The sequence below is a fragment of the Thermohalobaculum sediminis genome (genome assembly GCF_023487995.1).
In the GTDB taxonomy this organism is placed as follows: Bacteria; Pseudomonadota; Alphaproteobacteria; order Rhodobacterales; family Rhodobacteraceae; genus Thermohalobaculum; species Thermohalobaculum sediminis.
In genome coordinates this window covers 1-50,672 of the sequence record NZ_JAMFKN010000014.1, presented here as the reverse complement: position 1 = coordinate 50,672, position 50,672 = coordinate 1, and the positions used below count along the sequence as shown (strand labels likewise).

Below are 50,672 nucleotides of genomic sequence, written 5' to 3'. Positions count from 1 at the left end.
TCGACCCGCCCGTCACTGACCGACCACCCCGCCTCTCGCAGCAAGGCGGCGATCCGTCGGTAGCCGTAACGCCCGTACTGTCTCGCCAGCGCGATCATGTCGGCGACCAGACGTTCTTCGTCTTCCCGGCCCCGCGGAACATGCCTCTGGGTTGACCGGTGCTGGCCGAGGACGCGGCAAGCCCGGCGCTCTGAGATGCTCAGGGTCTGTCGCACACGGTCGATGCATCTGCGGCGACGCGAGGGGCTCAGAAGTTTCCCCTTGCCGCCTCCGTCAGGATCAGCTTGTCGAGCGTCAGATCCGAGACAGCGCGACGCAGACGTTCGTTCTCCTTCTGCAGTCGCTTCAGTTCCCGGAGCTGTTCCGTTCCCATGCCGCCGTACTTCCGACGCCAACGATAGTACGTCTGCTCCGTGATGCTCACTTCCCGGATCGCATCGACCCGCGCCAGTCCCTGGCCAACCAGGACTTCAACCTGCCGAAGCTTCGAAACGATCTCCTCCGGCTTGTGGTGCTTGTTCCCCATCTTCGGTCCTCCTTCTCCTCACTCTAGTGGTGGACCGAAATTTCTGGGGTGGCTCAGGGTCAGGAAATAATCATAGTCGCTGAATGGATGTAGCGGCGGAGAGCCCGGCGGGGACTGGATCGAGCGCCAAACCTCCCCGGCGTCCTCGACCTCCTCGATCGACCTGAGAACCCGAACCTCGACTTCCTTCGTCAGCAACTCGCTCATTCAAAACACCGCAACGCTACGGATCGAGACGATCGCGGCCCCGTGAAGCACGAAGCGCAGTCTACATCGACTCGCCCGATGGCTGAACGGCGAGATTGGCAGACTCTCTCTGGTCCGGCGGACGGCGCTCCGACCCGGTCCCGCGACCTCTGAGTACCCGGATTAACGGGGAATTCAGCTCCACCATGTCTTCTGCATGCGTACTCGCCGGGCGTCGTGACGTGTTGCGCGGGTGCCTGAACGATGTGTGGCGCTTGTCATGGGGTTTCACCAGACTGTCCGGACCGCCGGATGGAAGTCATTCCTTGCCGACGAGGGTGGCGGGGCGACCATCGAGCTGGTCGTCTGGACGCCGTTCATCTTCGCGATCCTGTTCCTCGTCGTGGACGTCTCGGTCGCGCTCTGGCGCTATGGCGAGATGTGGAGCGCGACGCGCCGGGCCGCGCGCGCCTATGCGATCGGGGCGCTGAGTTCGGAGGCCGAGGTCGGGCGGTTCGTCGCCGGTGCCCTGGTGTCGGTGGGGGGCACGTCGACGACGGTCGATGAGGATGTCGCCGGGATCACCGAGCTGATCGAGAACTCGACGGTGGATGCCTTCTCGGTCACCACGACCCTGCCTGCCCGCCGCCTGACTGTGGTGGGCGTGCTGGAGTTCATTGTCCCCAGCCTCAGCGTCACCGTGGTGATGACCAGGGAGCCGGGGGTAACCTGATGCCGCGCAGTGCCGCGACGCTCAACGCTGCGGGGTCGGCCGGGCTCGCCGCTTTCCAACGCGACGAGGCCGGCTCGGCGACGATCGAGATGCTGCTGTGGACGCCGTTCCTGCTGTTCTTCCTGATTGGCGTCGTCGACATCGCTCGGGCCTATCACGTCCAGGGAAGCATGTGGGACGTCGCCCGCGACACGGCGCGCCAGTATGCGACCGGCTTCCTGACGACCGAGGACGGGGTCAGGCAATACGCCCGGAACAACCTGCCGCTGCTGAACGGCGCCGCGGCCGATGCCGGAGTCGGCACGACACGGAACGGCGCCTACACGGTCACCCTGGTCGACGACGACGGCGACACGACCGACCTCTTCGCGGTCGGCATCGCCGTACCGGTCGAGCGGGTGTCGATCTTCGGCAGGCTTCCGGCCGCGATCCTGCCGAACCTTTCCGCCCGGGTGGTCATGAAGCTCGAGCCGGGGCGGAACGACCTGACGGCCAGGTCGGCCGACGCCGGCAGCTGAGGCCGGTTGCACGCGCGGGAGCCCGCCGAGGCTTCGCGGCAAGGAGACGAGCGATGCAGACGAGCGTTCCCATGGGCAGGATTGCCGTTTTCCTCGGGGACCACGGCGGGTCGGTCACGGCTTGGATGCTGCTGTGGTCCGCGCTGTTCCTCGCCCTCGGCGGGCTGGCGGTCGACGCGGTGAACGCCTACCGGACGCAAGCGATTCTGCAGTCGACCGCCGACATGGCCGCCCATGCCGCGCTGGTCGAGATCGTGAAGGCGAACGAGCTCGCAAGCGGATCGGACGTGGCCGACATCCGGGCCGAGGCGGTCCTCGTCGCCCGCGCGAACATGCAGCCCGGCGCTTACGGCGAGGTCGCCATGGCCTCGGATATCGAGATCGGCACCTGGGACGGATCGGCCTTCACGAATACCGGCGAGCTAGCCGGCGCGAACGCCGCGCGGGTGGTGGTGCGCAGGACGGCGGCCCGCGGCAACCCCCTGCCACTGAGCTTCCTGCGAATCCTTGGCCGGGGTAGCTGGGACATCGCGGCGCAGGCGATCGCCGCACATTCGGCGGGCGCGTGCCAGGGCAGCCGCGGCCAGCGGATCGGGATCTTTTCCGCCGGCCACCTGCGCATCGATTCGCGCAACAGGGCGGGCGAGGGCTTCTGCCTCTACGGCTTTGACGGCGTAGGCTACGGGCAGAACAATGTCGGCGGGCTCGCGTCGCCCGATGCGACGGTGCCCGGCGGCAGCACGATCCTCGCCTCGCCCGACCGCGGCAACATCGAGGCCGACGATGGCAGGCCCGAGCCGGGCTTTGCGCAGGCGGCCGACACGATCGGCATCGAGCGCCCCGATCCCTACATCGACGCCATCGGCATCGCCGGCGCGAACCCGCTGCCGCGGACGCGGCAGGCGCTGGTGGCGCTGGCGGACCCGGCCATGATCGACACCGCCAACCCCGTCTACAAGGTCACCTGCGCCGGCGGCTCGCTGAGCTATGACCAGATCGACGAGGTAATCCGCGACATCACGCTGGTCTATGATTGTCCGCGGGTCTCGTTCGCGAGCGGAATGAAGTTCACCAATGTCACGCTGGTCAACATCCACGACCCGGCGGGAGGCAGCTCGAACATCACCTTCAGCGCGAATGCCGAGCTGCGGTCGAACCGCTGCACGGGCGGGAGCGAGCGGATGGACCTCTACACCCATGGCTCGGTGACGCTGAACGGCAAGGCGAAGGTCGAGGGGCTGTTCGCCGTGATCGGCGGCGACCTTGGCGATGCCAACGCGCAGCTCGAGGCGCGCGACCTGATCGCGATCTACACGGGCGGGAATGCGACCTTCACGTCGCGGTCCGAGTTCTTCGGCTGCAGCACCGGCGCTGGGGCGCCACTGGCCTCGGGCGCCCGGCGCTTCCGGATCGTGCGCTGAAGGGCGCGCCCAGCCACCCCGCCGGGCGATCAGTAGAGCAACGCCTGGAGCCAGAGGGCGATACCGGGGAAGGCCCAGATGATCGCGACGCCAAGGATCTGCAACCCGATGAATGGCACCACGCCGGCATAGATCTGGCCCGTGGTGATCTCCTTCGGCGCCGCGCCCCGCAGGTAGAACAGCGAGAAGCCGAAGGGCGGCGTCAGGAACGAGGTTTGCAGGTTGATCGCGAACAGCACCGCGAGCCAGATCGGGTCGTGCCCCATGGTGATCAGCACGGGCGCGATCAGCGGCAGAACGATCACCGAGATCTCGACGAAATCGAGGAAGAAGCCCAGCACGAAGACGATCGCCATGCTGAAGACGAGCGCGCCCATGGGCCCGCCCGGCATGGCGCCGAGGATGTCGGCGATCGTCTCGTCGCCGCCCAGCCCCACGAAGACCAGCGAGAAGACGCTTGCGGTCAGGATGGTCGCGAAGATCATCGCGGTGACGGCCATGGTCGAGGTGAGCGCCGCCGTGAGCACCCCCTGCGCCAGCCCGCGTCGCAGGCTGACGGCGATGGCCCAGAAGCCGGTCAGCGCAAGCGCCGCGTAGACCCCGCCGAGCACCCAGTCCACGGTCCCCGCGTCGAGCCGCTGGAGCCGCACCGGCACCGCTCCCGCCGCGACTGCCAGCACGAACAGCGCGGCCGTCGCCGCCAGGATCGTCCGGCGTGGCACGCCAAGCCTGAGCCCCGCCATCAGGATCGCCCCCACCGCGCCGACCGACGCGGCCTCGGTCGGCGTGGCGATGCCGCCGAGGATCGAGCCCAGAACCGCAACGATCAGCAGGAGCGGCGGCGCGAGGGTGGCGAAGATCGCCGCGCGCGACGGCCGCTCGTCAAGCTGCGCCACCGGTGGCGCATCGGCCGGGAACAGAGCCGCGCGGCCCAGGATGTAGAGAATGTAGAGCCCCACCAGCAGCAAGCCTGGAATGAGCGCCGAGGCGAAGACCTGGCCCACCGAGATCGTCTCGATAGTGAACTTTCCTTGCGCGAACTGCGCCTGCTGATAGGCGTTCGAGATCACGTCCGACAGGATGATCAGCAGCGTCGAGGGCGGGATGATCTGCCCCAGCGTCCCGGCGGTGCAGACCAGCCCCGAGGCGAGCCGCGGGTCATAGCCGCTGCGCAGCATGGTGGGCAGCGCGATCATCCCCATCGCGATCACGGTCGCGCCGACGATCCCGGTCGAGGCCGCGAGCAGCGCCCCCACCAGCACGACCGAGACGCCAAGCCCGCCCCTCAGACCGCCGAACAGGCGGCCCATGGTCTCGAGCAGGTCCTCGGCGATGCGGCTCTTTTCCAGGACGACGCCCATGAACACGAACAGGGGTATCGCGATCAGCACGTCGTTGGTCAGCAGCCCGAACACCCGCTGCCCAAGCGCACCGAGCAGCGAGAGGTCGAAGCTGCCCGCCGTCCATCCGAGGATCGCGAAGGCGGTGGCGACGCCCGCGATGGTGAAGGAAACCGGGTAGCCCAGCAGGATCCCGCCAATGAGGACGGCGATCATCACAAGCTCGAGATGCATCTCAGGCCCCCTTGCCGCGCAACCGCGCGAGGTCGCGGCCAAGGCAGGCGAGCCCCTGCACGATCACCAGCACGCAGAAGGCCGGGATGAGCGATTTCAGCAGGAAGGATGCCGGGATGCCGCCGACCGAGATCGGCCCCTCGAGGATCGACCACGAGCTTCGCACCGAGGGCCACGAGTAATAGAGCAACACCGCCATCGAGGGCAGAAGCAGCATCAGATGCCCGGCCGCGTCGATCAGCGTCCGACCCCGCGGCGCGAGCTTGGCATGGAAGATGTCCACCCGGACATGGCCATCGACCAGCAGCGTATAGCCCGCCCCAAGCATGAACAGCGCGCCATGCAGGTAGAGGACGGATTCGTTCAGCGCGACGAAGCTCACGCCAAAGACATAGCGCAACAGCACGATGCCGAACTGCACCAGCACCATGGCGAGCGCGAACCAGCGCACCACGGCGCCCACGGCGCGGTTGACGGCGTCGAGCCGCTCGGCCAGCCGGATCATGCGTCCCCCCTTGGTGCGCGTGTGCGCCGGCACCCGTCGGGCGCCGGCGGGCCTCGTCAGTACTTGTAGTCGAGCGCGCGGGCGTTCATCTGCCCGTTGTCGGCATAGGTCATGTAGCTGGCGACCGACGCGCGGTAGGCGAGGAAGCTCTCGGTGATCCGGCGCACCAGCTCGTCCTGGTCCTCGCGAAGCTGCGCGATCACCTCGCCGGCGGCGTTGCCGAGCGCGACCATCACGTCGTCGGGCAGCTTCTTCACCTGCACCCCCTCATTGGCGACGAGCTGCGCGAGCGCCTGGGCGTGCCGGGTGGTGTACTCGGTCCAGACCGGGTTGTAGAGGCTCTCGCAGGCGAGCGCCACGGCGGCCTTCAGGTCGTCCGGCAGCTCGGCATAGACCTTGGCGTTGACCGCGCATTCCTCGGCCGACGAGGGCTCGCCCACGCCCGGCCAGTAGTAGTTCTTGACGATCTGGTGATAGCCCAGCGCGCTGTCCGACCACGGCCCGATGAACTCGCCCGCGTCGAGCGCGCCCGACTGCAGCGCCTGGAACATGTCGCGCCCGCCCATCGCCTGCACCGCCATGCCGAGCTTCGAGGCCATCTCCGACGCCAGCCCCGTGGTCCGGTAGCGCAGGCCGCGCAGGTCGTCGGCCGAATTGATCTCGCCCCGGAACCAGCCGAACCACTGCGGGCCCGAGTTGCCGCACAGGAACGGCTTCAGGCCGAAGCGGCCATACATCTCGTCATAGAGCGCCTGGCCGCCGCCATGGGTCAGCCAGCCCACCTGCTCGTCCGCCCGAAGGCCGAAGGGCTGCGAGCCGAACAGCAGGATGCCCTTGGACTTCGAGCCCCAGTAGGCGGGGACGGCGTGGTAAAGCTCGGCCGTGCCCTCGGCCACCGCGTCGAAGACGCCGTTGCCAGGCACGATCTCGCCCGCGGCATAGAGCTTGACCTCGATCCGCCCGCCCGACAACGCCGTGATCCGGTCGGCGAGGCTCTGCGCCGCCACGCCCGGCCCGGGCAAGTTCTTGGGCCAGGCGGTGACCATCTTCCACTGCCGCTTGTCCTGCGCGATCGCAGGTGCCGCCAGCGTCGCCGCCGCCGCACCGCCGGCCGCGGCCGTCCTGAGGAAGTCACGCCGTTTCATGTCAGTCCCTCCATGCCAGGTGTTCCCGACCGCCCCCCGGGCCGGTCGTCAGTTGCCAAGGATTGCAGGCAAGCGCAGCCCATGCTCGCGCGCGCAGTCAAGCGCGATCTCGTAGCCCGCGTCGGCATGACGCCACACGCCGCTTGCGGGATCGTTCCACAGCACGCGCTCGAGCCGCTTCGCTGCCGCCTCGGTGCCGTCGGCCACGATGACCATGCCGGCATGCTGGCTGAAGCCCATCCCCACCCCGCCGCCGTGATGCAGGCTCACCCAGGTCGCGCCCGAGGCGGTGTTGACCAGCGCGTTCAGGAGCGGCCAGTCCGACACGGCGTCCGAGCCGTCCTTCATCGCCTCGGTCTCGCGGTTGGGGCTGGCGACCGAGCCGCTGTCGAGATGGTCGCGCCCGATCACGATGGGGGCCTTCAGCTCGCCCTTGGCTACCATTTCGTTCAACATCAGCCCCGCCCGGTGCCGCTCGCCGAGGCCGATCCAGCAGATCCGCGCGGGCAATCCCTGGAAGGCGATCCGCTCGCGCGCCATGTCGAGCCAGCGGTGCAGGTGCTCGTTCTCCGGGAACAGGCGCTTCATCGCCGCGTCGGTCTTGTAGATGTCCTCCGGGTCGCCCGACAGCGCGCACCAGCGGAACGGCCCCACGCCGCGGCAGAACAGCGGGCGGATATAGGCGGGCACGAAGCCCGGGAAGGCGAAGGCGTTCTCCAATCCCTCCTCCTTCGCCACCTGCCGGATATTGTTGCCGTAGTCGAGCGTGGGCACATCCGCGTTCCAGAAATCAACCATTGCGGCGACATGGGCCTTCATGGACGCCCGCGCCGCGCGCTCGACGCCCTTGGGGTCGCTCTCCTGCCGCTCGCGCCACTCGGCGACGCTCCAGCCCTGCGGCAGGTAGCCATGCACCGGGTCGTGGGCCGATGTCTGGTCGGTGACGATGTCGGGCCTCCCGTTCGGCAGGCCGCCGCCCGCCTTCATGCGGCGCACGATCTCGGGGAAGATGTCGGCGGCGTTGCCGATGAGGGCGACCGACTTCGCCTCGCCCGCCTTGGTCCAGCGGTCGATCATGGCGAGGGCCTCGTCGAGGCTGCGGGTCTTCTCGTCGACATAGCGAGTGCGCATGCGGAAATCGGCGCGGGTCTCGTCGCACTCGACGGCAAGGCAGCAGGCCCCGGCCATCACGGCAGCCAGCGGCTGCGCGCCGCCCATGCCGCCAAGGCCCGCCGTCAGGATCCACTTGCCCTTGAGATTGCCGCCGTAATGCTGGCGACCGGCCTCGGCGAAGGTCTCGTAAGTGCCCTGCACGATGCCCTGCGTGCCGATGTAGATCCACGAGCCCGCGGTCATCTGGCCGTACATCATCAGGCCCTTGCGATCGAGCTCGTTGAAGTGGTCCCAGGTCGCCCAGTGCGGCACGATGTTGGAATTGGCGATCAGCACCCGCGGCGCGTCCGCGTGGGTGCGCACCACCGCGACCGGGCGGCCGGACTGCACCACCAGCGTCTCGTCGGCCTCGAGCGTCCTTAGCGCGGCCACGATGCGGTCGAAGTCGTCCCAGGTGCGCGCGGCGCGGCCGATGCCGCCATAGACCACCAGCTCGTGCGGGTTCTCGGCAACGTCGGGGTGGAGGTTGTTCATCAGCATCCGCAGCGGCGCCTCGGTCAGCCACGACTTGGCGGTGATCTCGGTGCCGGTGGGTGGAAAGACATCGCGCCGGTTGAGGCGGGGATTGGTCATGGCGCTCTCCTGTCCATCGAGCGGATCCGTCCGGGCGCGCGGCCGCGCCCACTGGGGCGCCGGACGGAATCGGGCGATCTCGGCGCGGGGTTTATGTATCGGGATTCGTCTTATTTGTCCATACATAAAAACGCCGATGCAAGCGCCCGAACAGGGGCGCTGCGAGCCTCAGGGCTTCGTGCCCGCGAAAGCCTCGATCTCCATGGCCCGCGCGGCGAGCGCGGCAAGCCGCGGGAAGCCGGGATCGAGCAGCGCGGGGTTCGTCGCCTCGACGAACTGGAGGGCGCAGACGATGGCGATGTCCGACCCGTCGGGCCGCGCGCCGCCATGGAAGCCCGTCGCGGGCGCCCCGGCCTCGAGCGCGGCGAGCGCGCCGCGCACCTGCCCCGCGACGCGGGCCTGCCAGTCGGGCCAGTGCAACGCCTCGGGGCGGCGGTTCCTCTCGTAGACCATCGCGACCGCCTTCTCGGCGGCGGCGGTCGCCATGGCGATGCGCTGCATGCAGTCGCGCCGCGCCCGGCCCGAGGCGGGCACCAGCCGCCGCTCGCCCGCGGTCTCGTCCAGCCAGTCGCAGATCGCCCAGCTCTCGACCAGCACCGCGCCGTCGTCGAGCACCAGCGCGGGTACGCGCGTGCCGGGGTGGACCTTCGTGATCTCCTGCGACTCGACGGGGTCGGTGGCCGCGAGCTTGCGCCGCTCGATGGCGCGGTCCTGCAGCGCGCACCAGATGGCGACGCGGCGCACGAAGGGGGAAAGGTCGCGGCCGTAGAGAATCATAGAACGCTCCTGGAATGGGTGACGGGAGCGCCGAGCTAAGCCGCCCCGGCCCATGCTGTCAAAGCCGCCGCGGCATTTCCGGCAGGCGGAAGGATCGCCCAAGCTGAAAGGGCGAGAACGCTTGTCGGGAATTGCGCCAAGGCCCGCCTCGCCTTAAGTTTCGGCCAGCAGATGCCGGAGGAGACATGGACGCCGTCGCGACACCGCCGCTGATCGACCCCTTCATGCGGGCGATCACCTATCTGCGAGTGTCGGTCACCGACCGCTGCGACTTCCGCTGCGTCTACTGCATGGCCGAGCACATGACCTTCCTGCCCAAGCGCGACCTGCTGACGCTCGAGGAGCTGGACCGGCTGTGCTCTACCTTCGTGCGGCTGGGCGTGCGCAAGCTGCGCATCACCGGGGGCGAACCGCTGGTGCGCAAGAACATCATGTGGTTCTTCGAGCGGATGGGGCGGCATCTGGGCCAGGGGCTCGACGAGCTCACGCTGACCACGAACGGCTCGCAACTCGCGCGCTTCGCCGGTCAGTTGCGCGACTGCGGCGTGCGGCGGGTCAATGTCTCGCTCGACACGCTCGACGAGGACCGCTTCAAGGCGATCACCCGCTGGGGGCGGCTCGCGGACGTGCTGCACGGCATCGACGCGGCGCAGGCCGCGGGGCTCGCGGTCAAGATCAACACCGTGGCGCTCAAGGGCACCAACGACACCGAGGCCCACCGTCTGGTGGAATGGTGCGGCGAGCGCGGCATGGACCTTACCTTCATCGAGGTCATGCCGATGGGCGAACTGGACGGCGAGGACCGGCTCGACCAGTTCTGGTCGCTCGGGGACGTGCGCCGCGAGCTGGAAACCCGCTGGACGCTGACGGACACCGACTACCGCACCGGCGGACCCGCGCGCTATGTGCGGGTGGCCGAGACCGGCCAGCGGATCGGCTTCATCACGCCGCTCACGCACAATTTCTGCGAGTCCTGCAACCGCGTGCGGCTGACCTGCACGGGCCAGCTCTACATGTGCCTCGGCCAGGACGACGATGCCGACCTGCGCGCGGTGCTGCGTGCGTCCGAGGATGACGCGCTGCTCGAGACCGCGATCCGCGAGGCGATCACCCGCAAGCCCAGGGGCCACGACTTCGACTATTCGCGCCAGAAGGTCGAGGGCCAGGTCGCGCGCCACATGAGCGTGACGGGGGGCTGAACCCGGATGGCCCCGGCTTGGCAGCCGGGGCCGCGGGGTCTGCCCCGATGGGTTCAAGTCGATGCAAGCCGGTATCAGGCCGCCCGTTCGAGCGCGGGATAGTCGGTATAGCCCCGCTCGTCCCCGCCGTAGAAGGTCGCCTGGTCCGGCGCATTCAGCGCGGCACCCAGCCGGAAGCGCACGGGCAGGTCGGGACTGGCGATGTAGGGACGGCCGAAGCTGACCGCATCCGACCGGCCGCGTGCGATCCAGTCCGCCGCGCGGTCGGCGTCGAACTCGCCGTTGGCGATGTAGACGCCGGTCCAGAGCGCCCTGAGCCGCGCCAGCGCATCGGTCTCGGCCGCATCGGGCGTCGTGCCCGGGAACTGCTCGACGACATGGAGATAAGCGAGCCCCATCGGCGCCAGCCGGCGGTAGAGCGCGGCGAACGTCTCCTCGGCCCCCTCTGCGGGGATGTCGTTGAACCTGCCGAACGGCGAGACGCGCACCCCCACCCGATCCGCGCCGATGGCGCCGGCGACCGCCTCGGCCACCTCGATGACCAGCCGGATCCGTGCCTCGGCCGAGCCGCCATAGCCGTCGGCCCGCCGGTTCAGCCCCTCGCGCAGGAACTGGTCCAGCAGGTAGCCGTTCGCGGCGTGGATCTCGATCCCGTCGAAGCCCGCTGCCCTGGCGTTCCGGGCGGCTTCAGCGAAATCGGCGATCAGGCCGGGGATCTCGTCGGTCCTGAGCGCCCGGGGCGCCGAGACGTCCTCGAAGCCGTTCGGCGTGAAGGTCTGCGACTTGGCGCGGATGGCCGAGGGCGCCACCGGCGCGGCCCCGTCCGGCTGCAGCGAGACATGGCTGATCCGCCCGACATGCCACAGTTGCAGGACGATCCGCCCGCCGGCCTCGTGGACGGCGTCGGTCACCTTGCGCCAGGCCGCGACATGCTCGGGCGCGTGAATGCCCGGCGTGTCGATATAGCCCTTGCCCTGCGGCGAGATCTGCGCGCCCTCGGTCACGATCAGCCCGGCCGAGGCGCGCTGGCGGTAGTAGTCGACCGCCATGGCCTTCGGCGTGCCGTCGGCTTGGGCGCGGTTGCGGGTGAGCGGCGCCATCAGCACCCGGTTGGGCGCGGCGATGGCGCCGATGGCGATCGGTTGGAACAGGGCGTCAATGCCGGACATTCCGGGATATCCTTCTCTGCCTTGGCCGGCGGACCGCTCCACGGGGGCCGCCGCAGCCGAACCGGAGAGGTATGAGCGGATGCGCCACGCTCAACCGGCGCACTGCAACCCGGATGGAGCAATGACCTTTGCGCCCTGCGCAAGAATCCCGAGCCGCCCGCCCGCTTGATCGCAGGGCCTCGGCGCTCCAGACTGCGGCGGCGCCCGATCCCACGCGGAGACCGCCGATGCCAGCCCGCCCTTGCCCGGACCGCCCGTCACTGACCCGGATCGCGGCCTGCGCGCTCGTCGCGCTGCTTGCGCTGCCCGGAGGGCTTGCCGCCCAGACCCGCGCCGATCCCGAGGCCACGTCGGGCCGGGCAGCTTCGCCGACGGCCCATGCCACGCGCCACATGATCGCCGCGGCCCACCCGCTGGCGGCCGAGGCGGGGCGCGAGATGCTGCGCCGGGGCGGCTCGGCGGCCGATGCCGCCATCGCGGCGCTCCTGGTGCTCAACGTGGTCGAGCCGCAGTCGAGCGGGCTGGGCGGCGGCGCCTTCGCGCTGGTCCACGGCCCCGATGGGCTGACCACGCTCGATGCGCGCGAGACCGCGCCGATGGCGGCGGATGCCGATCTCTTCATCGAGGGGGTGGCGCCCCTCGACTTCTCCGACGCGGTGGCGTCGGGCCGCTCGGTCGGCGTGCCGGGCCTGCCGGCGCTTCTCGAGGCGCTGCACGCCCGGCATGGCCGCCTGCCCTGGGCCGACCTGGTCGCGCCCGCCATCGCGCTCGCCCGCGACGGCTTCGCGGTGAGCCCGCGCCTCGCAGCCTCGGTCGCGGCCTTTGCCGACCGGCTCGAAGGGACCGACGCGGCGGCGGTGTTCCTGCCGGGGGGCGTACCTCTGGCGGAAGGCGCGACGCTGCGCCAGCCGAAGCTCGCCGCCACGCTCGAGCGGATCGCCGCCGAGGGCGCGGACGCTGTCTATCGCTGGCCCATAGCGGCCGGGATCGTCGGCGCGACGCGGCGCGGGGTGCGACCGGGCGCGCTCTCGCTCGACGATCTCGCGGCCTACGAGGTGGTCGAGCGCGCGCCGGTCTGCGTCGACTACCGCGCCGCGTGGCGGGTCTGCGGCATGGGCCCGCCATCGTCGGGGGCGACGACCGTGGGGCAAATCCTCGGCATCATGGACTGGGCGGGAACCGGGGGGCTGGGGCTCGACAGCCCGCGCCTGTGGCACCTCTTCGCCGAGGCATCGCGGCTCGCCTATGCCGACAGGGCGTTGTATCTCGCCGACCCTGACCGGGTGCAGGTGCCCACCCGGGGCCTGATCGACCGCGGCTACCTCCGCGAGCGGGCGCGCCTCGTCCCGCGCTTCCGCGCGAGCGCGGGCCGGGCCGAGGCCGGGACGCCGCCATGGCGCGAGGCGGCGCTGCACGCCCCCGACCTGCAGCCGGGACGGCCTGGCACCACGCATCTGTCGGTGGTGGATGGCGACGGGCTCGCCATCGCGCTCACGGCCTCGATCGAGACGGCCTTCGGGTCGGCCCGCATGGCGGCGGGCTTCCTGCTCAACAACCAGCTCACCGATTTCGCCTTCCGGCCCGTCGCCGAGGACGGCCTGCCGGTCGCGAACGCGCCGGGGCCGGGCAAGCGGCCGCGCTCGTCGATGGCGCCGACCATCGCCTATCGGCTGGCCGAGCCCGACGCGCCCGCCGTGATCGCCGGCTCGCCGGGCGGCTCGCGCATTCCGGAATACGTGGCGGGGGCACTGATCGCGATCATGGATTTCGGCCTCGACCCGGCGGCGGCGGCGGCGCGCGGCCATGTCTCGCAGCGCAATCTCGGCAAGCTGGTGCTCGAGGCCGGGGCGCATTCGCCCGCGCTGGCCGAGGGGCTGGCTGCGATGGGCCACGAGATGGCCGAGGCCGAGATGGCTTCGGGCCTGCACATCCTGATCCGCACGCCCGACGGCTGGGCCGGCGGCGCCGATCCGCGGCGCGAGGGCGTGGCGCTGGGCGACTGAGGCGCGCGCCGCCTCAAAGCCCCGCGGGCTTGCCCACCACGACGATCGAGAGCCCTTGGGGATCGAGCAGCTTCGACACCCGGCGGATGTCCTCGACCGTCACCGCCTCGATCAGGTCGTTGCGAATGTTGATGTAGTCGAGCCCGAGGTTCTCCTCCTGCGCGCCCACCAGGAACCGCGCGATCTTGGCGTTGGAATCGAAGCGCAGGGCGAAGGCGCCGGTGAGATAGCGCTTCGCGCGCTCGAGATCGTCCTCGGGGATGCCCTCCTCGGCCACGCGGCGCCACTCGGTACGGATCACCTCGAGGCTCTCGGCGATACGCTCGTTCGCGGTCTGCACGCTGCCGAGGATCAGGTCCGCGCCATCGTAGTTGGCGAGGTAGGAATAGACGCCATAGGCGAGCCCGCGCTTCTCGCGCACCTCCTCCATCAGCCGCGACGAGAACCCGCCGCCGCCGATCACGTGGTTCATCACATAGGCGGGGATGTAGTCGGGATGGTCGCGCGGCAGGCCCTTCTGGCCGAAGATCGCCACCGACTGGGGCACGTCCAGCTCCTCGATCGCGATGCCCGCGGGCGGCGTCTCGGGCGCCGGGGCGACCTCGGGGCGCGCGCCCTCGGGCAGACCGCCCAGGATCGCGTCGACCAGAGCGCCCGCCCGCGCGGCGTCGACCGCGCCCACCACCGCGACGGTCGCGGCCTTGCGCGACAGGAGCCTTCCATGCGCGGCCACCAGCTCGTCGCGGGTGATCGCGCTCACGCCCTCGATGGTGCCATCGGCGTCGCGGGCGTAAGCGTGCCCCTCGAAGGCTCGGGCGAACCACAGCCTGCTCGCCACCGCGTTCGGGTCGGTCTGGTCCGCAGCAAGGCCCGACAGGATCTGCCCGCGCACCCGCTCGACCGCCTCGGCGTCGAAGCGCGGACTCGCGAGCGCGGTGGCCAGCAGTGCCGCCGAGCGGTCGAGCCCCTCGGTCAGCATCCGCGCGCCAACCGTGACGCTGTCGCGACCTGCCCCGAAGCCGAAGCGGGCGGCCAGCTCGTCACGGGCCTTGGCGAAGGCGGTGGCGTCGAGATCGCCCGCGCCTTCCTCCAGCAAGGCCGCCATCATGTTGGCCAGTCCCGGCCGGTCGGCCGGGTCCAGCCTCGCGCCGCCCGCGAAGCTGATCTCGACCGCGACCAGCGGGATCGCCTGCTCCTCGACCAGCCAGAAGACGGTGCCGCCAGGGCTCGTCACCTCCTCGATCTCGATCGCCGCAGCAGGCATGGCGGCCAGCCAGACCATCGCGGCCAGCGCGCCGCCCGCGCGGACAAGGATACGCATCGCGCCCATCAGCCGGCCTCCCCTTCGGCGCCCATCAGATAGCCCGTGACCGACCGCGCCGGCACGAGCCAGCGCTCGGCCGCCGCGCGCACGTCCTCGGCGGTGACGGCATCGACCACGTCGGGCCAGCGGTCGACATCCTCGGTCGAGAGCCCCACGGCCAGCGCTGCGCCATAGACGCGCGCGAGCCCGCCCACGTCGTCGCGGGCATGGATCAGGTCGGTCCGCGTCTTGCGCCGGATGCGCTCGAGTTCCTCGGCCGTCGGACCCTCGGCGATGATGCGGGCGATCTCGGCGTCGAGCGCTGCTTCGACCTCGGCAAGCGTGCGCCCCGGCGCGGGCACGCCGAACACGGTGAACGGCACCGCATCGCGCGCCGTGTCGCTGTAGAAAGCCCCCGTCGAGACGGCGACGCGGTCGGCGATCTCGATCTGCTGGGCGAAGCGCGAGGTGATCCCCTGGCCCAGCACTTTTGCCAGAACCGTCAGTGCCGCCGCGGTGCCGGGGTCGGCCGGATCATAGGCGGGCGCGAGGTAGTGGCGCATCACATAGGGCTGGCGGACGCGCGCATCGCGCATCTCGATGCGCCGCGCGGCAAGCTGCGGCGGCTCCTGCGGCCGCGCGTCCGCCGGGTTCCCCGAGGGCTCGAGCGGGCCGTAATGGATCTCGGCGAGCCGGCGCACCTCGTCGGGCGCCACGTCGCCCGCAACCACGAGGATCGCGTTGTCGGGCGCGTAGAAGCGGCGGTAGAAGGCCAGCGCCTCGGGCAGGCCCAGCGCCTCGATCTCGTGGCGCCAGCCGATGATCGGCACGCCATAGGGGTGGTTCATGTAGAGCGCCGCGCGCATCTGCTCCTGGAACAGCGCGCCCGGGTCGTTGTCGGTGCGGCTGTTGCGCTCCTCGAGGATCACGTCGCGCTCGGTTGCGACCACGCGCTCGTTGAGCACGAGGTCCCGCATCCGGTCGGCCTCCATCTTCATCACGAGGTCGAGCCGGTCCGCGGCGATGCGCTGGAAATAGCCGGTGTAGTCCCACGAAGTGAAGGCGTTGTCCTGCCCACCATTCTCGGCAACGATCTTCGAGAAGGCGCCCTCGGGGATGTCGTCCGTCCCCTTGAACATCAGGTGCTCGAAGAAATGCGCGATTCCGGAGTGTCCCCATGGCTCGTCGGCGGCTCCGGTGCGGTACCAGACCATGTGGGTGACGACCGGGGCGCGGTGGTCCTCGATGACCACGACCTCCATCCCGTTCCCCAGCCGGAACGTCGTGATCGGCTGCGCCGCCATCGCGATGGCGGGCAGGAGAAAGCCGACGAGCGCGACCAAGCGCACAACCATGCCGGACTGCATGCGCATCCTCCCTGCTGCGGCGCCCGCCGCGCGGGCACGCCGTGAAAGATAGGTGCCGGTTTCGCTCAGTCGAAGGCCGGCTCGGTCCTGCCGGTCAGCGGGCTGGGCGGGCGCCGGCCCAGCGTGTCGGAATAGGTACTCGGGTCCTCGGTCGGGGCGCCGGTCGAGAACAGCTCGCCGCCCTCGCCGTCCGTGGCGGCGGTCGCCCGCGGGTCGCTGGGCGCGGCAATGCCCTCGCGCTGCAGCCGCTGCGACTCGCCGATCGCGTCGAGCGCGACCGCGGGGTCGAGTTCCTCCTCCTCGTTGCCGCCGAGGCCGACGAGTTCCAGCAGCGTCGGCGGCTCGTAGGGCTTGTTCGCGTCGGCCTGCGACGCGGCGCTGCGGTCGCTCTCGAGCTGGCCGCGGATGTCGGGCGAGGCCGCAGCGGCATCGGCGGCGCCGAGAAGCGCCGATTCACCCGCGCTGAGCGAGGCCGTTCCCATCGGGCGGGGCGTCGCCTCGGTGCCCATCAGGGCCGCGACCGCATCCGCCGCGGGATCGGGCTCGAGCGGCGAGGGCTTGCCTGGCTCGGGCGCAGGCAGCGCGCCCGATGCCAGCGCCGGCTCGACCATCAGGGGCTTGCGCGGCAGCACCTTGAACTCGTCCGGCGCCGGGCGGCGCGCGCCGATGGCCTCGATGGGGTCGCCCATCTGGCTGCACCCGGCAAGCGCCAGCACGGCGGCGAGGGCTGCGGTGCCGAGGGGGGGTCTGCGCCTGTTGCTCATTCGTCCATTCCGATCCGTTCCTGCCCGCACTGCCCCCTCCGGGCGGGCGCGGGCGCATATTGCGCGACTGCGTAGGCAACTGCAATGCCCGGGGGGCGCGCGTGTCTGCCCGGCCGCTCAGGCCCGCCAGGCGATCAGCACGGCGCCCGCGAAAATCGCGATGTCGGCCACGTTGAACGCAAACGGGTTCACGATGCCGCAGCAACTCATATTCAGGAAATCGGCCACCGCACCGTATTGCACGCGGTCCCAGGCGTTTCCCAGCGCGCCGCCGATCACAAGCCCCGCGAAGGCCGCGAGTCCCGCCCGCCCCCGGCGCAGCACCCAGACCGCGAGCCCCGCCGAGACCGCGAGCGCGAGCGCCACCAGTGCCCAGCGCATCGCGTCGGACCCGCTGGCCCCCAGACCGAAATTGATGCCCCGGTTCCAGGCCATCACGAAGTTGAGGAAGGGGGACACCACCTCGATGTGCAGCCGGTTCGCCAGGTCCATGACCTCGACCACCAGCCACTTGGTCAACCGGTCGACGACGAAGACGGAAGCGGCCGCCAACGCCAGCGCGCGCAGCGCGGCGCCCCGGTCGGTGGCCGCCTCGTCCCGCGCCTCAGCCACGCAGCACGCTCTCGCAGCGCCCGCAGACGCCGGCATGCGCATGATGCCCGACATCGGGCAGCACCTTCCAGCAGCGGGCGCATTTCTGCCCCTCGGCCCGCTCGAACACCACGCCGATGGCGGGGTCCTCGGCGCGGAACGCCTCGGCCGGGGGCTCGTCGCCGGCGAGTTGCAGATCCGAGGTGATGCAGATCTCGGCCATGTCCACGGATCGCACCGCCGCCAGCGTGTCGGGATCGGCGATGTAGAGCACGGGTGCGGCCTCGAGCGAGGCGCCGATCAGCTTGTCGCGCCGCGCGATCTCGAGCGCGCCGTTCACCACGCGGCGCGCCCCGCGGATGCGCGCCCATTTCGCGGCCAGCGCTTCGTCGCGCCATTCCGCGGGGGTCTCAGGGAAGTCCTGAAGATGGACCGAGCTTTCCGCGCCGGGGAAGCGGGCGAGCCAGACCTCCTCCATCGTGAAGCAAAGGATCGGCGCGAGCCACGTGGTCAGCCGGTGGAACAGGATGTCCATCACCGTGCGCGCGGCCTGCCTTCGCGGGCTGGCTGCGGCATCGCAATAGAGCGCGTCCTTGCGGATATCGAACCAGAACGCGGAAAGATCGCCGGTCGCAAAGGTGAACAGCTTCTGGAACACCCCCTGGTAGTCGAACTCGGCATAGCCCTTGCGGACCTCGCCATCGAGGATGGCGAGGCGGTGCAGGATCAGGCGTTCCAGCTCGGGCATCACCGACGTTTCGACCCGCTCGGCCGCGTCGAAGCCGTCGAGCGCGGCCAGCATGTAGCGCAGCGTGTTCCTGAGCCGCCGATAGCTGTCGGCGGTGCCCTTCAGGATCTCGGGGCCGATGCGCAGGTCGGCCGTGTAGTCCGACTGCGCCACCCACAGCCGCAGGATGTCGGCGCCGTACTGCTTGATGACCTCCTGCGGGGCCACGGTGTTGCCCAGCGACTTCGACATCTTCTGGCCCTTCTCGTCCAGCGTGAAGCCGTGGGTCACCACCGTCTTGTAGGGCGCGCGCCCCATCGTGCCGCAGCCCTGCAGCATCGAGGAATGGAACCAGCCGCGGTGCTGGTCGGTGCCTTCCAGATACACGTCAGCAGGCCACACCCCATCCGCCCGGTCGCGCAGGGCGAATGCGTGCGTCGAGCCGGAATCGAACCACACGTCGAGGATGTCGTCGACCTTGATCCAGTCGGCGGGGTCGTGTTCGGGCCGCAGGAAGCGTTCTGCTGCGCCCTCGGCATACCAGGCATCCGCACCCTCGGCGCGGAAGGCGGCCGAGATGCGGGCGTTCACAGCCGGGTCCCGCAGCAGAAAATCGGCGTCTTCGGGCTTGGCGCCGCGACGCACGAAACAGGTGAGCGGCACGCCCCAGGCGCGCTGGCGGCTCAGCACCCAGTCGGGGCGGTTCTCGATCATCGAGTAGAGCCGGTTGCGCCCGGCGCGCGGAACCCAGGTCACCAGCTTGTCGATCGAGGTCAGCGCGCGCTCGCGGATGGTGCGCCCATGCTCGGACTTTCCGTCGTCGAGCGGCTTGTCGATGGCCACGAACCACTGGGCAGTGTTGCGGAAGATGAGCGGCGCCTTCGAGCGCCAGGAATGCGGGTAGGAATGCTTGATGCGGCCCCGCGCGATCAGGGCACCGATCTCGGCCAGCTTGTCGATGACGCGCTTGTTGGCGTCCTTTTCCTTGCCCTTCTCGTCGAAGATCACCGCGCCGCCGAAGAACGGCAGGTCGGGGCGGAAGCTGCCGTCCTCCAGCACGTTGTGGGTCATCTTCAGCTCCGGGTGCGCGTCCCGGTAGCGCAGGAAAACCTCGTAGTCGTCCGCGCCATGGCTGGGCGCGGTGTGCACGAAGCCGGTGCCCGCGTCGTCGGTGACGTGGTCGCCCGCGAGCATCGGGACGGGGAAGTCCCACTCGCCATTCGCGCCATCGAGGCCGCGGAAGGGGTGGGCGCAGGTGATCGCTTCAAGCTCGTCCGCCGTCACCGCCCGGACCTTCTCGAAGCCCTCGACGCGGGCCTGCCGAAACACCTCCTCGGCCAGCCGGTCGGCCAGAAGATAGGTGTCGCCCGCCTTGGCCCAGTTGTCCGCGGGCGCGGCGGTGACGCGGTAGAGGCCGTAGGCGATCGACGGGTTGAACGAGATCGCGCGGTTCTGCGGGATCGTCCAGGGGGTGGTGGTCCAGATCACGACCGTGGCATCCTTCAGCCGGTCGTTCAGGTCCTTCAGAGTGAGTTCTTGCAGCTCGGTCAGCTCAATTCTTAAGAGACGACCCGCGTAATCTTCGCCGGATTCATCGGGCCGTTGCTTCTTGGATTCGACATATGAATCGTAGGGCCCTGTTACGACAGGAAACTTCACCCAGACCGTATGGCTCTGATGGTCGTGATACTCGACCTCGGCCTCGGCCAGCGCGGTCTTTTCCACCACCGACCACATCACGGGCTTGGAGCCCTGGTAGAGCGCGCCGTTCATGACGAACTTCATGAACTCCTCGGCGATCACCGCCTCGGCGTCGAAACTCATGGTCAGGTAGGGGGCGTCCCAGTTGCCGGTGACGCCCAGGCGCTTGAACTCCTCGCGCTGGATGTCGACCCAGCCCTCGGCGAACTTGCGGCACTCGGCGCGCAGCTCGTTCACCGGCACCTCGTCCTTGTTCTTGCCCTTCGCGCGGTACTGCTCCTCGATCTTCCACTCGATCGGCAGGCCGTGGCAGTCCCAGCCCGGCACATAGCGGCTGTCGAAGCCCAGCATCTGGTGCGAGCGCACGACGAAATCCTTGAGGATCTTGTTGAGCGCGTGCCCGATATGCAGGTGCCCGTTGGCATATGGCGGCCCGTCGTGGAGGACGAAGGGCGGGCGGCCCGAGGCGCTCGCGCGCAGGCGGTGGTAGAGGCCCATCTCCTCCCATCGCGCCAGCCAGTCGGGCTCGCGCGCCGGCAGCCCCGCGCGCATCGGGAAATCGGTCTCGGGCAGGAACAGGGTGTCCTTGTAGTCGGGCAAGGACGTGTCGGTCGTGTCGGCGGTCATCGGACGCCTCGTATGGGCAAGGGTGCTGCACGGATGGATCGGTCGGTGCGCATGGCGCCTGCACCTTGGTCCCGGCGCCGCATCTCAGCGGGCCGGGCGCGTAATTCGCCGTATCCGGGGCGTCCATCGCGTCATGGCGCGGGTTATAGCGGCGGGCCGAACCAGCGTCCAGAGACACGAGGCGGCGCCCGTACGCGGCTATATTATGCTCGCCAAGAGCATTATAAATTCAAAAATCTCCTGATTATTCTCATCGAGATGGCCGCTATCTCTCCCCCAACGCATCCCGCCAACCGCGACAGGAGAGACCACGATGACCACCGCCACCTCCGACCGCCTCGTCGTACCCGCCCTCGCCCCGGTCTATGTCGCCGCCTCCGACCTCGCCGAGACAGGCCTGCGCGTCGTAGCCGGCGCCTTCCTGATCCCGCATGGCGCGCAGAAGCTGTTCGGCTGGTTCGGCGGCCATGGGCTCGAGGCCACCGGCCAGTTCTTCGAGACTCAGCTGGGCTTCGCCAATGGCTTCCTCGCGGCGCTGGGCGCAGGGTCTGTCGAAACCTTCGGCGGGCTCCTGCTCGCGCTGGGCTTGCTGACCCGGCCAGTGGCCGCGGCGATCGCGGTCATGCTGCTGGTGGCTGCCACCGTGCATGTGCCTGCGGGCTTCTTCTGGACCTCGGGCGGCTGGGAGTATCCGGTGCTCTGGGCCGCGGTCGCAGGCTTCTTCGCGATCCGGGGCGGGGGGAGGCTGTCGCTCGACCGCGCCATCGGCCGCGAGATCTGAGCGCGCCGCCCGCAACGACGAAAAGCGCCCCGCCGGAGCGATCCGGCGGGGCGCGTTTTCCTTCTCGATCCGTCAGCGCGGGAGGATCACTCCTCCTCGGCGCTCTCCTCGGCCTCTTCCGACACCAGCGCCGACGGCGCCGAGATGTTCGCGATCACGAAGTCGCGGTCGGTGATGGTGGGCGAGGTGCCCTCGGGCAGCGCCACGTTCGAGATCTTGACCACGTCGCCCACGTTCAGGCCGCTCAGGTCCACCGTCAGGTGGTCGGGAATGTTCGCGGCGCTGACCTTCAGCTCGACCTCGGGGCGCACCACCGTGAGCACGCCGCCGCGGCGGATGCCGGGGGCCTTGTCGTGGTTGATGAACTCGACAGGGATGTAGAGGCTGATGCGCGAGCGCTCGGACAGGCGCAGGAAGTCCACATGGATCGGCAGGTCGCGAACCACGTCGCGCTGCACGGCGCGGCAGATCACGGTGTGCACCTTGCCGTCGACGTCGAGCTTGATCAGCGTCGACAGGAACTTGCCGGCCTTGAGCCGCTTCAGCAGCACGTTGTGCTTGATGTTGATCGTGACGGGGTCTTCGCCGCCGCCATAGATCACGCCCGGAACCATGCCGTCGCGTCGTGCACTCCGGGCAGCCCCTTTGCCCGATCCGGCACGCGCCGTGGCTTCCAGGTCGATCGTCTGGGCCATGGTCGTTTCTCCAGAACTTCGTTTCACAGCTTCCCGAGCCGATCCTCCAGGGGTGTAAGCGGCAGGGAAGGCGCCCTCTTACGCGATTCCGGCGGATTTGCAAGGGGAGGCCAGGATTGGGCCCAGCGAAAACCGAATGTCCATGCCGCCGTGTGCAATCAAAAATTGTAATGACGGCGATATTCCGTTGACTGCGCGCGGGTGTGTCGCCCCAATCAACCTTCATTTTGCGCCGACGCGATTTTCCATGGCCTGCTCGGGACCGCCAGCACTGGCCGCAGCCCGGGATTGGTCCGAGCCCAAAGCCCACCCCATCTCAGGAGACAGCTGCCATGCCCCTGCCGAAGCGATACACGAGCTACGCCGCAGCCAAAGGATTCGCGCAGAAGGGCGCGCCGCGGAACATCGAAATCGTCAAATGGGTGAAGGCAAACACCAAGGCGACCTCGGTGAGCGGCGGGGTCGCCAGCGAACTGAACGCGGCCCTGTCGGCGGCCGCGCCCAAGGCGGGCGAGACTGTGGATCTGACGGTCTATGATCTCAGCGCGAAGAAAGGCGGACTGACCGTCGCCCAATACGTCAAGGTCAAGGGCAAGAAATCGGCCGAGGTCCTGGTCTGGGAGGACGATACGCTGATCGATGTGGCCAAGCTGAAGGTGGTGCAGGAGGAGTTCAGGAAAGACATTCTCGAGCCGACCATGGCGCTCGACAAGATGTGCGACCGCGCCGAAACCATCTTCACGAACTACGAGGCGCTGCTCGACGGCAAGGGCACCCTGTTCACGACGCTCGCCACCGCGCTGAGGGCCGGCGACACCGACGCCGCGATGAAGGCCATCCTGAAGATCGAGACCGAGATGGGCGCGGCGCGTACCAATGTGCGCTCGCTGCTGAACCACGTCGAAAAGGAGAACAAGAAGACCGACGGTGCGCAGCGCGCCGGCATCAAGCCCTATGTCGACAAGCATGCCCTGTCGTCGGGCGAGGAAAAGGTCGTCGCCGATTATTTCATGGAGAGCACGAAGGCGGTCGAGGCGGTCCGGGCGCGGGTCGATGACATCGAGAACCGGCTCGACCGCTTTCTCATCAAGCGCGAGAACACGCTCAAGAAGGTGAAGGGCGAGGTCACCCAGGACGCCGGCCGGTTGCAGAAGCTGCACGCCGCGATCGAAAAGTTCAACGACTACATCGCGAAGGCACGGGTCGAGCTGAAGATGGACCGTCTCGATACGGATCTGAGAAAGGGTCTCGCGAAGGCCGCCAACGTGCTCGACGATTCGAAGGCCCTGAGGGACCAGATCGCGACCTATGAACTCAACCTGAAGAAGACCATGAGCTACGAGAAGGAAGCCGCGACCTGGGTGCGGGCGATCCAGGCCCTGATTGCCAAGCTTGGCCGCGAGCCGACGTTGCGATCCTACCAGACGTTCAAGGTCGACGAGCCCGCCTGGAGCAAGGAGATCGCCGCCTACGCCACCCTGGTGGGCCAGTATATCGCGGCCTTCAAGAAGAAGCAGGCAGAACTCGAAGGCGTCTGACGCAAGCCGGCCCCCGCCACGCGGCCATCCGGGTGGCGGGGGCCAGGTAATGCGACCGCGCGCATTGCGCCCACAGGCGCGGGGCGCATCATCGGGTGCGGTATCGACCCCGCCCAGCGCCACGAGACCCCGCCAATGACCGCCCACCGCTCCGCCCGCGCCGTCCTCGTCGCGCTCACCCTCGCAGGCTGCGCGACAGCGCCGCCGAAGGGGCTTGCGCCCCCCGCGGCCAGCGAGGCTTCGGGCAGCGAGGTGGCGGTCCCGCCCGCGCCGCCGCCGGACGGCCGGCTCGTGGCGCTGCGTGTTGCGGTCGAGAACCCGCCGGAGGGGCTGCTCGATGAACAGGGCGCGGGCGTGCTGACCCTGCGGCGCGAGGGCGAGCGCGCGCCCATCCGCCTCGTCTTCGGCGATGGCGCGCTGGGGCTCTACGCCCTGCCGCGCGGCATCTACCGCATCGAGCGGGTCGCGGGCTACGATTGCGGGCCGCTGCACCTCGTGCTGGCGCCGGGCGAGACGCCGCTCGCGCTGGGCCAGCTCAGCCTCGCGCTCGGCGGCGAGCGGGACGGCGAGCGCGGCGCGCTCGCAGGCGGCCCGGCCACGTCCGGCGACATCGCCCGCATCGCCGCTCTGTCGGGCACAGACCCCGCGGCGGTCGATGCCGTGCCGCTCGAGCGGCGCCGCGGCATTTCCTGCCGCCGCGACCCGCGCGCCGTCTCGCGCCCCGACATCGACCCCACCATCCGCAAGCTCACGCCGACCGAGATCGCGCTTACGGTGGTGCTGGGCGGGCTGATCGGGGCGGCCGGGGGCTATGCGATCGCGGCCGGATCGTTCGTGTTCGTGAGCGGCGCGGGCGGCGGGCTCATCTTCTTCGGGACCTGAGAGCCTCGCGCGCATCGCCGCGTTGTCGCCCGCCCGCGCCAGTGCTAGGTGATGGGCAAGACCGCAGCAGGAGATGCCGATGCCCCCCTCACAGCCCCGCGTCGCGCTCCTCGTCACCTGTCTCGTCGACATGATGCGACCATCGGTGGGCTTTGCCGCGGCCAAGCTTCTTGAGGACGCGGGCTGCACCGTCCATGTCCCCGCCCAGACCTGCTGCGGCCAGCCCAACCACAACTCGGGCGACCGCGAGGGGGCGAAGGCGCTCGGGCGCACCATGATCGCGGCGATGGAAGGGTTCGACTTCGTCGTTGCGCCCTCGGGAAGCTGCGCCGCGACCGTCATCAAGGACTACCCGCAGCTGTTCGCGGGCGATGGCGCGTGGGAGGCGCGCGCGCGGAACCTCGCGGAGCGCACCCACGAGATCGTGAGCTTCCTGACCCGGGTCATGGGCGTCGAACGCGTGACCGCCCGCTGCGAGGGGACGGCGACCTATCACGACTCCTGCTCGGGCCTGCGCTCGCTGGGGGTGAAGGACGAGCCGCGCCGGCTGCTGGCGACCGTCGGGGGGCTCACGCTGAAGGAGATGGCCGAGCCCGAGATCTGCTGCGGCTTCGGCGGCACCTTCTGCGTGAAATACCCCGACATCTCGAACAAGATGGTGTCGAACAAGACCGCCGACATCGCCGCCACGGGGGCGGACCTGCTGCTGGCGGGGGACCTTGGGTGCCTCATGAACATGCAGGGCAAGCTGAGCCGCGAAGGGCGGGCCGTGAAGGCGCGCCACGTCGTCGAGGTTCTGGCGGGCGACACCACCACCCCCGCGATCGGGGAGGGCTGAGCGATGAGCGCCATGTCCCCCACGACGCCGCGCTTCAAGCAGAATGTCCGCGAGGCGCTGGCAAACCGGAACATCCAGGCCGCGCTTGGCAACGCGCAGGCGGGCTTCGTGGCGAAGCGCGCCGCCGCCCGCGCGGCCCTGCCGGAATTCGACGACATCCGCGACGCTGCGCGCGACCTCAAGAACCACGTGCTCGCGAACCTCGCGGACTACCTCGAACGCTACGAGGAGAAGGTCACGGCCGCCGGCGGCCATGTCCACTGGGCCGAGACGGCCGGGGACGCGCAGCGCATTGTGCTCGACATCTGCCGCAAGGCGGGCGCCAAGACCGTGAACAAGGGCAAGTCGATGATCTCGGAGGAATGCGGGATCAACGACTTCCTCGAGGAACACGGGGTTCGAGCGCAGGAGACCGACCTCGGCGAATACATCATCCAGCTTCGCCACGAGGCGCCCAGCCACATCATCGCGCCCGCGATCCACGTCACGGTCCCGGAGGTCGAGGCCGAGTTCCGCAAGGCGCACACCCATCTCGACCCCGGCCGGAACCTCTCGGAGAAGGCCGGGCTGATGGCCGAGGCCCGCTCGGTGCTGCGCGAGAAGTATTTCGCGGCCGAGGTCGGCATCACCGGCGCGAACATGCTGATCGCCGAAACCGGCCAGTCGGTGATCGTCACCAACGAGGGCAACGGGGACCTCAGCCAGTCGCTGCCACGCGTCCACATCGTGATGGCCTCGCTCGAAAAGATCGTGCCCACGCTGGAGGACGCCGCAACCGTGCTCCGCGTGCTCGCGCGCTCGGCCACGGGCCAGGAGATCACGGTCTACACCACCTTCTCCTCCGGCCCGCGGCGCGAGGGCGACCCGGACGGGCCCGAGGAATATCACGTGATCCTGCTCGACAACGGGCGGACCAACATGCTCGGCACCGAGTTCCAGGAGATGCTGCGCTGCATCCGCTGCGGCGCCTGCATGAACCACTGCCCGGTCTACCAGTCGGTCGGCGGCCACGCCTATGGCTGGGTCTATCCGGGCCCGATGGGCGCGGTGCTCACGCCCTCGCTGATCGGCGTGGAGAAAGGCGGGCAGTTGCCCAACGCCTCGACCTTCTGCGGGCGCTGCGAGGCGGTCTGCCCGATGCGCATCCCGTTGCCGAAGATGATGCGCCACTGGCGCGAGCGCGAGTTCGAGAAGAACCTCACCCCTTCGGCCGCGCGCTGTGGCCTGGCAGCGTGGAGGATTGTGGCGACGCGGCCCTGGGCCTACCGGCTGATGACGGCAGCGGCCGCGCGGGTCCTGCGGATTGCCGCCATGGGCAAGGGTCGGCTCGCGTCGCTGCCGATGGGACGAGGCTGGACCGACTACCGCAACTTCCCGGCGCCGCAGGGCCGGACGTTCCAGAGCCAGTGGAGGGGCGAGCAATGAGCGCGCGCGAGGCGATCCTGTCCCGCATCCGCCGCGCCTCGGGCGCGGCCGACCCCCAAGCCGTCGCGGCGCGGCTCGCGGGCGGGCAGAAGGCGCCGGTCCCCGCGCAAGGCCGGGCCGAGGGCGAGGCCCGCGTCGCGCAGTTCATAGCCAAGGCGCGCGCGGCGGATGCGACCGTCTCACGCCTCGCCTCGGCCGACGATCTGCCGGGGGCGCTGGCCGACGAGCTGCGCGCCCGCAACCTGCCCGCCGCGATCCGCACCGGCGCCGACCCCCTGTTCGATCGGGACTGGGGCGGCATCGAGCGCAGCATCGGCACGGGCCGGCTAGAGGAGCCCGCAACGCTCTCGCGCGCGCAGATGGCGATGGCCGAGACCGGGACACTGCTGCTGGCCTCGGGGCCCGACAACCCGGTGACGCTGACCTTCCTCGGCGAGACCCATTTCGTCGTGCTGGCGGCCAAGGACATCCATGCGGGCTTCGAGGACATGTGGGCCGCATGGCGCGCTCGCGGGCTCGACCCCCGCACGGTGAACCTCGTCACCGGGCCCTCGCGGTCGGCCGATATCGGGCAGACGCTGCAACTCGGCGCGCACGGACCGGTTGCGCTCCATGTCTTCGTGGTGGGATGAGGCGGGCAACTCCGCGCCCGCCATCCCCTTCGATCACGCGGCGCTCGGCGCGCCTCAGCCGGGACCGCCCTGAGTGTTCCAAATATCCCATTTCAGGCGCCAAACGCCATCCTCGCCACGCTCCCACATCACGACATACTTGCCGTGGGCGGTGACGCGCCCGCCGATGCCGTCGGGGGCGGTGAGCGACAGGCGGCCGAGTTCCGTCGCGCGGTCGCCATGGTCCGCGATGGCGTCCGTCATCAGGTCGAGGTCGCCCGCCCCGGACTCGATCACGCCCTGCCACAGCGCGCGGATCGCCTCGCGCCCCTCGGCCCGCGCAGCACCAGGCGGAAGCGCCACCGCGTCCGACGTGTAGAGCGCAGCCAGTCCATCCGCGTCGCCCGCGTTGAAGGCCGCCTCGAATCGGGCGCTGCTCGCGGCGATCCCCTCGGCCGCGTCGGGCGCGTCGGAGACGCTCGCGCAGGACGACAGCGCCAGAAGCGCCGCCGCGGCAATGATCGGTCTCATCAATTCCTTCCCCCTTCCAACTGGACGCGACCGGGATTTCCCCTGCCGCCGGCGCCGGAACGGAAACATTATCACAACCTATGGTAGAAAACAGCGATCACCTGCCGTCCGCGCCGCGCCCTTGGCGGCACGCAGGCCGCGGACGACCCGGCTCGGGCCTCAGTAGCGCCAGTAGCCGCCATAGCGGTGGCCGCAGCAGTCGTCATCCGCCACAGCGATGATGCCAAGCGTGAGGATGCTCACCGCGAAGGCCCCCGCCGCCAGCGCCGTGTTCTGCGAACGCTCGTAGTCCATCTGATCGCGCAGGATGCGCGCGCGCTCGCAGTCGGGCGAATTGTAGGGGTCGGGCGAGGTGAGGCAAGCGTCCAGCGCCATGCGGTGCTCGGTCGTCGTGCGCTCGCTCGCGCAGCCCGCGGCCAGCGCCGCGACGGCAGCGAGGCCCACAGCCAACCGAAGACACGAACGCAACCGGCTCATCCCGAAACCCTCCGCGGCAAGGGCGGATGATATCACGTGCGGGGTGGAGCGCGCGAATCCTCGACGCTGCCGCGGGCGGCCCTTGTCAAAACACCGCAGGCACCCCCAAATCTCAGCCGCCGCGGTTCTCGGTCCACCGCGGCGGGGCGGCCAGCCGCCCGGCCCGGCTGGGCGTGAAGGGCCGTGGAGAACCTCGGATGTTGCTCATCTACGGCTCGGGGCTGCTGTTTGCAGCGCTGGTGCTGCTCTGCGTCGCGCGGTCCGTCTTCGACCGCCTCGACACCACCAACGACGAGCCCAGCTTCGGCCCGACCGAGGCGGTTGGCCTCGTCGTGACCGCGCTGCTCGCGCTCGGCCTCTCGTATTTCGCGCAGATCCTGGCGGCAGACCAGGGCGCGGCCACGGTCACCGAGATCGCCGGCGCGCTGGCTGCCGTCGCGTTCGCGGGCGCCTTCGTCTGGCGTCTGACGGTCGGGCGGGGCCGGGCGGGACCGCGCAGCAGCGTGCCGGAAGCCCCCGAAGGCCGCCCCGCGCATCGCGGCCCGGGGCCGTCGGGCCGGCCCGGCAAGGCACCCGGCAGAAAGCGCGCGGCCTGACGGCCGGCCGCGGGCGCCGGGGCCCGGCGCCCGCCCTACCGCGCCCACCCGCGCTCGACCGCGGCGATGGCCAGCACCGCGACCGTCGCGCCAACAGCGTTGAAGACAAGGTCCAGCGCAGTGTTGTAATAGCCGCCGACGCCGGTTTCCGGCAGGGCCACGACGGCCGCGAACTCGACGATCTCGTTGGCCGCGCCCAGCCCCATGCTCGCAAGCGCGGCCAGCGTGTACACCGTCCGCGTGCCCCGAAGCTGCGGCACCGTGCCGGTCGCAAGCTGCCAGATCAGCCACGCCGTCACGCCAAAGCCATAGGCGTGCACGACCTGGTCGAAGCGCAGCAAGGTGAAATCGCCATCCACCACCAGCGGCACGACCACCACCCCGTAGAGCACGCCATCGCCCACCGCGAGGCCGCCCCCCGCCATATGCGCCAGCCCCCAGAGCGACAGCGCCCACAACAGGCCGAGCGGCAGTTGCGCCCGGCGCGAAAGCCAGCCGACCAGCGTCATCAGGACGCCCATCGTCAGGATGTACCACAGGAATTCGCGGTTGCCGCGATCGGCGAAATGCAGCGCGAAGACGCCGAGATAGCCGAGGTTGAATGCCACGACGCCCCACTCGGCCCGGTTCAGCGGCCGCATCCTCAGCGCCGCCCCAGCCAGCGGCCGATCCGGCGCGCGACCCGGTCGAGCCCGAGGAAGCGCCAGTTCAGCCACAGCATCAGCGCCAGCAGGCACAGAAGATAGACGAGATGAATCTGACCCTCCCGGACCGCTCCGCCGGGCGATCATAGCCGCTTGCGCCGCCCTGCGGTAGGCGCGTCGGCAGCGGCGGCGGCTGCCGCGCGGGCGGTCCGGCCCTGGCGTTCCGCACTGCGGCAGCATTTTTGTGCGGCGCACTTTACGGCCCCTGCGCCGACCGCTATTCCGCATGGTGGAAAAGGTCAGCCCGCGAGGTTCCGCCCGTGCCGAACGCCCCGACCAGAGAGTTCCGCAAGATCCTCGTGGCCAATCGCGGCGAGATCGCGATCCGCGTGCTGCGCGCGGCCAACGAGCTGGGCAAGCGCACCGTGGCGATCTTCGCCGAGGAGGACAAGCTCTCGCTCCACCGCTTCAAGGCGGACGAGGCCTACCAGGTCGGCGCGGGCAAGGGGCCGGTCGCGGCCTATCTCGACATCGAGGACGTGATCCGCATCGCCCGCGACTGCGGCGCCGACGCGATCCACCCGGGCTATGGACTTCTCAGCGAGAACCCCGCCTTCGTCGATGCCTGCACCGCCGCCGGCATCGCCTTCATCGGCCCCAAGGCCGAGACCATGCGGATGCTGGGCGACAAGGCCAGCGCCCGGCAGGCCGCGATCGCCGCTGGCGTCCCCGTCATCCCCGCAAGCCCGGTCCTGCCCGAACCCGAAGGCAACATGGACGCGATCCGCGCCATGGCGGCCGACGTCGGCTACCCGATGATGCTCAAGGCGTCCTGGGGCGGCGGAGGCCGGGGGATGCGCCCGATCCTCGCGCCCGACGAGCTCGAGGCCAAGGTGCGCGAGGGAAGGCGCGAGGCCGAGGCGGCCTTCGGTAATGGCGAGGGGTATCTCGAGCGCATGATCCAGCGCGCCCGCCATGTCGAGGTGCAGGTGCTGGGCGACCACCATGGCAATCTCTACCACCTCTACGAGCGCGACTGCACTGTGCAGCGGCGCAACCAGAAGGTCGTCGAGCGCGCGCCCGCGCCATATCTGAGCGATGCCCAGCGCTCCGAGATCTGCGAGCTGGGGCTGAAGATCGCGCGCCACGCCAACTACCAGTGCGCCGGCACCGTCGAGTTCCTGATGGACATGGACACGGGGGCGTTCTTCTTCATCGAGGTCAACCCCCGCGTGCAGGTCGAGCACACCGTGACCGAGGAGGTCACCGGCATCGACATCGTCAAGGCCCAGATCCGCATCACCGAGGGCGCGACGCTTCACGATGCGACCGGCAAGGCGCGGCAGGAGGACATCACGCTCTCGGGCCACGCGCTGCAGTGCCGCGTCACCACCGAGGACCCGCTCAACAACTTCATCCCCGATTACGGCCGGATAACCGCCTATCGCGGCGCCACCGGCTTCGGCATCCGGCTCGACGGCGGCACGGCCTATTCGGGCGCGGTGATCACCCGCTACTACGACAGCCTGCTCGAGAAGGTCACCGCCTGGGCGCCGACACCCGGCGAGGCGATCGCCCGCATGGACCGCGCGCTGAGGGAATTCCGCATCCGCGGCGTCGCCACCAACATCGCCTTCGTCGAGAACCTGCTGAAGCACCCCCGCTTCCTCGACTACGGCTACACGACCCGCTTCATCGACACGACGCCCGAGCTCTTCGACTTCAAGCGCCGCCGCGACCGGGCGACGCGGCTGCTGCGCTTCATCGGCGAGGTGAGCGTGAACGGCAACCCCGAGGTCGCCGGCCTGCCCCGGCCCGCGGGCGAGATCCGCTTGCCCGTGCCTCCGCGCCATCCGGGCGGCGAGCCCCCGCGCGGCTGGAAGCAGTTGCTCGACGAGCAGGGGCCGAAGGCGGTGGCCGACGCGATGCTGGCGTCGAAGGCCCTCCTGCTCACCGACACCGCCATGCGCGACGGGCACCAGAGCCTGCTCGCCACCCGGATGCGCTCGCTCGACATGATCCGGGTGGCCGACGCCTACGCCCACCACCTGCCGCAGCTCTTCAGCGTCGAATGCTGGGGCGGCGCAACCTTCGACGTGGCCTACCGCTTCCTGCAGGAATGCCCCTGGCAGCGCCTGCGCGAGTTGCGCGAGCGGATGCCGAACATGCTGACGCAGATGCTGCTGCGCGCCTCGAACGGCGTGGGCTACACCAACCTGCCCGACAACGTCGTCGAGAAGTTCATCGCCACTGCCGCGGCGACCGGCATGGACGTCTTCCGCGTCTTCGACCCACTGAACTGGGTCGAGAACATGCGCGTGTCGATGGACGCGGTGCTGGCCTCGGGCAAAGTGCTCGAGGCCGCCTTCTGCTACACCGGCGACATCCACGACCCGGACCGGGCCAAGTATTCGCTGCGCTACTATGTCGATCTGGCGAAGGAGCTGGAGCGCGCGGGCGCCCATATCCTGTGCATCAAGGACATGGGCGGGCTGGTGAAGCCCTACGCCGCCCACGCGCTGGTGCGCGCGCTCAAGGACGAGATCGCGATCCCGATCCACTTCCACACCCACGACACGTCGGGCATCTCGGCGGCCTCGATCCTCGCTGCCTGCGACGCGGGGGTGGACGCGGTCGACGCCGCCGTCGATGCCTTCTCGGGGCTGACTTCGCAGCCGCCGCTCGGCTCGATCGTTGCCGCACTCAGGGGCCAGCCGCGCGACACCGGCCTGGAGCCCGAGCGGATTCGCGAGATCTCGCGCTACTGGGAGGGGGTGCGCCGCCAGTACGCCGCCTTCGAGCCCGACATGCGCGCGGGCGGGGCGGAGGTCTATCTGCACGAGATGCCCGGCGGCCAGGTCACCAACCTGCGCGCCCAGGCCCGCTCGATGGGGCTCGAGGACCGCTGGGACGAGGTCGCCCGGACCTACCGGGACGTGAACGCCATGTTCGGCGACGTCATCAAGGTCACGCCGATCGCCAAGACCGTGGGCGACATGGCGCTGAGCATGGTCGCGGCGGGCCTGACCCGCGCCGATGTCGAGAACCCGGAGGTGGACGTGGCCTTCCCCGACTCGGTCGTGACTTTCTTCAAGGGCGAGGTCGGCCAGCCGGTGGGCGGCTTCCCCGCGGCGCTGCAGGCGAAGGTGCTGAAGGGCGCGGCCCCGATCACGGCGCGCCCCGGCAGCCTGATGCCCCCCGCCGACCTCGAGGGAAAGCGCGCCGAGGCGTCCCAGGCGATGGACGGCCATACCGTCGATGACGAGGACCTCTGCTCGTACCTGATGTATCCGAAGGTCTATCTCGACTACATGGGCAAGCGTCGCGACTTCGGTCCCGTGCGCGTCCTGCCCACACCCACCTTCTTCTACGGCATGGAGCCGGGCGAGGAGGTGATGGTGGATCTGCGCCCGGGCGTCACGCTGGTGATCCGCCTGCAGGCGATCGCCGAGCCGGACGGGAAGGGCGAGGTTAAGCTGTTCTTCGAGCTCAACGGCCAGCCCCGCACCATCCGCATCGAAGACCGCCGCTTCGCCGCCGAAGGCAAGCGCGCCGAGAAGGCGGACGTGAGCAACCCGAACCATGTCGCGGCCCCCATGCCCGGCATCATCGGCTCGGTCGCCGTGGTGGCGGGCCAGCATGTCCACGCGGGCGACCTGCTGCTGACGCTCGAGGCCATGAAGATGGAGACCGCCATCCACGCCGAGCGCGACGCCGTGGTCGAGCGCGTGGTGACCCCGGCGGGAACGCAGGTGGATGCCAAGGACCTTCTGATCGTCCTTGGCGCCTGAGCAGTGCCGCTTGACAGGCGCGGTGCGCGCACTGACCCTTCGGCTCGCGGGGTTTTCCGCTGCAAAAGTGGGGACGCGTCGATGGGCGATCTGAAGCTCGAAATCAAGACCAAGGGCAAGGACGCCTTCACGGCGGCCGACATCAAGGCCAACTGGGCAAACAAGACCACGTTCTGCGACCACGACCCGCGCCGCCAGAGCGACGGGATCTGGAAGGACATGCGCGGCATGATCAAGGATCGCGAGCTGGCGCAGAAGGCGATCAAGGCCGACGTCAAGCTGACCGGTCTGCCCAGCGACCCCGACGACTACCCCGGAACCCACAAGATGGACGTCTACGTCAACGGCGAGCGCGCGTGCCGCATGGATGTCGACATCAAGGGCTCGGAGAAGGCCGGCGTGAACGATGTCGGCTTCAAGAGCCTCTCGAGCTCGGAGGACGCCGCCAAGCTGCTGGTCAAGCTCAAGAAGGACAACGATTTCTTCAAGAAGAACCTGACCCTCAAGAAGGGCGACAGCCAGCATCCCGACAACATCCTGTGGAAGGTCGGCAATGTCGAGAACTCGCTGCCGATGAACGCCCACACCAAGGGCGACGGCAAGAAGAACGAGAAGGTCGCCCTCGACAAGCTCAAGAAGACGATGAAGGCGTTGGGCTACGTGTGAGGCGGGATGCAGCAAGCCATGCCGCGTTGACGGCGCCCATGACCTTCAGGGTGTGGCGGCGGAGGGCCGGGCCAGCCGCGCACCCATCGCGGCAGCCCCGCGCGACCGCCGTCCAGAACTGTGACGCGCCGGGCGATGCCGCAGCCGGGCGATGAGAACCCACCTGCCGGGCGGCCTCTCGCTCTTGCTTGGGTTACTTCTCCTCGCCGCCTGCACCACGGCCCCCGCCGCGCGCGACGACACTGGGCCGCGCGTCCGCGAGGTGCTCGTCGTCAGCGATGGCTGGCACAGCGGCATCGTGATCCCGCGCGGTGCCATCCTCGCGACGGGCCTGATGCCCGAGGCCGAGGATTTCCCCGGCTCCGCCCATCTCACCTTCGGCTGGGGTGACCGCGCCTACTACCCGGCGCCCGTGGCCACCGTTGGCCTTGCGCTCGACGCGGCCTTTCTTCCCACCCCGGCGGTGATGCATGTCGCGGCCCGCGCCCATCCGCCCGATCCCGGTTCGGGATCTGGCGAGGTGCTGCGCGTGCCCCTGACCGAGCGCGGCTTCCACGCCCTGATCGCCGCCATCGCCGGTGATTTCGAGCGCCCCGCGGGCGGTCGGGCCGCGGCCCTCGGCCCGGGCCTTGCCGCGGTGAGCGGCTTCTACCCCGCCCGTGGCCGCTTCCACATGTTCAGCACCTGCAACACCTGGACCGCGCGGATGCTGCGCGAGGGCGGCGTGGACATCGCGCCTGCGGGCATCGTCAGCGCCCGGGACCTGACGACACGGCTGCAAGCCGCGCTCGACGCGCAGGCAAGGGTGTCGGCCTCTCAGATCAGCAACGGATAGCCGCCTTCCAGCTTGAGGAGCGCGATCTTCGTCTCGACCCCTCCCCGGCCGGAATAGCCGCCGAGCCCGGTGGCTGAAAGAACCCGATGGCATGGTAAGATCACCGGCAGCGGATTGGCGCCGCAGGCCGCTCCCACCGGCTGGCCGTAGGTGCCGAGCGCCTTGGCGATCTCGCCATAGCTGCGGGTCTCGCCATAAGGGATCGCCAGCATCGCCTCGCGAACCGCCGCATGGAACGCATCGGCGGCGGGCGCGAGCGGCAGGTTGAAGTCGCGCAGCCGCCCGTCGAAATAGGCGGCGAGCTGCGCGCGGGCCTCGGCGAGCAGCGGCGTGTCGCAGGTCACCGCGCGCTCGGCCCAGAAGGCGCGGACCAGAGCGCCCCCCGCCTCCTCGATCGCGAGGCGGCCGACGGGGGTGTCGAGCGTGGCTGTCGGCATGTCGGTCTCCGCAAGGCTCGCGTCCGGATTTGCCCAAGGCCTAGCCCCGGCGCGACGACGGGGCGACCCGGAAGATGCGCCGCCCCGCGCAGGCGGTGCGCGCTCACGTCACGCGAGTCCTATTTCCAGCTTCGATCACCTGTCGGACCACGCTTCCCTGCGTGAGCGCCTCAACCTTCCCGCGCCATGCGCCGCAATTCGAACTTCTGGATCTTGCCGGTCGAGGTCTTGGGCAGCTCGCGGAACACGACCTCGCGCGGGCATTTGAAATGGGCGAGATGGGCGCGGGCGAAGGCGATGATCTCCGCTGCGTTGGCGCTCCGTCCCGGCCGCAGCTCGACGAAGGCGAGGGGCGTCTCGCCCCATTTCGGGTCGGGCTTGGCCACCACCGCCACGAAGCCCACGGCGGGGTGCTTGTAGAGCACGTCCTCGACCTCGATCGACGAGATGTTCTCGCCGCCCGAGATGATGATGTCCTTCGAGCGGTCCTTGAGCTGGATGTAGCCGTCAGCATGCTTGACCGCGAGGTCGCCCGAGCGGAACCAGCCGCCCGCGAAGGCCTTCCCGGTGGCCTCGGGGTTGCGGTAATAGCCCTTCGAGACGACATTGCCGCGGAACATCACCTCGCCCAGCGTCGCGCCATCGGGGGGCACCGGCTCCATCGTCTCGGGGTCGAGCACGTCGAGCCCCTCGAGCACGCCATAGCGCACCCCCTGCCGCGCCTTCTTCGCCGCCCGCTCGGGGGCGGGGAGGGCGTCCCACTCGGCCTTCCACTCGTTGACCACGGCGGGGCCATAAACCTCGGTCAGACCATAGACATGGGTGACCTCGAAGCCGGCGTCCGCCATCGCCGCAAGCACCGCCTCGGGCGGGGGCGCGGCCGCGGTCCAGAAGCGCACGCGGTGATCGAACGGCGCCCGTTCCTCCTCGGTCGCGTTCAGCAGCACCTGCATCACGATCGGCGCCCCGCACATCAGGTTCACCCCGTGCTCGGCGATGGCGCGGTAGATCGGCCCGGCGCGGACCTGCCGCAGGCAGACATGCGTGCCACCGACGACCGAGACCGACCACGGGAAGCACCAGCCGTTGCAGTGGAACATCGGCAGGGTCCAGAGGTAGACCAGCGGCTCGGCCAGCGCCGCATGCACGATGTTGCCCATCGCCAGCAGCGCGGCACCCCGGTGGTGATAGACCACGCCCTTGGGATCGCCCGTGGTGCCGGAGGTGTAGTTGAGCGAGATCGCGTCCCACTCGTCGCCCGGCATCTGCCACTCGAAGGCCGGGTCGCCCTCGGCGAGGAAGCGCTCGTAATCGATGCCCATATGGGTCGAGACGGTCCCGGCGGTGGGATCGACATACTCGACCACCAGCGGCTTCGGCATCACCATGTGCGCCAGCGCATCCGCGAGGGTCGGCGCGAGTTCGGCATCCACCAGCACGATCTTGGCGTGGCAGTGGTCGAGGATGAAGGCGATCCCCGCGGCATCGAGCCGGGTGTTGATCGCGTTCAGCACCGCCCCCGCCATCGGCACGCCGTAATGCGCCTCGAGCATCGGCGGCGTGTTGAGCAGCACCGCCGACACCACGTCCCCGGGCCCGATGCCCGAGCGCCGGAGCGCCGAGGCAAGCCGCCGCGCGCGGGCATGGAATGTCCCGTAATCGACGCGCTGCTCGCCATGGATGATGGCCGTCCGCTCGGGGAAGACGCTGGCCGCGCGGGCAAGCTGGCTCAGCGGCGTGAGCGGCTGGAAGTTCGCGGGCCGCCGCTCGAGGCCGTCGTCGAAGCTGCGCGGGCCAGCGGCGCCACCGGGTGCCCGGGCGCCTGAGGGATCGGTCTCGGGGTCGCTCAAGGGCGGGGTCTCCCGGATCAGGATCTGCGTTTGGGTCAAGCGTTGCCGCCGACGCGGGGGTTTGTCAAACCCGGGCGGGCCGCATCAGTTTTGGGTCGACAACGGCGGGGCCGCGGGCGACTGTGCCGCGCTGACGGAAACCGCCGCGGGGAGCGGGAGCATGGGCGACGAACTTCACGGCCGCGCGGCCATCGTGACCGGAGCCGGCGGCGCCGTGGGGCGCGCGATCGCGCGGCGGCTGGCCGAGGCGGGCGCCGACGTCATGCTGGCCGATGCCGATGTCGAGGCGCTGGAGGAGAGCTGCGCCGCCATCTCCGACGTGACCGACCGCTTTGCCCGATTTCATCTCGGACGGCCTGACAGGCTGGGGGCGGCCAACCTCACCGCCGCGACGATCGACGCCTTCGAGCGCATCGACATCCTCGTGAACGAGCCACGCGCCACGCGCCCGGGAGCGTTCGAGGACCTCAAGGCCGACGACTTCGCGGCGGCGCTCGAGACCAACGTGACCTCGGCCTTCCTGCTCAGCCAGGCCGTGGCAAAGCGGATGATCGCCCAGTCCGGCGAGGACGAGGATTTCGCGGGCGCGATCATCAACGTCTCGTCGATCGCGGCCCGGCGCACGGTGCCCGAACTGATCGCCTATTCGGTGTCATGCGCGGCGCTAGACCAGCTCACGCGCTCGATGGCGGCCGATCTGGCGCGGCATGGCATCCGGGTGAACGGGGTCGCGCTGGGCGCCGTGATGTCCGAGCGGCTGCGAGAGACGCTGCGCGAGCGCGCGAATCTCAGGGCCGAGATGGTCCGCGTGACACCGCTGGGCCGGATCGGCGATGCCGACGACGTGGCCGAGACCGCGCTGTTCCTTGCCTCGGACCGCGCGAGCTTCATCACCGGTCAGATCATCGCCGTCGATGGCGGGCGCACGGTGCTAGACCCGCTGGCCTCGCCGGTGCGCTGACGAGGCCGGGCGAGCCGCGCGGTCAGTCCTCGTCCTTGCCCCGGCGCGGCAGGTTGAAGAGCGAGTCGGGGTCGACATTGCCGCCATAGCCGCTGTCGTCCTCGTCCTCCTGGGGGCCGCGGGGATCGTCGAGGCTGAAGTTCTCGAAGCCCCGCACGGCCGAGGGCAGCGCCGGTTCCTCGGGCGCGCCCAGCGACTCGTCGGTCGACATGAGGCTCATGCGCTCCTCGGCCGAGGGCACGTGCTCCTTCGACTTCGCGCGCTTCTCGGCGGCCTTCTTCACCGCCTCGTCGAGCTCGGTCTGCCGGCAGAGGCCCAGCGCCACGGGATCGACGGGCTGGAGGTTGGCATAGTTCCAATGGGACTTGTCGCGGATCGACTGGATCGTCGGCTTGGTGGTGCCGATCAGCTTGCCGATCTGACTGTCCTCGAGCTCGGGGTGATAGCGCACCAGCCAGGCGATCGCCGCCGGGCGGTCCTGGCGCTTCGAGACAGGGGTGTAGCGCGGCCCCTTGCGCTTCACGGGGGGCGCGATCTCGCGCCTCACCATCCGCAGCCGGGCGATCGGGTCGGCTTCACAGCGGGCGATCTCCTCGGCGGTGAGCTGGTGGTTGGCGACGGGGTCGAACCCCTTGATACCCTGCGCCACTTCGCCGTCCGCGATGCCCGCCACCTCGAGCTCGTGCATCCCGCAGAAGTCGGCGATCTGGCGGAAAGTCAGCGTCGTATTGTCGACGAGCCAGACGGCGGTCGCCTTGGGCATCAGCGGCAGGTCGGACATGGGTCTCTCTCCTTCTGGTCTCTCGCCGTCGGAACGGGCCTTCGGAAAACGGCTCCGCCGGCGCTCCGAGAACCGGGCGCGGGGGCGCGTCTGACGGTTTCGAGGAAATTCCAAGGGCGCTATATAGTCGCCGCAGAGGCGAAAATAAAGCGGTATCGGGCGATGCGTGGACGGATTGGCGGCCTGATCCTGGCGCTGTCGGCGGTCGCGGGTCTGACCTGCGGGCGGGTCGCGGCGCAGGACCGGGCGGGCGCGTTCGACCACTACGTGCTGGCCCTGTCGTGGAACGCCGGCTGGTGCGCGGCCGAGGGGGATGCGCGCGGCGCGCCCCAGTGTGACCCGCGCGAGGAGATCGGCTTCACCCTGCACGGGCTCTGGCCCCAGCAGGGCGAGGGCTGGCCCGAATTCTGTCGCGGCACCGCACGCGATCCCGCGCGGCACGAGACGGCGGCGATGGCGGACATCATGGGCTCGGCCGGACTCGCCTGGCATCAGTGGCGCAAGCACGGGCGCTGCACCGGGCTCGAGCCCACCGAGTACTTCGCGCTGTCGCGCCGGGCCTGGGAGCAGGTCGCGCGCCCCGAAGCCCTGCGGCGCCTGGGGCGCCGGGTGAGCATAGACCCGAAGGTGATCGAGGCGGCCTTCATCGAGGCCAATCCGGGCCTCACGCCAGACATGGTCACGGTGACCTGCCGCGACGGGCGCTTCCGCGAGGTGCGGATCTGTCTCGATCCCGACCTTTCGCCACGCGCCTGCCTCGGCCGCTCGGCGCGCGACTGCGGCGCGCCGAGCGTGACGCTCGACCCGATGCGCTGAGCCGCGCGCTCAATAGCTCTGCCGGCGCCTCAGCGCGACCATGGTGTCCGAGGCCTCCTGCGCCTCGGCCAGCGTGCGGATGCCGCGCGCGGCCAGAAGATCCAGCATCCGCAGGAAGACCATCGCCGTCGCGATCGAATCGCCCAGCGCCGTGTGCCGCTCCTCGGGCAGCAGCGTCACGCCGAAGCGTTCGGCAAGCGCATCGAGCGTATGCTCGGCCGTCGGGTCGCTGATCAGCGCCGAAAGAAGGACGGTATCCAGCACGGGGTGGTCGAACCGAACCCCGGCCTCGGCCTGCCGCAGCCCGAGGAAGCGCATGTCGAAGGCCGCGTTGTGAGCGATCAGCACAGCGCCCCTGGCGAAGGCGTGGAACCGGCGCAGAACCGGCTCGACCGGCGGCCGATTCGCGACCATGGCATCGGTGATGTGATGGATCCGGGTCGAGGCCGCCGGGATCGGCCGCCCCGGGTTGACCAGCTCGTCGAACACCTCGCCTCGCAGGAGGCGGCCATTGACGATCCGCACCCCCGCGATCTGGACGATCCGGTCGCCCTGCGAGGGGTTGAGGCCGGTCGTCTCGGTGTCGAACACGACGTAGCTCAGATGGCGCAGGTCCTGACCGGCAAGATCGGCGGGCAGCGCCCGGTTCATCAGGTCGAAGTCGTAGAACTCGGGCCGCCTTGGCAGCGGCATGGCCGGCGCGCCCTCATGGTCGTGGATCGGCGCGCGCAGCGGCAGCCGCAGCCGCACGCGCCCGTCAGGCGCGCGGTTGGGCAGGAAGCCGGTACGGTGACGCGCCAGCACGTCGCGCCCGGTGAGGTGGCCGAGCGCGTGGTCGAGCGGCTCGGCGAGCCAGGCTTCGAGCGTCGCGAGGCTCACGGGCTCGCCCCCCCACAGAAGATCGACCGCGACATTGCCGCCGCGCCGCTCGGCGGCGAGCGCGACCGCGCCGGTGCCGGGCATCAGGCGCTTGAGCACATGCGCGAGCAGCTCGACGATGCTGTAGGTTTCCGCATGCAGCCAGAGGCCCTCGCCCTCGACGCGCACGCGGCCCTGCAGCGACATCGGCAGGCGGCCGACGACGCAGGCAAATAGCGTCGGCGAATAGGTGTCCTCCATCGGCCAGACGCCGCTGCGCAGGCCCGCATGGCGCTCGGCCATCGTGGCGATCGCCTCGGCAGCGCGGTGGCTCTCGGCCGCGACCGCGGCGTCGAAGGCCGCGCGCGCCTCGCCCTCCGGGGCGCCCGGCGCGACGAGGATCTCGCCCATTGCCGCGAGGGCCGCGAGCGGTGGCGTCAGGGTGTCGATCATGTCCCAGATCAGCCGGTCGCGCGCGCTCGCCGCCTCGATCTGCTGCGTCACGTCGCCAAGCGAGATGGCAAAGCCCGACACCTCGCCGCCGGTGCCGTCCACGATGAGCCCGAGCCGGCCCGCCAGAGTCCGCTCGCCCGTAGCCGTGGTGGTCAGAACGGCGATCGAGAGCCCGTCTGGATGGGCGAGATGCCGGCCGGCACGGTAGCGCGCCTCGACCCGTTCGAGCGCGTGCCGGATCGGCTCGTCGCGCATCAGGGTCGAGAGCGGGCGGCCAAGGCCCACCGTCTCGGGCACGCCCAGCAGGCGCACGGCCTCGGTGTTGTAGAGCAGGATGAGATGCTCACGGTTGCAGATGATGACGGCCTGCTTGAGCTCGCTCAGGACGCTCTCCAGTCGGGCCTTCGCGGTTTCGGCCTCGCGCGTCGCGGCCGCGATCCGCGCCGCGGTCGCGGCCCGCTCCTCGCTCAGCGCGCCGGTCGCGCGCTCGATGGCCGGGCCCAGCGCGCCGAGATAGCGCGCGGGCGCGGTGTTCACTCCGGCTCGGGCGGCGGTCGCCGTGCTCTCGCGCTCGAGTTCGTGGCTCAGCGCGACGATGGGGCGGGCGACGTTCTCGTCGAACTTCTGCCAGATCAGCAGCGCCGCGAGCGCGATCACGAACCAGGCGCTGCCGCCGGTCAGCACGAGATGCGGCAGCGCCTCGGGCCCGAGCCGCACGGCCGCGGCCCAGGTGCCGGCGCCGATCGCGACCGCCGAGAGGCAGACGATGAGCGCGAAGAACAGGAAGATCCTGAGCCGCAGGCCCAGCCGCTCGCGCTCAGCCATGGCGTGCCTCCGGGGCCTGCGGCGGCGCATCGGGCTCGAGCAGCGCGCGCAGCGTGGCACCGAGGTCCGAGATGGCGAAGGGCTTCGGCAGGAACGCGTCCGCACCCAGCGCGAAGGCGCGCTCGACATCGAGACGGGCGCAACGCGCGCTGATCACGAGGACCCTGAGCCCCACGAGGCCGGGATCGGCGCGCAGCCGCTGGCAGAGATCGAGGCCCGAGCGTTCCTCGATGTCGGCATCGATCAGCACGAGGTCGGGGGCCGCGGCGGCGATCGCCTCGAGCGCGGTGGCGCAGTCGCGCGCGACACCGGGCTCGCAACCCTCGCGGCGGACCAGATGCTCGAGCACCAGCGCCATGCTGTCCTGGTCCTCGACGATCAGAACGCTGCGGGCCATGGTGCTGTCTCCTCTCGCCGTGCGAGCCCTTCCCTCAGACGCTGCCGCAGACGGTGGCGACCAGCGGCGCGCCGGCCGAAGGCGCGGCCCAGTCGATCCCGGTGATATCGCCCGCATCGTCGAAACGCGGCTCCTCGGCCGGGAGCCGGCCCATCCGGCGGCCGCGGCAATCGAAGAGATGGACGGTCCGGACGACGTTGCGGAACTGCTGGAACTCGATGACCTCGGCGACGACGAGGTCCGGCCGGTCCGCGAGCCGCGCGCGGCCGGCCATGTTGACCGCGATGAAGTGCTGCACGCGCGGGAACATGTAGGTCCAGGGCTCGATCGGGCTGCGCGTGGGGAAGGTCGCGGCGACCACCACGCCATCCGCCAGATGCGAGGTGATGCGGCCATACCAGGCGTAGCTGTTCCAGATCGAGAAGCCGATCATCGCGAGGCCCGCCGTCGCCGGCATGATCCAGCGCGGCATGCCGTGCCAGAAATGCCGCCGGACAAGAAAGACCAGCAGCGCCGACACCGCCGAGACCGATACCGCACCGAGGAGAGTGTAGAGCATCCCGTTCCCTGTCCCGACCGACCCGTGCCTTTCAGCCCGGCGCGCCGCGGCTGTGGGCAAGCGCCGACTGCATCGTCTTGATCACCATGAAGGCATCCTTGAGATGCCCGCGCTCGAGCTCGGAGAGCGTCGCGGGCGCCATGAAGTTGTCGGGCTTGCGGCCCTCGCGCACCTGCCGCGCCTGATGCTCGAGGCGGATGCCCGCGATCAGATCGTAGGCATCCAGGAGGTCGTGCGCCCCGGAGTCCGAAAGCACCCCGGCCTCGCGCGCCGCGATCAGGCGCTCGCGCGTGTTGACCGGCTCGAGCGCGCCGATCAGCGCGTAGATGCGGCCGAGATCGACGACCGGCACGACACCGTTGAGCTTGAGATCGACGGTGTCCTTGTGCTCGCCCGACCGGATCAGGGCGAAGCCGCGGAACAGCCCGAGCGGCGGCGTGTGCTTGAGCGAGTTCGAGATCATGTGCGCGACGAAGATCGAGTTCGCCCGCGCGCGCGCCAGCGTCTCGGCCTGCAGCCCGTCGAACAGCGCGCGCGTCCCCGCGATCGGCCGCAGGTCGAACATGACCGAGGCCAGCATCTGTGCCATCGGGTCGGGCTTGCGGATCCACCCGTCGAAATACTGCCGCCAGACCCGCACCGGCTGGCGCCATCGCGGATTGGTCGCCATCATCTCGCCGGGGCAGTAGTAATAGCCGCAGGCGTCGAGCCCGTCCGAAACGAATTTTGCGAAGGCCGCGAAATAGTCATCGTCGGCCTCGGTCGCCGCGTCGTCGAGGATGAGGCAGTTGTCCTGGTCCGAGACGCCGGTCTGCTCGCGCCGACCCTGGCTGCCGCAGGCAAGCCACAGCCACGGGCGGGGCGCCGGGCCAAGCTCGCGCTCGGCCATCACCAGAAGCCGCCGCGTCACCGCGTCGCCCACATCGGTGACCAGGCGCGTCACCACATGCGGCTCGGCCCCGCCGCCGACAAGTTGCGCAAGAAGCTGCGGGATCGCGCCCACGGTCTCGGCCAGCCGCCCCACGGTTTCGGCGCGGGCGATCTCGCTCACCATGTAGATCGACGAGACGGTCTGGCGGTTCACCAGGTTGGTCCGCGTGATGATCCCGACGGGACGGCCGTCCTCGGTCACCGGAAGGTGGCCGATATGGCGCTCGGCCATGGTCAGGAATGCGTCGAAGCCGAGCGCATCGGGCGAGAGGTTGAGGGGCGTGCGCGTCATGACCTCGCGCACTGGCGTCTCGGGCGGCAGACCGCGAGCGAGGACGCGCCCTGTGAGGTCGCCCGTCGTGAGGATCCCCTCGAGCGCGCCCTCCGGCTCGGCCACGAGGACGCAGGAGATGTGACGTTCGGACATGACCCGGGCGGCGTCGCGCACCGCCGTGCCGGACGGCACCGTGACCGGCTGCGCCGTCATCAGCGCGCGGACGGGAAGGGTGGTGAGCTCGCCGTCGCCACGGCCGTTTCGCGCGGCCGCCACGCGCACGCGGATGCGCTCGAAGAAGGCGCGGAACTGGTCCGAGGCGTCGAGCATCCGGCGGAAATCCGCGACGGGCAGGATCAGGAGGTCGCAGTGCTCGCGCGCCTTCGCGGTGTCCGGCGCGGTGCCGTCGCCCGTGAGGCCGCGCCGGGCGAAGATCTCGCCGGTGTGGCGGACCGAAATCGCGGTCCCGTCAGGTGTGGTGAGTTCGACGGCGCCGCGCAGCACGAGGAAGAGACCGGGGAGCGTGTCGCCCGCGGCATAGATCGTCTCGCCCGCGGTGACCGTGCGCTGCGTTGCCGCCCGCGCGCAATCGGCGATCAGATCGGCCGAGAGCGCATCGAAAGGGTGGTGGGCCGCCAGAAACCGCTCGATCCGTTCCTGTGTGAAGGACATGCGCGGGCCCCTGACTTTCTTGGGAGTGCTGCGGGCGGCGGCAGGACCGCCGCCCGCGATTTCCGTCCCTCATGCCCGGCGCAGTGGCGCGCCGGGCACGAGCCGAGCCGTTCAGTGGTCGGTCGCCTGGCCCGCACCGCGCGGGATGCGGATGCTCTCGACCAGCTCCCTGATCTCCTCGGGCACGTCGGCCGTCGCGCGGCTGACGAAGTAGGCGACCAGGAAGTTGATGCCCGCACCGACCGAGCCGATCGACAGCGGCGAGATGCCGAACAGCCAGTTGTCGGCGGTGTCGGGCAGCCAGTTGGTGCCGGGGATAAAGAACCAGCCCTTGAAGATGAAGATGTACACCACCGTGAAGATCAGGCCCGACAGCATGCCCGCGATCGCACCCGAATTGTTGATGCGCGTCGAGAAGATGCCCATCATCAGCGCGGGGAAGATCGAGGCCGCAGCGATACCGAAGGCGAGCGCCACGGTCTGCGCCGCGAATCCCGGAGGATTGAGGCCCAGCCAGGTCGCGACGGCGATGGCCACCGCCATCGAGATGCGCGCGGCCAGAAGCTCGCCCTTCTCCGAGATGTTCGGATTGATCGCGCCCTTGATCAGGTCGTGGCTGATCGCCGACGAGATCGCGAGCAGAAGGCCCGCCGCCGTCGAGAGCGCCGCCGCGAGGCCACCGGCCGCGACGATGGCGATGACCCAGCCCGGCAGGTTCGCGATTTCCGGGTTCGCCAGAACAAGGATGTCACGGTCGAACTTGACCAGTTCGTTGCCCTGCCAGCCCTTCTCGGCCGCCAGCGCCGTCATCTTGTCGCTCTTCTCGTTGTAATACTGGATCTTGCCGTCGCCGTTCTTGTCCTCGAACTTCAAGAGGCCGGTCTTCTCCCAGTTCACCATCCACGCGTATTCGGGCTTGGACTTCATGTCTTCGTACGACAGCGACTCGCCCTGCACGCCGTTCGGATAGATCGTGTCGACGATGTTGAGCCGCGCCATGGCACCCACCGCCGGAGCGACGGTGTAGAGCAGCGCGATGAACACCAGCGCCCAGCCGGCCGACCAGCGCGCATCCGCGACCTTGGGCACGGTGAAGAAGCGCACGATCACGTGCGGCAGGCCCGCCGTGCCGATCATCAGCGACAGCGTGAACAGGACCATGTTCAGGGTGTTGGTGTGATGGCCGGTGTAGCTGGCGAAGCCGATATCGGCCAGCACCTGGTCGAGCCGGACGAGCAGCGGCGTGCCCGAGGCCTGATGCGTGCCGAACAGGCCCATCTGCGGCAGGAAGTTTCCGGTGAGCTCGAGCGAGATGAAGATCGCCGGGATCGTGTAGGCCGTGATCAGCACGACATACTGCGCCACCTGCGTGTAGGTGATGCCCTTCATGCCGCCGAGCACCGCGTAGAAGAACACGACGACCGCGCCGATGTAGAGGCCGGTTGCGCTGTCCACCTCGAGGAAGCGGGCGAAGGTCACGCCGACGCCGGTCATCTGCCCGATGACATAGGTCACCGACGCGACGATGAGGCAGATCACCGCCACCATGCGCGCCGTCGTCGAGTAGAAGCGGTCACCGACGAATTCGGGCACGGTGTACTTGCCGAACTTGCGCAGGTAAGGCGCAAGCAGCATCGCCAGCAGCACGTAGCCGCCGGTCCAGCCCATCAGGAACGACGAGTTGTCGTAGCCCACGAAGGCGATCAGTCCCGCCATCGAGATGAAGGACGCGGCCGACATCCAGTCGGCGGCCGTCGCCATGCCGTTCGTGATCGGGTGCACGCCCCGGCCTGCGGCATAGAACTCCCCCGTCGTCGCGGCCCGCGCCCAGAAGGCGATGCCGATGTAGAGCGCGAAGGTCGCGCCCACGAAGATGAAGTTGAGTGTTTGCTGGTCCATGATACCCCCCGGGCGCTCAGTCTTCGTGGACGCCGTGCTTGCGATCGAGCGTATTCATCATCGTCGCGTAGACGAAGATGAGCGCGAGAAAGACCAGGATCGATCCCTGCTGGGCGAACCAGAAGCCCAGATCCGTCCCGCCGACCGGGATTACGCTGAGCATCGGCCGAAGCAGAATTCCAAATCCGAACGAGACCAGCGCCCAGATCACGAGCGAGACCTTCACGTAGGCGATGTTGCTGCGCCAGTAGGCGAGCCCAGATTCCTTGTCGTTCATCGTTCCATTTCCTCTCCTACAGTCACCCGAACGCCCTTAAGGGGGTCGGGCTGCCGCAATGGCTCCCCAGCGATGCTCCGGGTTCTTGTCGGTCGCCGTGCCCCCGCATCGTTCTTGCTGTTGGGCAGCGGGCGCCTTGCGCGCCCATCGCCGTTTCGCTTCCGCCCCGGCATCTCCGACCGGAGCGCGAGGCGGGCGGGACAGGCCCGCCCGCAGGCAGAGTCACTTGACCGCTCGGTTCTCGATGAGATTGTCGACCACCGTCGGATCGGCCAGCGTCGAGGTGTCGCCGAGCGAGCCGAAGTCGTTCTCGGCGATCTTGCGCAGGATCCGGCGCATGATCTTGCCCGAGCGGGTCTTCGGCAGGCCCGGCGCCCACTGGATGACGTCGGGGCTGGCGATCGGGCCGATCTCCTTGCGCACCCAGTTGCGCAGCTCGGCCTTGAGCTCGTCCGTGTACTCCTCGCCCGCCATCAGGGTGACATAGCAGTAGATGCCCTGGCCCTTGATCTCGTGCGGGTAGCCCACCACCGCGGCCTCGGAGACCTTGGGGTGCGCGACGAGGGCGGATTCGACCTCGGCGGTGCCCATGCGATGGCCCGAGACGTTGATCACGTCGTCGACGCGGCCCGTGATCCAGTAATAGCCGTCCTTGTCGCGCCGGCAGCCGTCGCCCGAGAAGTAGTAGCCCTTGAACATCTCGAAATAGGTCGACACGAACCGGTCATGGTCGCCGAACACTGTGCGCATCTGGCCGGGCCACGAGTCCTTGATCGCCAGCACGCCCTCGCACTGGGTCTCGGCGATCTCCTCGCCCTTCTCGTTCAGGACGCAGGGCTGGACGCCGAAGAACGGCCTGGTGGCCGAGCCGGGCTTGAGCGGGATCGCGCCGGGCAGCGGCGTGATCAGGATGCCGCCGGTCTCGGTCTGCCACCAGGTGTCGACGATCGGGCAGCGCTCCTGCCCGACCACGCGGTGATACCAGCGCCAGGCCTCGGGGTTGATGGGCTCTCCGACCGAGCCGAGGATGCGCAGGCTCGAGAGGTCGTGCTTCGTCACGAACTCCTCGCCCTGCCCCATCAGCGCGCGGATCGCCGTGGGCGCGGTGTAGAAGATGTTGACCTTGTGCTTGGCGCAGACTTCCCAGAAGCGCCCGGCATCGGGCCAGGTGGGCACGCCCTCGAACATCAGCGTGGTGGCCCCGTTCGCCAGGGGCCCGTAGACGATGTAGCTGTGTCCGGTCACCCAGCCCACATCGGCGGTGCACCAGTAGACTTCGCCCGGCTGGTAGTCGAAGACATACTGATGCGTCATCGACGCGTAGACGAGATAGCCAGCCGAGGTGTGCAGCACGCCCTTCGGCTTGCCGGTCGAGCCCGAGGTGTAGAGGATGAAGAGCGGGTCCTCGGCCTTCATCTCGACCGGGGCGCAGTGGTCGGTCACGCGCTCGACCTCGTCGTGATACCAGACGTCACGGCCTTCGGTCATCGGCACCGCGCCGCCGGTGCGGCGGACCACGAGGCAGCGCACGTCCGGCCCGCATTTCGCCAGGGCCTTGTCGACGTTGGCCTTCAGGGGCGTGGCCCGCCCGCCGCGGGGCGCCTCGTCGGCGGTGACCACGAGCTTGGCGCCGCAATCATTGACACGGTCCGCCAGCGCGTCGGGGCTGAAGCCCGCGAACACGATCGAATGCACGGCGCCGATGCGGGCGCAAGCCAGCATCGCATAGGCCGCCGCCGGGATCATCGGCAGGTAAAGGATGACGCGGTCGCCCTTCTTCACGCCCATCGCGTGCAGTACGTTGCCGAACTTCGAGACCTGCCGGTGCAGCTCCTCGTAGGTGATGTGCTGGCTGACGCCGGGGTCATCCGACTCCCAGATGATGGCGGTCTGGTGCGCGCGGTCCTTCAGGTGCCGGTCGACGCAGTTGGCCGCCACGTTCAGCGTGCCGTCCTCGAACCATTTGATGTAGACGTTGTGGTAGTCGTACGAGGTGTTCTTGACCTTCGTATAGGGCTTGATCCAGTCGATCCGCTTGCCATGCTCGGCCCAGAACGTCTCGGGATCATCGACCGAGGCGCGATACATCTCCTCGTAGCGCGCGGCGTCGGCATGTGCCGTCGCGGCAATCTCGGGCCTCACCGAAAAGACGTCGTCATCCGCCATCGCGAATCCTCCCAGACAGTTCCGCATCCCCTATGCGCCTGCCGTCGGACGGGGATCGGTTCCTGCCCGAGGCGGCGTTGCTTCGCAATTTTCTAACACAGGTTAAGCGGCGTGTAATCAATTGAAATCTACGGAAAAAATTGTCAATTTCTTCCATGCATCTTCAGCATTATCGTCAATAATTGACATCCCGGGCGTTTCCCGATGGTTTTCAGCGCGTTCCGCCGGCATGCCGCCCTCCGGGCTTCTGTGCCACGCGACCCGGCGATGCGGTGCTGGCGGGGGCGATAGGCCCGTCACGGACAAGATGCCGCGCCCGGCTCCCCGGACGGCGGGGCCGCAATGCGGCCACGATTCGCGCATTGCGGGGCGGGAGGCCTTGCAAGTCCGTTGCTTTCTGGGTGATTCTGGCTCCAGCGAGCCCCCCCCCTGAACCCTAGTCGTGCCGGGCGGAGGGGCCGCAGGCACGTCCCGAGCGCCGTCTCGGTAAACTGCGGCGGGTGACGTTGGGACCGGGCCCGTCAGACAGCACATGGCAGGACGCATGAAGGCGAGCGACCACTCCGGGCATCGGCGCAAGTTGGCGCTCGGCATCCTCGCCGAAGCACGCCACCGCGGCCATCGCCTGGTCCGGGCGCTGCTGTCAGCGTCGCGCCCCGGCATTGCCGAGCTTGCCGCGCGAGCGCTGCTGCGGCTTCGGCCGTCGGACGACACACTCCTGCACGTCCTCGCGGCGCTCGCATGGGCGCGAGGCGACACGGTCGGCGCGGCGGAGGCCGCCGCCAGGGCGCTCGCGGCCGACCCTTCGGTGGCGCGCCACCGCTGGCTCCTGGCATCGATCCGTCAGTCCCGAGGCGAGCCAGATCGGGCCATCGCCATCCTCGGCCCCGAACGGCCGGGCCGCGAGCCGCTCCGCAACCTCTGCCTGCGCGCGAGCCTGCATCTCCAGCGAGGCGATCTAGCGACGGCGGCCCGCCTCGCCCGGATCGCGCATGACCGGTTTCCCCGCAAGCCCGAGCCCCTGCGCCTGCTGATTTCGGCAGGCATGGAGTCGGGCGATTTCGAGTCGACCTCGGCCCTCGCCGAGTTGGCGGGCACGACATGCCCGGAGAACGCGGGCCTCCTGCATCTGCGCGCGACGGTGAGCGAGCGGCTCGGCGACATCGCCAGCGCGCAACGGGCGCTGGAGCGGTGCCTCGAGCTTCGGCCCGACAGGCTGGCGGCGCGCCTCGCCCTCGTGCGCATTCTGACCCTTCAGGGGCAAGGCGCGGCGGCGCAGCGCCTCGCCCGCGCAGCGGCGGAGGATGCGGCAGCGCTCGGCTCGAGGGAGCGGCATCTGGCCGCCGAGATCTTCGACATGGCGCAGATCGAGCCTCCGGCGGATCTGGTCGCGGCGATCGCGTGCCAGCCCTGCACGAATGCGGACGAGGCCCTCTGGGCATTGTGGGCGAGCATCGCGCGTCACGACCGCACGGAGCTCCTGCGCGCCTACGAGGCTGCGCTTCGGCTCGTCGAGCGGGACGGCCGTCTGCTCGCGCTCCTGTCCGGTGAGCAGCCCAACTTGATTGGTCCACGGTGATTGTTAGTTCATGGTCGGCCTTCGGTCCATCCGGACGATGCTTTCC

At 69.6% G+C, this 50,672-nt stretch carries 43 protein-coding genes and 1 pseudogene; 18 read left to right on the top strand and 26 right to left on the bottom strand.

Going from position 1 to position 50,672, the window contains the following annotated elements:
• Nucleotides 1-526 (bottom strand): annotated as a pseudogene (locus tag M1105_RS19520) (transposase); the annotation flags it as partial.
• A gap of 466 nt (nucleotides 527-992) precedes the next feature.
• Here M1105_RS19520 and M1105_RS19515 point away from each other — a divergent pair.
• From M1105_RS19515 to M1105_RS19505, 3 genes are read left to right on the top strand one after another with little or no spacing between them, the layout of a single operon-like run.
• A complete protein-coding gene (locus M1105_RS19515) occupies nucleotides 993-1,445 on the top strand; it encodes a TadE/TadG family type IV pilus assembly protein (protein ID WP_249582055.1) in 453 nt (150 codons plus the stop codon).
• The gene (locus M1105_RS19510; protein ID WP_249582054.1) at nucleotides 1,445-1,963 is read left to right on the top strand and encodes a TadE/TadG family type IV pilus assembly protein; all 519 of its coding nucleotides are present in this window, start codon (nucleotides 1,445-1,447) and stop codon (nucleotides 1,961-1,963) included. The genes M1105_RS19515 and M1105_RS19510 overlap by 1 nt, the downstream gene beginning before the upstream one ends.
• 53 nt (nucleotides 1,964-2,016) lie before the next feature.
• On the top strand, nucleotides 2,017-3,384 hold the full coding sequence (locus tag M1105_RS19505) for a Tad domain-containing protein (RefSeq protein WP_249582053.1): 1,368 nt from the start codon (nucleotides 2,017-2,019) through the stop codon (nucleotides 3,382-3,384).
• Nucleotides 3,385-3,413: 29 nt separating this feature from the next.
• Here M1105_RS19505 and M1105_RS19500 read toward each other — a convergent pair whose 3' ends face one another.
• The 5 genes from M1105_RS19500 to M1105_RS19480 form a co-directional block, all read right to left on the bottom strand.
• A complete protein-coding gene (locus tag M1105_RS19500; protein ID WP_249582052.1) occupies nucleotides 3,414-4,958 on the bottom strand; it encodes a TRAP transporter large permease in 1,545 nt (514 codons plus the stop codon).
• Between the two features lies 1 nt (nucleotide 4,959).
• Nucleotides 4,960-5,463, bottom strand: a complete 504-nt coding sequence (locus M1105_RS19495; RefSeq protein WP_249582051.1) for a TRAP transporter small permease subunit — start codon at nucleotides 5,461-5,463, stop codon at nucleotides 4,960-4,962.
• A gap of 56 nt (nucleotides 5,464-5,519) precedes the next feature.
• The gene (locus M1105_RS19490) at nucleotides 5,520-6,608 is read right to left on the bottom strand and encodes a TRAP transporter substrate-binding protein (protein ID WP_249582050.1); all 1,089 of its coding nucleotides are present in this window, start codon (nucleotides 6,606-6,608) and stop codon (nucleotides 5,520-5,522) included.
• A gap of 48 nt (nucleotides 6,609-6,656) precedes the next feature.
• Nucleotides 6,657-8,354: a urocanate hydratase gene (hutU, locus tag M1105_RS19485; RefSeq protein WP_249582049.1), complete on the bottom strand. Its 1,698-nt coding sequence runs from the start codon at nucleotides 8,352-8,354 to the stop codon at nucleotides 6,657-6,659.
• A gap of 168 nt (nucleotides 8,355-8,522) precedes the next feature.
• Nucleotides 8,523-9,131: a glutathione S-transferase family protein gene (locus M1105_RS19480; protein ID WP_249582048.1), complete on the bottom strand. Its 609-nt coding sequence runs from the start codon at nucleotides 9,129-9,131 to the stop codon at nucleotides 8,523-8,525.
• Between the two features lie 185 nt (nucleotides 9,132-9,316).
• On the opposite strand from M1105_RS19480, the gene moaA reads away from it, so the two are divergent.
• Nucleotides 9,317-10,330 carry a GTP 3',8-cyclase MoaA gene (gene moaA, locus M1105_RS19475; protein ID WP_249582047.1) on the top strand — a complete coding sequence of 338 codons (1,014 nt, stop codon included), beginning with the start codon at nucleotides 9,317-9,319 and terminating at the stop codon, nucleotides 10,328-10,330.
• A 74-nt stretch (nucleotides 10,331-10,404) separates the two neighbouring features.
• On the opposite strand, the gene M1105_RS19470 is transcribed toward moaA, so the two are convergent.
• A complete protein-coding gene (locus tag M1105_RS19470) occupies nucleotides 10,405-11,499 on the bottom strand; it encodes an alkene reductase (RefSeq protein WP_249582046.1) in 1,095 nt (364 codons plus the stop codon).
• 227 nt (nucleotides 11,500-11,726) lie between these two features.
• Between M1105_RS19470 and M1105_RS19465 the strand changes: the two genes are divergently transcribed.
• A complete protein-coding gene (locus M1105_RS19465) occupies nucleotides 11,727-13,502 on the top strand; it encodes a gamma-glutamyltransferase family protein (protein WP_249582045.1) in 1,776 nt (591 codons plus the stop codon).
• A gap of 13 nt (nucleotides 13,503-13,515) precedes the next feature.
• On the opposite strand, the gene M1105_RS19460 is transcribed toward M1105_RS19465, so the two are convergent.
• The 5 genes from M1105_RS19460 to ileS form a co-directional block, all read right to left on the bottom strand.
• Complete coding sequence (locus M1105_RS19460) at nucleotides 13,516-14,832, bottom strand: M16 family metallopeptidase (protein WP_319936810.1); 1,317 nt, start codon at nucleotides 14,830-14,832, stop codon at nucleotides 13,516-13,518.
• Nucleotides 14,832-16,172 carry a M16 family metallopeptidase gene (locus M1105_RS19455; protein ID WP_249582044.1) on the bottom strand — a complete coding sequence of 447 codons (1,341 nt, stop codon included), beginning with the start codon at nucleotides 16,170-16,172 and terminating at the stop codon, nucleotides 14,832-14,834. Before M1105_RS19455 ends, M1105_RS19460 begins: the two co-directional genes overlap by 1 nt.
• 65 nt (nucleotides 16,173-16,237) lie before the next feature.
• Entirely contained in the window at nucleotides 16,238-16,936 is a 699-nt protein-coding gene (locus M1105_RS19450) for a DUF3035 domain-containing protein (protein ID WP_249582043.1), read from the bottom strand.
• A 117-nt stretch (nucleotides 16,937-17,053) separates the two neighbouring features.
• Nucleotides 17,054-17,503, bottom strand: coding sequence for a signal peptidase II (lspA, locus tag M1105_RS19445; RefSeq protein ID WP_249582057.1), 450 nt, complete (start codon nucleotides 17,501-17,503; stop codon nucleotides 17,054-17,056).
• A 37-nt stretch (nucleotides 17,504-17,540) separates the two neighbouring features.
• A complete protein-coding gene (gene ileS, locus M1105_RS19440) occupies nucleotides 17,541-20,582 on the bottom strand; it encodes an isoleucine--tRNA ligase (protein ID WP_249582042.1) in 3,042 nt (1,013 codons plus the stop codon).
• Between the two features lie 313 nt (nucleotides 20,583-20,895).
• Between ileS and M1105_RS19435 the strand changes: the two genes are divergently transcribed.
• On the top strand, nucleotides 20,896-21,363 hold the full coding sequence (locus tag M1105_RS19435; protein ID WP_249582041.1) for a DoxX family protein: 468 nt from the start codon (nucleotides 20,896-20,898) through the stop codon (nucleotides 21,361-21,363).
• Nucleotides 21,364-21,449: 86 nt separating this feature from the next.
• Here M1105_RS19435 and M1105_RS19430 read toward each other — a convergent pair whose 3' ends face one another.
• The gene (locus tag M1105_RS19430) at nucleotides 21,450-22,058 is read right to left on the bottom strand and encodes a 50S ribosomal protein L25/general stress protein Ctc (RefSeq protein ID WP_249582040.1); all 609 of its coding nucleotides are present in this window, start codon (nucleotides 22,056-22,058) and stop codon (nucleotides 21,450-21,452) included.
• Between the two features lie 332 nt (nucleotides 22,059-22,390).
• Between M1105_RS19430 and M1105_RS19425 the strand changes: the two genes are divergently transcribed.
• The 5 genes from M1105_RS19425 to M1105_RS19405 all read left to right on the top strand — a co-directional run bounded on the left by M1105_RS19425 (nucleotide 22,391) and on the right by M1105_RS19405 (nucleotide 27,373).
• Nucleotides 22,391-23,596 carry a hypothetical protein gene (locus M1105_RS19425; protein ID WP_249582039.1) on the top strand — a complete coding sequence of 402 codons (1,206 nt, stop codon included), beginning with the start codon at nucleotides 22,391-22,393 and terminating at the stop codon, nucleotides 23,594-23,596.
• Between the two features lie 135 nt (nucleotides 23,597-23,731).
• The gene (locus M1105_RS19420; RefSeq protein WP_249582038.1) at nucleotides 23,732-24,478 is read left to right on the top strand and encodes a hypothetical protein; all 747 of its coding nucleotides are present in this window, start codon (nucleotides 23,732-23,734) and stop codon (nucleotides 24,476-24,478) included.
• Between the two features lie 79 nt (nucleotides 24,479-24,557).
• The gene (locus M1105_RS19415; protein ID WP_249582037.1) at nucleotides 24,558-25,316 is read left to right on the top strand and encodes a (Fe-S)-binding protein; all 759 of its coding nucleotides are present in this window, start codon (nucleotides 24,558-24,560) and stop codon (nucleotides 25,314-25,316) included.
• 3 nt (nucleotides 25,317-25,319) lie between these two features.
• Nucleotides 25,320-26,741 (top strand): LutB/LldF family L-lactate oxidation iron-sulfur protein, encoded by a 1,422-nt coding sequence (locus M1105_RS19410; RefSeq protein WP_249582036.1) that lies wholly within the window; start codon nucleotides 25,320-25,322, stop codon nucleotides 26,739-26,741.
• Nucleotides 26,738-27,373 (top strand): LutC/YkgG family protein, encoded by a 636-nt coding sequence (locus M1105_RS19405; protein WP_249582035.1) that lies wholly within the window; start codon nucleotides 26,738-26,740, stop codon nucleotides 27,371-27,373. The genes M1105_RS19410 and M1105_RS19405 overlap by 4 nt, the downstream gene beginning before the upstream one ends.
• A 54-nt stretch (nucleotides 27,374-27,427) precedes the next feature.
• On the opposite strand, the gene M1105_RS19400 is transcribed toward M1105_RS19405, so the two are convergent.
• On the bottom strand, nucleotides 27,428-27,883 hold the full coding sequence (locus tag M1105_RS19400; protein WP_249582034.1) for a YybH family protein: 456 nt from the start codon (nucleotides 27,881-27,883) through the stop codon (nucleotides 27,428-27,430).
• Between the two features lie 159 nt (nucleotides 27,884-28,042).
• Entirely contained in the window at nucleotides 28,043-28,360 is a 318-nt protein-coding gene (locus tag M1105_RS19395) for a hypothetical protein (protein ID WP_249582033.1), read from the bottom strand.
• A gap of 197 nt (nucleotides 28,361-28,557) precedes the next feature.
• On the opposite strand from M1105_RS19395, the gene M1105_RS19390 reads away from it, so the two are divergent.
• Entirely contained in the window at nucleotides 28,558-28,956 is a 399-nt protein-coding gene (locus M1105_RS19390; RefSeq protein ID WP_249582032.1) for a hypothetical protein, read from the top strand.
• A gap of 35 nt (nucleotides 28,957-28,991) precedes the next feature.
• Here M1105_RS19390 and M1105_RS19385 read toward each other — a convergent pair whose 3' ends face one another.
• Nucleotides 28,992-29,597 carry a DUF2238 domain-containing protein gene (locus M1105_RS19385; protein WP_249582031.1) on the bottom strand — a complete coding sequence of 202 codons (606 nt, stop codon included), beginning with the start codon at nucleotides 29,595-29,597 and terminating at the stop codon, nucleotides 28,992-28,994.
• Nucleotides 29,598-29,920: 323 nt separating this feature from the next.
• Between M1105_RS19385 and M1105_RS19380 the strand changes: the two genes are divergently transcribed.
• The 3 genes from M1105_RS19380 to M1105_RS19370 all read left to right on the top strand — a co-directional run bounded on the left by M1105_RS19380 (nucleotide 29,921) and on the right by M1105_RS19370 (nucleotide 34,892).
• Complete coding sequence (locus M1105_RS19380; RefSeq protein WP_249582030.1) at nucleotides 29,921-33,391, top strand: pyruvate carboxylase; 3,471 nt, start codon at nucleotides 29,921-29,923, stop codon at nucleotides 33,389-33,391.
• An 81-nt stretch (nucleotides 33,392-33,472) separates the two neighbouring features.
• The gene (locus tag M1105_RS19375) at nucleotides 33,473-34,057 is read left to right on the top strand and encodes a hypothetical protein (protein ID WP_249582029.1); all 585 of its coding nucleotides are present in this window, start codon (nucleotides 33,473-33,475) and stop codon (nucleotides 34,055-34,057) included.
• A gap of 151 nt (nucleotides 34,058-34,208) precedes the next feature.
• Nucleotides 34,209-34,892: a DUF2459 domain-containing protein gene (locus tag M1105_RS19370; protein WP_249582028.1), complete on the top strand. Its 684-nt coding sequence runs from the start codon at nucleotides 34,209-34,211 to the stop codon at nucleotides 34,890-34,892.
• On the opposite strand, the gene M1105_RS19365 is transcribed toward M1105_RS19370, so the two are convergent.
• Nucleotides 34,874-35,329 (bottom strand): methylated-DNA--[protein]-cysteine S-methyltransferase, encoded by a 456-nt coding sequence (locus tag M1105_RS19365; RefSeq protein ID WP_249582027.1) that lies wholly within the window; start codon nucleotides 35,327-35,329, stop codon nucleotides 34,874-34,876. The two genes, M1105_RS19370 and M1105_RS19365, sit on opposite strands and share 19 nt — an antisense overlap.
• Before the next feature lie 170 nt (nucleotides 35,330-35,499).
• Nucleotides 35,500-37,179, bottom strand: coding sequence for an acyl-CoA synthetase (locus M1105_RS19360; RefSeq protein WP_264759745.1), 1,680 nt, complete (start codon nucleotides 37,177-37,179; stop codon nucleotides 35,500-35,502).
• A gap of 160 nt (nucleotides 37,180-37,339) precedes the next feature.
• Here M1105_RS19360 and M1105_RS19355 point away from each other — a divergent pair, with 160 nt between their 5' ends.
• Nucleotides 37,340-38,140: an SDR family NAD(P)-dependent oxidoreductase gene (locus M1105_RS19355; protein WP_249582026.1), complete on the top strand. Its 801-nt coding sequence runs from the start codon at nucleotides 37,340-37,342 to the stop codon at nucleotides 38,138-38,140.
• Nucleotides 38,141-38,162: 22 nt separating this feature from the next.
• Here M1105_RS19355 and M1105_RS19350 read toward each other — a convergent pair whose 3' ends face one another.
• On the bottom strand, nucleotides 38,163-38,921 hold the full coding sequence (locus M1105_RS19350; protein WP_249582025.1) for a DUF1013 domain-containing protein: 759 nt from the start codon (nucleotides 38,919-38,921) through the stop codon (nucleotides 38,163-38,165).
• Nucleotides 38,922-39,083: 162 nt separating this feature from the next.
• Here M1105_RS19350 and M1105_RS19345 point away from each other — a divergent pair, with 162 nt between their 5' ends.
• Nucleotides 39,084-39,737 (top strand): ribonuclease T2, encoded by a 654-nt coding sequence (locus M1105_RS19345; RefSeq protein ID WP_249582024.1) that lies wholly within the window; start codon nucleotides 39,084-39,086, stop codon nucleotides 39,735-39,737.
• 9 nt (nucleotides 39,738-39,746) lie between these two features.
• Here the strand turns inward: M1105_RS19345 and M1105_RS19340 are convergent, their stop codons facing one another.
• From M1105_RS19340 to acs, 7 genes are all read right to left on the bottom strand, one after another.
• Complete coding sequence (locus M1105_RS19340) at nucleotides 39,747-41,873, bottom strand: 3'-5' exonuclease (RefSeq protein ID WP_249582023.1); 2,127 nt, start codon at nucleotides 41,871-41,873, stop codon at nucleotides 39,747-39,749.
• Nucleotides 41,866-42,270: a response regulator gene (locus tag M1105_RS19335; RefSeq protein ID WP_249582022.1), complete on the bottom strand. Its 405-nt coding sequence runs from the start codon at nucleotides 42,268-42,270 to the stop codon at nucleotides 41,866-41,868. Before M1105_RS19335 ends, M1105_RS19340 begins: the two co-directional genes overlap by 8 nt.
• Nucleotides 42,271-42,304: 34 nt before the next feature.
• Complete coding sequence (locus M1105_RS19330) at nucleotides 42,305-42,829, bottom strand: hypothetical protein (RefSeq protein WP_249582021.1); 525 nt, start codon at nucleotides 42,827-42,829, stop codon at nucleotides 42,305-42,307.
• A gap of 31 nt (nucleotides 42,830-42,860) precedes the next feature.
• Nucleotides 42,861-44,705, bottom strand: coding sequence for a DUF294 nucleotidyltransferase-like domain-containing protein (locus M1105_RS19325; protein ID WP_249582020.1), 1,845 nt, complete (start codon nucleotides 44,703-44,705; stop codon nucleotides 42,861-42,863).
• A gap of 111 nt (nucleotides 44,706-44,816) precedes the next feature.
• A complete protein-coding gene (locus M1105_RS19320; RefSeq protein WP_249582019.1) occupies nucleotides 44,817-46,604 on the bottom strand; it encodes a sodium:solute symporter family protein in 1,788 nt (595 codons plus the stop codon).
• Nucleotides 46,605-46,620: 16 nt separating this feature from the next.
• On the bottom strand, nucleotides 46,621-46,881 hold the full coding sequence (locus M1105_RS19315; RefSeq protein ID WP_249582018.1) for a DUF4212 domain-containing protein: 261 nt from the start codon (nucleotides 46,879-46,881) through the stop codon (nucleotides 46,621-46,623).
• A gap of 222 nt (nucleotides 46,882-47,103) precedes the next feature.
• Nucleotides 47,104-49,047: an acetate--CoA ligase gene (acs, locus tag M1105_RS19310; protein ID WP_249582017.1), complete on the bottom strand. Its 1,944-nt coding sequence runs from the start codon at nucleotides 49,045-49,047 to the stop codon at nucleotides 47,104-47,106.
• Nucleotides 49,048-49,579: 532 nt separating this feature from the next.
• Between acs and M1105_RS19305 the strand changes: the two genes are divergently transcribed.
• A complete protein-coding gene (locus M1105_RS19305; RefSeq protein WP_249582016.1) occupies nucleotides 49,580-50,626 on the top strand; it encodes a tetratricopeptide repeat protein in 1,047 nt (348 codons plus the stop codon).
• Nucleotides 50,627-50,672: the final 46 nt, after the last annotated feature.

Coding starts and splice junctions, on each gene's coding strand:
- M1105_RS19515 (WP_249582055.1), top strand. CDS start 993: ATGGGGTTTCACCAGACTGTCCGGACCGCCGGATGGAAGTCATTCCTT.
- M1105_RS19510 (WP_249582054.1), top strand. CDS start 1,445: ATGCCGCGCAGTGCCGCGACGCTCAACGCTGCGGGGTCGGCCGGGCTC.
- M1105_RS19505 (WP_249582053.1), top strand. CDS start 2,017: ATGCAGACGAGCGTTCCCATGGGCAGGATTGCCGTTTTCCTCGGGGAC.
- M1105_RS19500 (WP_249582052.1), bottom strand. CDS start 4,958: ATGCATCTCGAGCTTGTGATGATCGCCGTCCTCATTGGCGGGATCCTG.
- M1105_RS19495 (WP_249582051.1), bottom strand. CDS start 5,463: ATGATCCGGCTGGCCGAGCGGCTCGACGCCGTCAACCGCGCCGTGGGC.
- M1105_RS19490 (WP_249582050.1), bottom strand. CDS start 6,608: ATGAAACGGCGTGACTTCCTCAGGACGGCCGCGGCCGGCGGTGCGGCG.
- hutU (WP_249582049.1), bottom strand. CDS start 8,354: ATGACCAATCCCCGCCTCAACCGGCGCGATGTCTTTCCACCCACCGGC.
- M1105_RS19480 (WP_249582048.1), bottom strand. CDS start 9,131: ATGATTCTCTACGGCCGCGACCTTTCCCCCTTCGTGCGCCGCGTCGCC.
- moaA (WP_249582047.1), top strand. CDS start 9,317: ATGGACGCCGTCGCGACACCGCCGCTGATCGACCCCTTCATGCGGGCG.
- M1105_RS19470 (WP_249582046.1), bottom strand. CDS start 11,499: ATGTCCGGCATTGACGCCCTGTTCCAACCGATCGCCATCGGCGCCATC.
- M1105_RS19465 (WP_249582045.1), top strand. CDS start 11,727: ATGCCAGCCCGCCCTTGCCCGGACCGCCCGTCACTGACCCGGATCGCG.
- M1105_RS19460 (WP_319936810.1), bottom strand. CDS start 14,832: ATGGGCGCGATGCGTATCCTTGTCCGCGCGGGCGGCGCGCTGGCCGCG.
- M1105_RS19455 (WP_249582044.1), bottom strand. CDS start 16,172: ATGCAGTCCGGCATGGTTGTGCGCTTGGTCGCGCTCGTCGGCTTTCTC.
- M1105_RS19450 (WP_249582043.1), bottom strand. CDS start 16,936: ATGAGCAACAGGCGCAGACCCCCCCTCGGCACCGCAGCCCTCGCCGCC.
- ileS (WP_249582042.1), bottom strand. CDS start 20,582: ATGACCGCCGACACGACCGACACGTCCTTGCCCGACTACAAGGACACC.
- M1105_RS19435 (WP_249582041.1), top strand. CDS start 20,896: ATGACCACCGCCACCTCCGACCGCCTCGTCGTACCCGCCCTCGCCCCG.
- M1105_RS19430 (WP_249582040.1), bottom strand. CDS start 22,058: ATGGCCCAGACGATCGACCTGGAAGCCACGGCGCGTGCCGGATCGGGC.
- M1105_RS19425 (WP_249582039.1), top strand. CDS start 22,391: ATGCCCCTGCCGAAGCGATACACGAGCTACGCCGCAGCCAAAGGATTC.
- M1105_RS19420 (WP_249582038.1), top strand. CDS start 23,732: ATGACCGCCCACCGCTCCGCCCGCGCCGTCCTCGTCGCGCTCACCCTC.
- M1105_RS19415 (WP_249582037.1), top strand. CDS start 24,558: ATGCCCCCCTCACAGCCCCGCGTCGCGCTCCTCGTCACCTGTCTCGTC.
- M1105_RS19410 (WP_249582036.1), top strand. CDS start 25,320: ATGAGCGCCATGTCCCCCACGACGCCGCGCTTCAAGCAGAATGTCCGC.
- M1105_RS19405 (WP_249582035.1), top strand. CDS start 26,738: ATGAGCGCGCGCGAGGCGATCCTGTCCCGCATCCGCCGCGCCTCGGGC.
- M1105_RS19400 (WP_249582034.1), bottom strand. CDS start 27,883: ATGAGACCGATCATTGCCGCGGCGGCGCTTCTGGCGCTGTCGTCCTGC.
- M1105_RS19395 (WP_249582033.1), bottom strand. CDS start 28,360: ATGAGCCGGTTGCGTTCGTGTCTTCGGTTGGCTGTGGGCCTCGCTGCC.
- M1105_RS19390 (WP_249582032.1), top strand. CDS start 28,558: ATGTTGCTCATCTACGGCTCGGGGCTGCTGTTTGCAGCGCTGGTGCTG.
- M1105_RS19385 (WP_249582031.1), bottom strand. CDS start 29,597: ATGCGGCCGCTGAACCGGGCCGAGTGGGGCGTCGTGGCATTCAACCTC.
- M1105_RS19375 (WP_249582029.1), top strand. CDS start 33,473: ATGGGCGATCTGAAGCTCGAAATCAAGACCAAGGGCAAGGACGCCTTC.
- M1105_RS19370 (WP_249582028.1), top strand. CDS start 34,209: ATGAGAACCCACCTGCCGGGCGGCCTCTCGCTCTTGCTTGGGTTACTT.
- M1105_RS19365 (WP_249582027.1), bottom strand. CDS start 35,329: ATGCCGACAGCCACGCTCGACACCCCCGTCGGCCGCCTCGCGATCGAG.
- M1105_RS19355 (WP_249582026.1), top strand. CDS start 37,340: ATGGGCGACGAACTTCACGGCCGCGCGGCCATCGTGACCGGAGCCGGC.
- M1105_RS19350 (WP_249582025.1), bottom strand. CDS start 38,921: ATGTCCGACCTGCCGCTGATGCCCAAGGCGACCGCCGTCTGGCTCGTC.
- M1105_RS19345 (WP_249582024.1), top strand. CDS start 39,084: ATGCGTGGACGGATTGGCGGCCTGATCCTGGCGCTGTCGGCGGTCGCG.
- M1105_RS19340 (WP_249582023.1), bottom strand. CDS start 41,873: ATGGCTGAGCGCGAGCGGCTGGGCCTGCGGCTCAGGATCTTCCTGTTC.
- M1105_RS19335 (WP_249582022.1), bottom strand. CDS start 42,270: ATGGCCCGCAGCGTTCTGATCGTCGAGGACCAGGACAGCATGGCGCTG.
- M1105_RS19330 (WP_249582021.1), bottom strand. CDS start 42,829: ATGCTCTACACTCTCCTCGGTGCGGTATCGGTCTCGGCGGTGTCGGCG.
- M1105_RS19325 (WP_249582020.1), bottom strand. CDS start 44,705: ATGTCCTTCACACAGGAACGGATCGAGCGGTTTCTGGCGGCCCACCAC.
- M1105_RS19320 (WP_249582019.1), bottom strand. CDS start 46,604: ATGGACCAGCAAACACTCAACTTCATCTTCGTGGGCGCGACCTTCGCG.
- M1105_RS19315 (WP_249582018.1), bottom strand. CDS start 46,881: ATGAACGACAAGGAATCTGGGCTCGCCTACTGGCGCAGCAACATCGCC.
- acs (WP_249582017.1), bottom strand. CDS start 49,047: ATGGCGGATGACGACGTCTTTTCGGTGAGGCCCGAGATTGCCGCGACG.
- M1105_RS19305 (WP_249582016.1), top strand. CDS start 49,580: ATGGCAGGACGCATGAAGGCGAGCGACCACTCCGGGCATCGGCGCAAG.